This is a genomic window from Actinoplanes lobatus, assembly GCF_014205215.1.
GTDB lineage: Bacteria > Actinomycetota > Actinomycetes > Mycobacteriales > Micromonosporaceae > Actinoplanes > Actinoplanes lobatus.
Genome location: NZ_JACHNC010000001.1, coordinates 2,682,654 through 2,740,324 on the forward strand (window position 1 = coordinate 2,682,654; position 57,671 = coordinate 2,740,324).

Here is a 57,671-nt window from a genome sequence, read left to right on the forward strand (position 1 = left end):
GAGCGCCGGGTCAGCGCCAGGATCTCCCAGCTGAAGGTCGAGTACGTGGTGAGCGCCCCGCAGAACCCGGTGCCGAGCAGCGCCACCGCGCCGGCCGGGAGCGGCAGCCCGAGCACCAGGCCGAGGACGAACGAGCCGGTGACGTTCACGGTCAGGGTGCCCCACGGGAAGGCCGCCCCGAACCGGTTCCGCAACATCAGGTCGGTCAGGTAGCGCAGCGGGGCGCCGACCGCGGCACCGAGGGCCACCAGCAGGACCGTCATCGGGCCAGGGCGCTTCCGGCCGCGACCGCCACCACCGCGCCGATCAGGGTGGCCGCCAGATACCCCAGCCCGGCCTGGGACGTCTCGACGATCGCCGTGGAGAAGGTGGTGTAGCCGCCGAGGAACCCGGTGCCGAGGAACAGCCGGGGCAGGCGCGGCTCGACCCGGGAGTAGAGCACCCCGATCAGGAAGCAGCCGGTCACGTTGATCAGCCAGGTGGACCAGGGGAAACCGTGCGGCTCGGTCGGCCACGCGGTGGCGATGCCGTAGCGGGCCAGGGCGCCGAGCACGCCACCCGCGGCGACGGCGGTGAGGCTGGCGCGGTTCAGGTATTGGTCCATCTCCTGGGACGCTATCCCATCAGGAACCCGGCGGCCGGGGGGACGTGGCGGCGTCCTCCCCGGCCGTGGATCCACTGTAGATCAACATTGCCATTCGGGGGCAGGCGGCCCCGTGGCGGACGGGCGCCTGAATTCTGCGGGGCGGGCTGGTGAACTGTGGCGCGAGAATCGGTTGAACAGCCATAAAGTGGTGCGATCAGCCCCGGTATTGGCTGATAACGTGCGGCTCCGCACGCGGACGGAGCGGACAGACATGCACCACGCCAACCATCACTACGGCCACTCGCACATCCTGGCCCGCTACTGCGGGATGCCCGAGCCGTTGCATCCGCCCCGGATCCACGGCTACCTCCAGCACGGCTGGAACATCGGGGACGGCCTGGCCCCCGGTACGCCGTACGTGGCCGGCTCCCGCCTGCTCGTCTGGTCCGAGGAGACCCGGCGACGGTCCTGGTCGCAGGGGCGGCGCGATGTGGTCGTGGTGGGCGCCCCGTTCGCGTACCTGGCGGAGATGACCCCGGCCGGCGGCGAACCCGGCGAGGGGACGATCTTCTACCCCTTCCACGGCTGGGAGGGGCAGCAGGTCCACGGCGACCACCAGCGCCTCATCGACGAGGTGCGGGCGACCGAGACCGGCCCGGTCACCGCCTGCCTGTACTGGAACGAGTACCGGATGGGCGCGGTGCGCCGGCTCTACGAGCGGGCCGGGTTCCGGGTGATCTGCCACGGCTACCGGGGCTTCTGGTGGCGCGACCACGACCGGGACTTCCTGGTCAAACAGCTCGCCGAGCTGCGGCGGCACCGGCGGGTGGTCTCCAACCGCTTGTGCAGCGCCATCTGGTACGGCCTGCTCGCCGGCCGGGAGGCGGCGGTCTACGGCGACCCGATGGTCCTCGACAACGCCGACATGACGTTCGGCGGGGAGTCGCGGCTGCACCGCCAATGGCCCGGTCTGTACGGCCGGGAGACCGACTTCGCCACCTGCCACCGGCTCGCCCGGGCGCAGCTGGGCGCCGACGAACTGGCCGGTCCCGAGGAGCTGCGCAAGCTCCTGGGCTGGTCGAAGGAAGGGTACGTGTGACCAACCTGATCCGGGCCGGCGGCGAGATGTTCGCCTGGTCCGACCGGTCCGCCCGGCCGAACGCGCTGCTGACCCGGCTGATCACCGAGCTGAGTGGTCCGGGCCGGTCCGTCCTGGTCGCCGGCCCGCACCCGGACGAGCTGATCACCGCGTTGACCACCGGTGGCGCCGAGGTGACCTGGCTGCTGCGCTCGCTCACCGACGCCGAGCAGGCCGCCCGTACCCATCCCGCGGTCACGGTGCTGGCCGGGGCGTTCGGCAAGGCCGACCTGACCCCGGGGTACGACCTGGTGGTCGCCACCGACGGTATCCAACGGCTCAACTCGGCCGAGGGCGACCAGCTCCCGGCCGCCGGACTGCTCGACGGTCTGGCCCGGGCGGTACGGCCCGGCGGCTCCCTGGTCCTGATGCACGACAACCAGCTCGGCGCCCACCACACCGTCCGCCTCGATCCGGGCGCCCGGCACCGCGACGACGCCGCCTGGTACCCGGCCGAGGCGGTGGACGGACCGGCTGCCCGCACCCAGCTCACCGCCGAGCTGACCGGTTCCGGCCTGGTGATCGACGCTGCCTATGCCGCCTTCCCGGAACCGGATGCGCCGACCGTACTGATCGGGGGTGAAACGCTCGGTGACCTCGCGTCGCCGCTGCGACCCTGGCTGCACACCGTGCTGGCGCAGGCGTACACGACCGCCTTCCGTGGCCGCCCGGTGCTCAGCGACCCGCGCCGCTTGGTCGGCCGGGCGTTGCGGGCCGGGGCCGAGGACACGGTCGCCGGTGGCTGGCTGGTCGTCGCCCGCGCACCCGGCGACGCCGGGCACCTCCGGCAATGGCACGACGTGCTGATCGGCGTGGCCCACGGCGTCCACCGGCTCGACGCGGGCGGGCTGCGAACCCTGGCACCCTACGAAGGGCCGCGTGAGCAGGACGGTCTGCTCCGGGCCGAGGTGGCTCAGCCGTTCGACGGGTACCTGTTGGAGGAGCGGCTGTTCGCGCTGTGCGCCGCCGCCGACGTCCGCCGCCTGCGGCAGGAGGTCACCCAGTACGAGGCGTGGCTGTCCGGCCGGTCCCGCGACGGCGCCGTCGACGGCCCGGCCGCCCTGGCCGACCTGTCGGGTATCGGCGTCACCGCGGCCGGGCCGGACGTGCTCTTCGGGCGCTGGGCGCCGGTCGAGCCGATTCCCACCCGGATCGCCCTGGTCCGGGCGCTCTGGCAGTTCGCGGTCCGGCTGGTCACCGCGGGCCGCCCGCATCCGTGGCCGATCACCGCGAGCGCGTCCGACCTGGCCGCGATCCTGACCGGCATGGCCGGGCGCAGCGTGACCGAGGAGGATCTGCGCGCGGCGGTGGACCTTCAGGTGACGATCGACGCCGCCGAGTTCGGGCTGAGCCCGGCCGACCGGCGGGCACACCGGCTGGCCCTGCTCGCCGTGCAGCCGGGCACCGCGCCGCTGGACGTGGCCGGGTACGGCGAGCTGGCCGAGGCCCTCTGGCGGCAGCGCTACCAGGCGAGCCACCTGCTGGCCATGATGGAGTGGACCGAGCAGATCATCGCCTCCCGGGACTCCCAGCTGAGCCGGATGGAGTGGGAGCTGCGATTCCACCGGAGCCGGGTGACCGGGAGGGCGCTGATGGCCGCGAAACGCGCCTACCGGATGATCAAGAAATAGGTCTAGACGAGATCCCAGGTGAGCGGGGTCCCGGTGGCCGCGTCGACGGTGAAGGTCCGCCCCAGAACCGTCCCGATGAGGTCGGGTTCGAGCCCGCCGGTGGGCCGGATCGACCGCACGTTCTCCTCGGTGACCGGGTCGCCCGCCCGGACGTCGGTGACCACGTAGAGGGAGCGCCGGAACCGCAGGCTCTCCTTCTCCGCCGACGTGGGGCCGATGGCCGTGGTGCCCAGCGCCTGCCAGGCCCGCTCCGACTCGGTGACCAGCAGTCGCAGCTCGGCCTGGTCGAGGGAGAACGCCGAGTCCACGCCGCCGTCGGCCCGGTCCAGGGTGAAGTGCTTCTCGATCAGCACGGCGCCGTACGCCACCGCGGCGATCGGCACCCCGATGCCCATGGTGTGGTCGCTCAGCCCGATCGGCAGTTTCAGCGCCTCGGCCAGCACCGGGATGCGCCGCAGGTTGGTTTCCCCGGGCGGCGCCGGGTAGGAGGCGGTGCAGCTCAGCACGGTGATGTCGGTGGCGCCGGCGCCCTGGGCGGCCTCGACCGCGGCGGTGATCTCGCGCAGCGTCGCCATGCCGGTGGAGATGATGACCGGCTTGCCGGTCGAGGCGGCCAGCCGGATCAGCGGCAGGTCGGTGATCTCCGAGGAGGCGATCTTGTACATCGGTGCGTCCAGCTTCTCCAGCAGCTCGACGGCGGTCCGGTCGAACGGGCTGGAGAACGGTGTGATGCCCCGCTCCCGGGCCCGCTCGAAGATCGGCGCGTGCCAGTCCCATGGCGTGTGCGCCCGCTCGAACAGCTGGTAGAGGTAGTCGCCACCCCACAGGTCGTGGCCCGCGGAGATCTGGAAGCGCGGGTGCTTGACGTCCACGGTCATGGTGTCCGCGGTGTACGTCTGGATCTTGATGGCGTCGGCGCCGGCCTCGGCCGCGGCGTCCACCAGGGCCAGGGCCCGGTCCAGCGAACCGTTGTGGTTGCCCGACATCTCCGCCACGATGTACGGCTTCCTGCTGCTCATTTGCTTCTCTCCGTCCAGACGACGGTCTTCGGCACGCCGTCGACCAGCCGTTCGTATCTGCGTGTCTCGCGGAACCCGAATCGCCGGTGCAGGGCGAGGACCTGCTTGTTGTCGGCGAGCGTCTCGCCACCGAGGGTCTCCAGGCCGAGGGTGCCGAAGGCGTACTCGACAGCCTCCTTCTCCAGCCGCATCCACGCCGGTAGCAGGCGCGGGCCGAGCCCCTCGACGTCGAGGTAGAAGGACCAGGTGGAGCCGTTGAAGATCACTACGCCGGCCGGGACGCCGTCCTCCTCGTAGATCAGGACGTCGCCGCCGCGCGCGGCCCACCAGGCCGCGTGCTCGGCGGGCCGGATCTCGTGCGTGGTCAGGCTGACGGCGCGTACCGATGGGTGGTTGCGCCAGGGGAGGACCAGGTCACGGTCGGTTTCACGGGCGGGTCGAAGCACGGGAGTCAACGTAGGGAGGCGCCCTGGACCGCCCGTGGCGGCGCGGGGACGTCCCGGGAAACCGCGGGTGTCCGTTCAGTGGACCGGCGGCGCAGCCCGGCCACCCGGTAGCCGGTGCGCAGGGCGGCGTACGCGGTGTAGCTGTTCGCCGCCACGAGCCGGTGCTTGAGGCCCGGGGTGCCGGCCGGCGGCAGGTAGCCGTCCGGGCGGTGCCGCCGGTAGAGCGCCGCGATCCGCCGGAAGTAGGCGCGGCGCCGGGACGGGTGCACCCGGCTCTCGTTCCCGGCGACCACCAGCAGGTGACTGATCATCAGGGTGAACATGCGGACCTTGAGCGCGGGCGCGACACCGGCCGCGGCCAGCCACGCGTGCAGCCGGTCCCACTGCTCGAACGCCTCGAAGTGCCGGTCGCTGCGGGTCGCCGTGATCGCGCCGAACCGGCCGACCCGGTAGTGGTAGCAGACCCGGTTGAGCACGTCGAGACGCTCGGCGGCGATCAGGACCGGATTGCTGAACGGGACGTCCTCGTACCACCCGGCCGGGAAGCGCAGCTCGTGCTTGGCCAGGAACTCCCGGCGCATGACCCGGTTCCAGGCGGTGTGCTGCACGCCGAGCAACCGGGAGAGGTCCACCGATCCGGCCAGCAGCGGCGAGCTGGCGTCGGTCTGCAACCGGCCGTTCTCGTGCACCCGCAGGTGGTCGACGAGCAGCACGTCCGGCTCGGTCTCGCGGAGACGTTCCAGCACGGCCCGGACCGAGCCGGACGGCAGCCAGTCGTCGCTGTCCACGAACCACACGTACTCGCCGCGCGCCTCGGCCAGCCCGGCGTTGCGCGCCAGGCCCAGCCCGACGTTGCCGGGCAGGTGGACGACCCGCAGGTCACCGTGGCGGGCGGCGTACCCGTCCAGCATCGCGCCACAGGCGTCCGGCGAGGCGTCGTCCACGGCGATGACCTCGACCAGGGCGTTCTCCTCCGCGGACAGGCCGGCGCGGAGGGACTCCAGACACTGGTAGAGGTAGCCCTCGACCGCGTAGACCGGCACTACGACGGTCAGCAGAACATCCATACCGCCCACGGTCGACCCCGGACGTGAAGCTGAGGGGAACACCGGTTGGCTGTTCGCTACAAACCAATCAACAAACCTTTACCGGTACGGCTTTCGCGCTCACGCGGCCGGCGGCGGGAACAGCAGCTCCTGCATGGCGTCGCTGGTCAGCGGCTCGGCGAAGTAGTAGCCCTGGCCGAGTTCACAGTTGCCGTCCGCCAGTTCGCTGAGCTGGCCGGCGTCCTCGATGCCCTCGGCGACCGTGGACAGCTGCAATGCCTGGCCGAGCTGGATGATGCCGTGGGTGAGCGCCGCGGCGGCCGGCACGTCGCCGACATCGTCCACGAAAGATTTGTCGATCTTGATGATGTCGACCGGGAAGCGCCGCAGGTAGGCCAGCGACGAATAGCCGGTGCCGAAGTCGTCGATCGCCAGGCGCACGCCCAGGGCCTTGATCGTCTTGAGCCGTTCCACGATCTCCGCGCGATGATCGACGAGCAGCGACTCGGTCAGCTCGATGATCAGGTGATGCGCCGCCAGCCCACTCTCGGCGAGCGCCGACTCCACCAGTCCGGGCAGGTCGGCGCGGTCCAGCTGGACGGCCGACAGGTTCACGCTCACGGTGAGCGGCCCGTCCTTGCCGCGCTGCGCGTTCCAGCGGGCCGCCTGCCGGCACGCCTCCCGCAGCACCCACTCGCCGATCGGGACGATCATCCCGGTCTCCTCGGCCAGCGGGATGAAGTCCAGCGGCGGGACCATCCCGCGTACCGGGTGCTGCCAGCGGACCAGCGCCTCCAGGCCGGAGATCTCCCGGGTCGCCAGCCGCACGATCGGCTGGAACCGCAGCTGGAACTCGTGCCGCAGCACGGCCCGGCGCAGGTCGGCCTCCATCTCCAGGTGCCGCTTGAAGGACTCCCGGATGGCCGGGTCGAACACGGCGTACTGGTCCTTGCCCTTCTTCTTGGCCTCGAACAGGGCCAGGTCGCCGCGGACCATCAGCTCCTGGGCGTCGTGCGTGCCGGGTTCCCCGAACGCGACGCCGATGCTGCACGTCACGAACGTCTCCCGGCCGTCCAGGTCGAACGGGTCCCGCATCGCCATGACGATCCGCCGGGCCACCAGCTCGGCGGCGTCCGCGGTGCCGCCGTCCGGCAGCAGCACGGCGAATTCGTCGCCGCCCAGCCGGGCCGCCGTGTCGTCGGGGCGCAGGCAGTCACGCAGCCGGTCGGCGACCATGACCAGCAGCCGGTCGCCGGCCTGGTGCCCGAGAGAGTCATTTATGACCTTGAACCGGTCCAGGCCGATCAGCAGCGTGGCGATCCCGCCGGTACGGTCCGCGCCGAGTGCGTTCTCCATCCGGGTGACGAACAGCGAGCGGCTGGCCAGTCCGGTCAGCGCGTCGTGGAACGCGGCGTTCATCTCGTGCAGCGCCCGGGCGTCGGTGACGGCCAGACTGGCGTGTTCGGCGAACGCCGACAGCACCTCCCGCGAGGCCTCGTCCCACTCCCGCGGCTCGGTGTGCGAGCCGGCGAACATGGCGCCCACCACGACGCCGTTCTCGTGCACCGGCACCGCCATCACGCTCTGGAGCCGGGAGCGGACCAGCTCCGGCACGGCGATCGGCGAGGCCGCGTAGTCGTCCACCGCGATCAGTTCGTCGCCCATGATCGCCAGGCCCACGACACCCAGCGTGGCGACCGGGATCCGCTGCATCCGGGCCATCAGCTCGTCCGGGATGCCGGCGGCGGCGATCAGGCTCATCCGGCCCGGGTCGTCGCTCTCCAGCACGGTGAGCCCGGCGAGGTCGACGCCGAGCAGTTCGGCGGCCGCCCCGGCGATCCGGTCCAGGATCCGGCTCAGCGGCTCGCGCTGCGCGATCGTCCGCTGCACCGAGCTGAGCTCGTCGAACAGACGCTGCCGCCGCTGCAACGAGTCGATCAGGCGGGCGTTCTCCTCGGACTGCCTGCGCTCGGCCTCGACCAGGTGCACCGCCTGGAGGCTCAGCTCCAGGACCCGGGCCATGCCGCGGAGCAGGCAGACCTCCTCGTCGGTGAACGCGCCGGAGCGCCGGCCGATCACCAGCATGCCGGCGGACGAGCCGCCCAGCGGGGCGACCGCCAGGTGGTAGCGGACATCGCCGGCCCACATCGTGGACGGGCGCCCGAGCAGGTGGTCGGCGGTCAGCGCGAAGAGCGGGACCTCCTCGGCCGGCAGGCCCACGGCGGCGGTCGCGCAGGATTCGACGGTCAGCACCGCGATATCGGCGCCGAGCGCACGCTGCGCGCACTCCACGGCGGCACGCTGGGCGGCGGCCTCATCGGGCCGGTCGGCTACGACGGCCAGGAAGTCCGTCAGTTGCTGGGTGGCGAGCACCTGGTTGCAGTCGGCGGGGCATGGGCGCAGCTGAGGAAAACGCGCATGCGGTTCGGGGTTCGTGCCAATCTGGTCACGAACGGTCAGTGCGTCGATACGTACGGTTGTCAAAGCCGGGCGGGTGCGACTGAATGGACCCGTGGAGATCTCCGAGGAGGATCCGTCGCCGGGGCTGGCTGCCGGCCGGGTCGGCGCCGCTTCGATCGCCTTTCTCGGGCTGGCCGCCGCCGCCCCGATCGTCACCCTGGTCACCGTGGTCCCGGCCGTCCTGGCCGACGGCGCGGGGCCGCTCGTTCCCTGGTCGTTCGCCGCCGCCGGGCTCCTGCTCCTGCTCTTCTGCGGCGCCCAGTCCGCGATGCTCCGGCGGTACCCGAGCGCCGGAGCGGCGTACTCCCAGGTGGTCAAGGGCCTCGGCCGGCCCGCCGGGATGGCCGCCGCGTGGCTCGCGATCGCCGGTTACCACGCGATCCAGTTCGGTCTCTACGCGCTCGCCGGTGTGACCGCCGCGCCGCTGGCGCAGAGCTTTCTCGGCCGTAGCGTGCCGTGGTGGGCGGTGGCGGCGGTCTGCTGGGCGATCGTCGCGCTCTGCGGCACCATGCGGATCGAGGTGGCGGCCGGGGTGATCGGCCTGTTCGCGGTCGCCCAGGTGGCCGTGCTCGCCGGGATCGGCGCGGCCAACGTGCTCCAGCCGTTCGGCGACGGGGTCACCGCCGAGTCCATCCGGATCACGGACTGGACAGTGCTGGACCGGCCGGCGATCGGCCTGCTGCTGGCCGTCGCGGCGCTGGCCTTCGCCGGTTTCGAGACCACCGCGGTGTACGCCGAGGAGGGCTTCCAGCCCCGCCGCAGCGCCGGGCTCGGTGGGTACCTCGCGGTGCTGCTGATCGCCCTGATGCTCGGCGGCCTCTCCTGGAGCATGCTGGTCGCCGCCGGGCCGGACCGCACCGCCGTGGTGGCCGAGGTCCGCGGCGCCGACCTGCTCTTCGACCTGGCCGCCGACCGGCTCGCCCCGTGGGCCGTCACGCTGGGCCGGTTCATGCTGCTGGCCGGTGTGGTGGCGGCCGTGCTGGCGCTGCACCAGGTGATCACCCGCTACCTGTTCGCGCTGGGCCGGGAACGGGTGCTCCCCGCCGTACTGGGAAATGTCCGTCGCCGGACGGCCGCGCCGCGCGCCGCCTCGATGACCCAGTCGCTGATCGCGGGTTCGACGCTGGCCGGCGCCTACCTGGCCGGCGCCGACCCGGGCCCGCGCACCGCCCGCTGGCTGATCGTCGGCGGCGTCCTGAGCATCCTGCTGGTGCTGCTGCTCGTTGCGGTGGCCGCGTTGCTGCACCTGAACCGGATCCCCGGCCCCGAGCGCGCCTGGGGTCGTTTCGTCGCGCCCGTTCTGTCCACAGTGTCCCTGGGGGTGGTCGCCGTCCTGGCGTTCCGCGACCTGCCCGCCCTGCTCGACATGCCGGCCGGATATCCGCTGGTCCGGGCGATTCCGGGCTGCCTGCTGGGCTGTGTGCTGCTGGCCGTCGGCCACGCGCTGCTGCTGCGTGCGCTGCGCCCGGTCCGCTACGCCGGCATCGGCCTGGCCGGCGCGGCCGTGGTGATCACGCCGGCGAGCCCGCCCCCGCCCACTCCGTCCACCCCGCCCGCCGCGCACGCCGAGCCCGGGGCGCCGAGGATCCCCCGGCAGCGCGATCCCGGCGCGCACCGGCCCGAGCGGGTCACGACCCGAAGAAGTCCTGGACCTGAGTGAGTGTCAGGTAGCCCTGCGGCTCCAGCTCGCGCGGGATGGACGGCAGGCCCTTGGCCGTCACCGGCACCTCGCCGGCGTCCTCCGGCGGGGCCGACGGGGTGGGCGGCGGCGGCAGGTCGGGCAGGGCCAGCGCCTCACGGATCAGCTCGAACATGGTGCGCACCTCGGTGGCCGCCCGCCGGACCAGCTCGTCGCGGGCGGTCCCGGCCGGCGGCAGCGCGCACGTGAAGTTCGCGCGCAGCCGGTCGTCGACGCGCCGGAGGTCGGCGCTGGGGCGCAGGTGGTCGAGCCGGCCCTCGGTGACGATGCCGAGTTCACAGTCGAGGAAGCCGGACCGGTGCCACCACTGCTGCCAACGCGGGTCCGCGTCCAGGGTCTGTACGGCATGTTGCAGCGCCAGCAGGTAGAACCGAGGCGCCTGTCCGTCCCGAGTTGCCGTCCCCAGCCGTGGGTGGAGCCAGAACTCGTCCATGGTTCGCAATAGTTGCAAATCGGGCGGCGGTCGGTAGGGATTCCGCGGTGGCGCGTCCGAGTGGATCGCCGGATCGGTAGCTATAGGAGCAATCGTCTGTCTTATCAGAAAAAGTACCTTATGAGGTGGCGTCTCGGCGTGGGCGGGTGATAGGTGCCCGACTGCCCCGCAGCATGGGGGTGAATCGGACACAAGGGGCTGGTATGAAAAGAATCTGGGTGACCGCCATCGCGGTCGCGCTCGGTACGGTCGGTGCCACGGTCACCGCGGTGCGGGCCGAACCGGCGCGGGACGCGCCGCCGCCGATCGTGTGGGGCGCCTGCGCCGACGCGACGCTCAAGTCACAAGGCGCCGAATGCGGTCAGCTCTCCGTCCCGCTGGACTACGCGAAACCGGAGGGCACGAAGATCCAGATCGCCGTCTCGCGGATCAAGTCCACCGTGCCCAAGGACAAGTACCAGGGCGTCATCCTGGTGAACCCGGGCGGGCCGGGTGGCGCCGGCCTGGGCATGGCGGCGCTCGGCGAGCACGTGCCGAAACAGGCCGGCAAGGCGTACGACTGGATCGGCTTCGACCCGCGCGGGGTGGGCACCAGTACGCCGAAGCTGACGTGCGACAACGACTACACGGGCTACAACCGGCCGGCCTACGTGCCCAGCACCCCGGCGGTGGAGAAGGCCTGGCACGCCAAGACCACCGCGTACGCGGCCGCCTGCGCCAAGGCCGGTGGCGCGCTGCTGGACAACATGAAGACCGTGGACACGGTCCGCGACATCGAGAGCATCCGCACCGCGCTCGGGGTCGACAAGATCAGCTTCTATGGCTTCTCGTACGGCACCTACCTCGGGCAGGTCTACGCCACCAGGTACCCGGAGCGGGTGCACCGGATGGTCCTGGACGGCGTGGTCGACCCCACCCGGGTCTGGTACCGCTCCAACCTCGACCAGGACGTCGCCTTCGACAAGTCGATCAAGGTGTACTTCGCCTGGCTCGCCAAGTACGACTCGGTCTACCACCTGGGCAAGACCGCCGCCGAGGTGGAGAAGACCTACTACCAGCAGCTCGCCGCGCTGGCGGCCAAACCGGCCGGGGGGATCGGCCCGGCCGAGCTGACCGACGTCTTCCTCCAGGCCGGCTACTACGTCTTCGGCTGGCAGGAGGTCGCCCGCGCGTTCTCCGACCTGGTCACCAAGAAGGATTCGGCCGGCCTGAAGCGGCTCTACGACGAGGAGCACCCGCAGACCGCCGGGAACGACAACGGGTACGCCGTCTACCTGGCCGTGCAGTGCACCGACGTCGCCTGGCCGTCGGACTGGAAGAAGTGGGCCCGAGACAACTGGAAGGTGCACAAGAAGGCGCCGTTCGAGACCTGGGGCAACGCCTGGTACAACGCGCCCTGCCGGCACTGGGCCGGCGACCCCGGCCGCCCGGTCGAGGTGGACGGCGCCAAGGCCCCGCCGGTGCTGCTGATCGGCGAGACCCTGGACGCCGCCACCCCGTTCAGCGGGGCCCTGCGCGTTCGCCGGCTCTTCCCCCGGTCGGCCCTGATCGAGGGCGTGGACGGCACCACCCACGCCGGATCGCTGTTCGGCGACGCCTGCGTCGACAACTCGATCGCCGACTACCTGGCCACCGGCGCGCTGCCGGCCCGGGTCAAGGGCAACCGCTCCGACAAGCAGTGCGAGCCGATCCCCAAGCCCACCCCGCTGACCGCCACCGGCAAGAGCGCCGCTCCGGTGAACGAGCGCCTGCGGTTGCAGCGGATCATCGCGGGCCGCTGAGCGGACGGCCGGTCAGCGGCCCGGTGTGATTCCTCACCGGGCCGCTGACCAGGACGTGAGCTATGCTCGACCACGCGAAGGGGAGTAGCTCCCAATGTCGCGGTCGACATACTGAGCCTGGTTCGCCGGGCTCCGGCCGCGCGGCCTCCGACGAGGCGAGCGAGACCTTCGACCAGGCCGTATTCATCGACGGCCGGGTCGAGGTCGCCCTGCGCCCAGAGCCCGGTCGTGATCACCGGGAGTGGAAAGTTGGAAGGTTTCCTCGCCGCGCTGGGCATCAGCTTCGCGGTCATCTTCGTCGCCGAGCTCGGCGACAAGTCACAGCTCATGGCGATGACGTTCGCCACCCGTTACCGCCCCGTCCCGGTGCTGATCGGCATCACCGTGGCAACCGCCGTGGTGCACCTGGTCTCGGTCGGCATCGGCTACGGGCTGGGCACCACCCTCCCGACCGGCTGGATCTCGCTGGTCGCCGGCATCGCCTTCCTCGCCTTCGGCGCCTGGACACTGCGCGGCGACGTCCTCACCGCCGAGGAGAAGAGCAAGGCCGAGCGCTCCACCGGATCGGCCATCCTGGCCGTCGGCGGCGCGTTCTTCCTGGCCGAGCTGGGTGACAAGACCATGCTGGCGACCATCACCCTGGCCACCCAGCACGGCTGGTTCGGTACCTGGATCGGCTCCACGGTCGGCATGGTGGCCGCCGACGCGCTCGCCATCCTGGTCGGCCGCTACCTCGGGAAGCATCTGCCCGAAAAGGTCATCAAGTACGGAGCTGCCACACTCTTCGCTATCTTCGGCATCTGGTTGATCACCGAAGGCGTGATCGAGTTGCGATAGGGGGAGCCGTGCTGGATTACCGGGCCGAGTTCGACGCCGAGGTCGCTCTCGAGGGTGGGGGCGAGTTGCGGGCGCGCGGGTTCCGCCTGGACATTCCGCACGCCGACGTCACCGAGGTCGAGGTCACCGCGCTGCTGGTGGCCGCGCTCGCCCCGCAGCGGGTGGAGCGGGCCGAGGTCCGCGGCATCCGGATCCTCGCCGAACCGCACCCGGCGGCCGGCCGCACGCCGGTCGAGCGGGTGCGATACGTCGAGCTGAGCCACGTCATCGAGGCCGGCCTGGTCACTTTTCCCGGCCTGCCCGGCCCGGAGATCACCCCGCACCTGACCCGGGAGGCGTCCCGGGGTGTCTACGCGCCCGGCACCGAGTTCTCCATCGAGCGGATCAGCATGGTCGGCAACACCGGCACGTACGTGGACAGCCCGTTCCACCGCTACCCGGACGGCACCGACCTGGCCGGCCTGCCGCTGGAGCGCCTGGCCGGGCTGCCCGCCGTGGTGGTCCGCGCGGTCGGCGGCGAGCGCGGGGTCACCGCCGAGATGCTCGCCCACGTCACGGTGGCCGGGCGGGCGGTCCTGCTGCACACCGGCGGCGACCGGCACTGGGCCACCCCGGCGTACGCCACCGGCGCGCCCTTCCTGACCGCTGACGGAGCCCGGCTCCTGGTCGACCGGGGCGCCGCGCTGGTCGGCATCGACGCGGTCAACATCGACGACATGTCCCCGGCCACCTGCGGTGAGCGCCCCGCGCACTCGCTGCTGCTGGCCGCCGGCATCCCGATCGTCGAGAACCTCACCAACCTGCGTCAGCTGCCGCCGTGCGGGGCCCGGTTCACCGCCGTGCCGCCGCGGATCGCCGAGTTCGGCACCTTCCCGGTCCGGGCCTTCGCCACCGTCCCGGTCGAGGACCCACAGACGTGACCCGCGAACTGGAACTGGCCCGGATCCGGTTGGGCCGTGGTGAGCCGGCGGCCGCCGCCGAACTGCTCGGCCCGCTGCTGGCCGCCGAACCGGACGATGTGACCGCCCTGGTGCTGATGACCCACGCCCAGCTCGCCCTGAAACGGCCCGACCTCGCCGACGAGCTGGCCCGGCGTGCGGTCGAGCACGCCCCGGAGTGGCCCGACGCGCTGGCCGCGCTCAGCCGGGTGCACACCGAGCTCGGCCGGCACGACGAGGCGATCGCCGCCGCCCGGGCCGCCGCCGACCGGCAGCCGGAGAATCCGTACCGGTACAACCGGCTGGCCTGGGCGCTGCTCGAGGAGGGCCACCACCCGGTGGAGGCCGAGCACGCGGCCCGCGAGGCGATCCGGCTGGACCCGGAGGAGGCCGACTTCCGGATCACCTACGCCATGGTGATGAAGCAGCTGAACCTCACCGAGCGGGCCCGCCAGGCGCTGCGGGACGCGCTCCGCCTGGCCCCGGACAACGCGGTGGCCCGGCACGAGCTGGCCGCCCTCGACGTGGCCGGCCATCATCCGTTCGCGTTGACCCGGCTGGCCCGGGGCGCGTCCGGGCTGGTCGGCGCCCTGCGGGCGGACCCGCGCCAGGAGGCCAGCCGGTTCCTGCTGGAGGTGGCGCTGCGCCAGTTCCTGGTCTACACCGCGATCATCCTGGTCCTGCTCGCCTATCTGGGCTGGCGGACGGCCGGGTCGTCGGTGCTCGGCGCCCGGCTGGCGGCCGCCGCGGCGGTCCTGGTCCCGCTCGCCTACGCCGGGTACTTCGTGACCCGTCTCGATCCGTCGCTGCGCGTCTACCTGCGCGGCCTGCTCGCCCACGGCCGGCAGCGGATCGCCGTCGCGGCGGCTGGGCTGGCGTTCGTGCTGCTGCTGGCCGCGCTGGTCGCCCCGGCTTCCTGGCTCGGCGGCCTGCTCGGCACGGCCACCGCGGCCGGCTTCGCGGTGCGCCTGCTCACCGCCTCGGCCACCCGGTGACCACCCCCTCACGCCCGGCGGGCGCGGCACGGTCCGGGCCCGGCAGAGAGATCGCGGGGTACGGGCGGTGCTGTGCACTCCCGTACCTCTAAAGATCTTTGGGCTTTTGCCGATTAGGGCGTCGTGATCACTGACCGCGAATCCGGAGCGGCGCTGACCTCCCCCAGCGACGCCCCCGCGCTGGCCTTCGCCGATCCGGGCGACCTCGGGGTGGCGCGTGCCGCGGCCCTGTTCGAACAGATGCAGCCGCAGAAGGCGGTCGAGCTGCTGACGCCCGTGCTGGCGCAGCGGCCGGACTCGGCGCCCGGCTGGATCCTGATGGCCCGGATCCGGCTGGCGCTCGATCAGGTGGATCCGGCGCTGGAGGCGGCGACCCGGGCCGTGGATCTGGCGCCGGACGACCCGCGCCCGCTGGCCATCGCGAGCCGCGCGCTGACCCTGCTGGGGCGGCACGAGGAGGCGATGAGCATGGCCTACCGTGCGGTGATCGTGGAGCCGAAGAACCCGCTGTGGCACGACCGGGTGGCGTGGGCGCTGGTCGCCGCCGACCGGCAGCTCGGTGACGCGGAGCAGGCGGCCCGTACCGCGGTCGGCCTGGATCCGAACGAGGCGCACTACTACTTCACGCACGGCGTGACGCTTGCCGCGCTCGGGCACGTGGATCAGGCCCGGCAGGCGTTGCAGACGTCGTTGCGGCTGGAGCCGGAGAACCCGGTGGCCAAGCATCGTCTGGACGTGCTGAACGGCGAGGCCGTGCCGGTGGTGGAGAAGAAGAAGCGGGGCTGGCGGCTGTTCGGCCGCAAGGAGGAGAGCAAACCGGCGCGTCCGGAGGAGTTCCGTCCCTGACTTAGACCCCTATAACGGGGCATAAGTATTATTTCGGGCATGAGATCTTGTTTGTCCGCGGTGACTCTGGTGCTCGCGACCCTCGTCGTGACCGCCGTGCCGGCGCACGCGAACGAGCCGGCGCTCATCGCCCACTACAGCTTCAACGCCCGGGCCGGAGCCCTCGCCGACGAATCGGGCAACGGGCACACCCTGCGGATGCTCTCCTTCCAGGGCGGCCGGGTCCGTACCGTGGCGCACGGCCTCGGCGCGGCGGTCGCCTTCCCCGGCAAGTGCATCCGGCTCGTCTGCCCGCACGTCGTCCTCCAGAGCGGCACCTCGGCCGACCTCAACCCGGGAACCCGGGACATCGCCTTCGGCGCCGACGTGATGCTGCCACCCGGCCAGACCAGCCCCGGACAGAACATCGTCCAGAAGGGCTACTCCACCCTGAACAGCCAGTACAAGCTCCAGATCGACGGCGCCGCGGGCCATCCCAGCTGCGTGCTGGTCGACATCCGGCAACCCGGCATCCGGATCGCCCGCAGCGTGGTCAGCACCGCGGACGGCCGCTGGCACCGGGTGCGCTGCCAGCGGAGCGGCACATCGCTCACGATCTACGTCGACAACGTGATCCGGGGCCGGACCATCGTCCCGGCCGGGCTCACCGTCTTCAACGACCAGCCGCTGAGCATCGGGTCGAAGGGCGCCTACCGGGACAACGACCAGTTCAACGGGGTGCTGGACAACGTCTGGGTACGGATCACCCGCTGAGCGCCCGCAGAAGCGCGCCGTCGTGGGTGTCGCCGGACAGCTCCCAGGCGAACAGCCCGCCGAGCTCGCGTTTCCGGGCGTACGCCACCTTGACGCCGACCGTCTCCGGGGTGTCGTACGACCACCACTGGTCGCCGCAATCGGCGTACGCCGTACCGCCCAGCGTCCCGGTCGGCGGGCACCGGCCCACCAGCACCCGGTAGTCCTCCAGCCCCCGGGCCGTGCCGGTCCACCCCCGCCCGTAGAAGCCGACCCCGATCAGCAGTTTCCCGGCCGGCACCCCGGCCCGCAGCAACTCGTCCACGGTCGCCGAGGTGGTGGCGGTCTCCCGCGGGATGCCGGGATAGGGCTCGAGCGGGGAGTGCGGCGCGGCCGTGCCGGGCCCGCTCCCGGCCGCGCCGAAGTAGTCGTAGGTCATGGCGCCCAGCCAGTCCACGTGCCGGGCCGCCGCCGCGTAGTCGGTGGCCCGCAACCGTCCCAGGTCGCCCGGCGCCGCGGCACTGATCAGCGCACCCGGCCCGAGTTCGGCACGCAGCGCCGACAGCATCCCGGCGAGCGCCGCCGGGCCGCTGCCGTCGCAGGTCGTGCCGCAGGCGTTCGGGTACTCCCAGTCGACGTCGATCCCGTCGAACAGCCCGGCCCAGCGCGGATCGGCGAGCAGCTGCCGGCAGGACGCGGCGAACCCGGCCGGATCCTTGGCCGCCTCGGTGAACCCGGCCGAGCCGGTCCAGCCGCCGAACGACCACAGCAGCCGGATACCGGGGTGTTGCTTCTTGAGCTTGCGCAGCTGACCGAAGGTGCCCCGCAGCGGGTCGGCCGCCGTGTCACCGACGCCGTCCACACTGTCCGCCGCGGAGACCATGCGCCGATGGGCGGCCCACGCGTCACCCATCGCGCAGCGGCCGCCGGTCACCCGGCCGAACGCGTACGTCAGATGGGTGAGCCGCTCGGCCGCCAGGTCCTTCACCCGGAAGTCGTGTCCGTAGACGCTCCACTCGGTGAGATAGCCCGCCACGACCAGCGGCTGCGGCTGGGGCACGGGCGCCGGCGGTTCGCCGCACCCGGCGAGCAGAAGGATCAGGATCAAGAACGCCGACCGGAAGCGCATCGGCCCGAAGGTATCCGCCCCTCGGTGTGAGCGGCACGTCGTTCCCTCGTTCGGGTTCGGATGCATCGGTGTGTAATCGTCGGTTCGTGGCCATTCGCACCCAAGCACGCTGGGCCGCCCGCCGGGGCCGGGCCGTGCTGCGCAGCGCCATCCTCACGTTCGTGGTCCTCACCCTCACCCTGTGGCTGATGCCCGGGGTGGCCGGCACCGACGTGGTCGACACCCTCGGGCTCGTGGTGCTGGTCGCGGCCGTCGGCGCGGTGCTGCGGCCCCTGCTGCTGCTCGGCATCACGGCGCTCGGCGGCTGGGCGGCCATGCTGCTCGGCGTGGTGGCCCAGGTCGTCGTGATGGTGGTGGCGCTGCGGTTCGACCCGGGCAGCCGGGTCAGCGGGCTGCCCAGCCTGGTGTTCGCCGCGATCCTGGCCGTCATCGTGGCCGCCCTGCTCGACTGGATGGTCGACAGCGGCAGCGACGACACCTTCGTCCGCGAGGCCCGCCGCCTGATGCGCGGGGTCCGCCGCCGCGCCGCCGGCCGCCTCATCGCCCTCCGCCGCCCGCCCGCCGGCACCGAGCCCGGCCTGCTCATGGTGCAGCTGGACGGGGTCGCCGAACCGGTCCTGCGTTGGGCGATCCGGGCCGGCAACCTGCCCGTCCTGGGCACCTGGCTGCGCACCGGCAGCCACACGGCACGCAGCTGGCACACCGGCCTCCCGTCGACCACCCCCGCCTCACAGGCCGGCATCCTGCACGGCGCCACCCGGCAGATCCCCGGCTTCCGCTGGTACGAGAAGGACACCGGCCGGCTGATGGTCTCCAACCGGCCCCGGGACGCCGCGATCATCGAGGCCCGGCTCAGCGACGGCCGCGGCCTGCTGCGCGACGGCGGGGTCAGCATCGGCAACGCGTTCAGCGGCGACGCCGTCACCAACCTGCTGACGGTCAGCCACGCGGCGCTGCCCGGCCGCTCGGCCCGGGGCTGGGCGGCGTTCATGGCCTCCCCGTACGGCTTCACCCGCGCCCTCGTCCTCGGGGTGGCCGAGGTCTTCACCGAGCTGCACCAGGCCCGCCTCCAGCGCCGCCGCAACCTGCAGCCCCGGGTCAGCCGGTCCGGCGCCTTCCTGGCCCTGCGCCCGGCCTCGATGCTGCTGCGCGACGTGAACGTTTCGCTGGTCGCCGAGCAGATGGCCCGCGGCGTCCCGGCGATCTACTGCGACCTGGTCGACTACGACGAGGTGGCGCACCACGCCGGCCCGGCCCGCCCGGAGTCGATGCGCCAGCTGGAGAACCTGGACCGGATGCTCGGCGTGCTGGAACGCCTCGCCCCGGAGGCGGCCCGCCGCTACCACCTCGTGGTGCTCTCCGACCACGGCCAGAGCCAGGGCCCCACCTTCCGGCAGCGGTTCGGCGAGAGCCTCGACGAGGTGGTCCAGCAGTTGGCCGCGGACGCGCTGGTGGTGTCCTCCGGCAACCTGTCGATGATCTACCTGACCCGGTTCCCGCGCCGGGTCGGGCGGGCCGCGATCGAGCACGACCACCCGCAACTGATCACCGGGCTGACCGCCCACCCGGGGATCGGGCTCGTGGTGGTGCAGGACGAGGACGGGCCGGTGGCGTACGGGCCGGGCGGCATCCACCGGCTGCTCGACGGGGCGGTCACCGGGACCGACCCGCTCCTGCCGTACGGGCCGCACACCCGCGCCGACCTGCTACGCCACCAGAGCGCCGCGCACGTCGGCGACCTCGTGGTGATCAGCTCGGTGGATCCGGGGACGCTGGAGGTGTCCGCCTTCGAGGAACTGGTCGGCTCGCACGGCGGGCTCGGCGGCTGGCAGACCGACGCCATGCTGGTCCACCCCGCCGACTGGCCGGTCACCCACGAGCTGAACGGCCCCGACGCGGTGCACCGGCAACTGCTCGACTGGCTGGTCATGCTGGGCTTGCGCCAACCGGACCAGGCCACCCTGGAGCGGTCCGCGCCGATACCCGCGACCGGCCCGCAGTCGGAGGCGATCGCGCGACTTTCCCCCATCCGGGAGGGTTAGGCCCATGTGCGACTGCTCGTTCTGACCCTCCTGCTCGTCCTTTCCGTCGCGGCCCCGGCCCGGGCCGTCGAATCCGCCGCCCGCTCCGCGCCCACCTTCAACGGGACCGTGTACGCCATCGCCTACCTGGGCGGCACGGTGTACGTCGGCGGAGGGTTCACCAAGGCCCGGTGGGGCGGGCGCAGCTATCCACGGCAGCGGCTGGCGGCGTTCGACGGGCGTACCGGGGCGCTGCTGGACTGGGCGCCCCCGGCGGACGGCACGGTTCGCGCGCTGGCCGCCACCCGCGGCGCCGTCTACGCGGCCGGCGGCTTCCACCGGGTCGGCGGCGCGAGACGAGACTCGATCGCCCGGATCGACCCGGCCACCGGAACCGTCACCTCGTTCCGGCACGACATCGCCGGCACCCCGTACGCCCTCGCGATCGGCGCCGGCCGCCTCTACCTGGGCGGCAGCTTCACCGCCATCAGCGGGCACGCACTGCGCAACCTGGCCGCGTTCTCGCTGGCCACCGGACGGGTCGACACCGGCTGGCGGTCCGGCGCCGACGACCGCGTGCGCACCCTCGCCGTTTCCGGCGGCCAGGTCTTCCTGGGCGGCGCCTTCCGCGAGGTCAACGACGACCACCGATCGGTACGCCTGGCGGCCGTCGACAGGGTCACCGGCGTCCTCGACCGCTACTTCCGGCCCAGCGTCGCCGCCGAGGTCAACGCGATCACGGTGAACCGCACCGGCGTGTACGCGGCCACCGGCGGACAGGGCGGCCGTGCCGTCGCGTACACCCTCGACGGCACGACCCGCTGGCAGCGTGTCTTCGACGGCGACGCCACCGCGATCACCACGGTCGGCGAGATGGCGTACGTCGGCGGCCATTTCGACCGGGTCTGCCTCACCACCCGCAACGGACCGCAGGGCGCCTGCCTGGACGGCTCGGCGCCACGCGTCAAACTGGCCGCGGTCACCGGCGACGGCCGCCTCACCGAGTGGAACCCGCGGGCCAACGGCGTCGCCGGGGTCCGTGTCCTGGCCACCGACCCGATCGGCGTCCTCGACGCGGGCGGCGATTTCACCACGATCGGCGGCCTGGACCGGCCCCGCTTCGCCCGCTTCTAGTCCACCCGGGTCCGGCTGCGGCCCAGCCGCTGGGCGATCGCCCAGTAGCGGGCCGGGGCGATCCGGGTCAGCAGGTCGCCGGCCTTCGCCTCCCGGGTGATCACCAACCGCGGGTTCCGGTTCTGCACGGCCGCCACGATCAGCCGGGCCGCCTCCTCCGGCGGCAGGGTCAGCGCCGCCGCGGCGAACCGGCGGCCCTCCGCGGTCTCCTCGCTGTCCGGGTCGACTCCGCTGAGCCGGGCGCTCGTCGCGATGTTGGTGCGGACCCCGCCCGGGTGCACCACCGTCACCCCGATACCGCGGGGCGCCAGCTCGTGCCGCAGCGCCTCGGTGAAACCGCGGACGGCGTACTTGCTCGTCGCGTACGCCACCTGGCCCGGCGGCGCGAACAGCCCGAACAGACTCGACATGTTGACCAGGTGCGCGCCCGGCCGGGACAGCAGCTGCGGCAGGAACGCCTTGGTCATCCGGATCACCGCGTGCAGGTTGATCTCCAGCAGCCAGTCGATGTCGGCGGTGTGGTTCTCCTCGAACGTCCCGATCAGCGTCACCCCGGCGTTGTTGATCAACAGATCGGCCGGGCCCTGGCGCGACGAGATCTCCGCGGCCAGGTCCAGGCGGTCGCCACCATCACTCAGATCGACGGGGTACGCCGTGACGCCCGCCGCCCCCAGCTCCCGGGCCAGCCCGGCCACCCGCTCCAGTCCCTCGACGTCCCGGTCCACCAGGGCCAGTTCGGCGCGCCGCTTCGCCAGGTCGAGCGCGAGCGCCGCCCCGATCCCGCCGGCCGCCCCGGTGATCACGCAGGTACGCCCCGCGAACGCGAACCGCTGCACTGTCCAGACTCCCTTCGTTGACTGACAACCGGTGCCTAACGACCGCACAGGATCCGCATAGCCCGGCTCGGCAATCTTCACCCCGTCAGTAGAGAAACCGGACCGAGGAGCGCCGATGACTCAGCACGATCCGTCCGCCCGAGGGCCGGTACCGCGGTATTCCGCCCAGGCCCGGACCTCGCACGGCGAGTGGGCGAACCGGCCCTCCGAGGTGCCCGATCCGCAGTCGGTCCCGGCCGACTGGTCGCCGTCCGGGATGACCCACGCCGGTACGCCCGGCGCCGGATACGCCGACTACCCGGTGCACCCCGCCGCCTCCGGCAGTGCGCACGCCGCTTCCGGTGGCGCGCACGCCTCCTGGGAGCACGCCGCCGACCAGGCCGCGGCACCCGGCTGGACCGGCTACGGCCCGGAGGCCGACCCGGCCGCCGGGTGGAACGGCAACACCGGCGCCTGGACCGGTGACGGCCGGACGGCCGCCTGGAACGGCGGCCCGATACCGGACCGGGTCCCTGCCGAGTGGAGTACGCCGGAGCCGCCCACCGCCGCCTGGAACGCCGTCCCCGAGCCGCATCCTCCGGCCTGGAACAACGCGGAGCCGCCGGCGCCCACCTGGAACGCCGCTGCCGAAGCCGCTCCCGCATGGGGTGCCGTGGTACCCCGGCCGCATGCCGACCCGCCCGCGCACCGGCACCCGACCGCCACCCCGGCTGTCTGGGAAACCACTGCCGCGCCGACCGTGCACGACGCGCCCGCGCCGAGATCGGCTTCTGGTGCCCGTACCCCGAAGAAGTCGAAGTTGATCTTTGCTGGTGCCCTGATCGCCGCCGCGCTGGCCGGTGGTGGCGCCGGCGCGGGCATCATGGCCGCGGTCGGCGGCGACAGCGCCGCCACCGCCCCGGCCGGCCAGCCGCCGAACGGGCAGGCCCCCGGCCAGGCGCCGCCGGACGGCCAGGCGCCGACCGCACAGCCGACGAAGGCGAGCTGACGACCCTCTGGGGGATGGAAGCGAGGGCGGTTCCCGCTGTGGGCGGCGGGAACCGCCCTCGTGTCACGCCTGGCTCTGGCTCTCCTCGAGCGCGAGCTGAGCGGTTCGGGCCCGGCGCCTGCGGACGTGCCGCACGTGCAGCGTCACGTAGATCGCCAGAGCCGCCCCGAGCACGCCGATGATCGACCACCGGTACTCGTGGGCCCGCCCCATGATGTGCACCAGATTGGCGCCGAGCAGGTACGCGACCGTGCACCACCACCCGACCCAGAGCGCCGCCCCGATCGCGTTGTAGAGCAGGAACGTCTTCCACGGCATCCGGGTGATCCCGGCGATCACACCGTTGAGCTGCCGCAGCCCGTCGATGAACCGGGCCACCACGATGATCCGGTTACCGCGCTTGGCGAAGAACTGCTCCGCCTTCTCCAGCCGCGCCGGTGTCACGAAGATGTACTTCCCCCACCGGTGCACGATCTTGCGGCCGCCGCGCAGCCCGATCCAGTACCCGATGTTGTCGCCGGCCACCGCCGTCACGAACGAGATCAGCGCGACGAGGAAGATGTTCATCCGCCCCGCACCGGCGTAGATCGACCCGGCGACCATGATGGTCTGACCCGGCGCGGGCACGCCGAAGCTCTCCACCACGATGACGCCGCCGATCGCCAGATAACCCCAGCTGTCCAGGATCGGGGCCACGTTGTGCAGGAACCCGGGGAGGTCGGCAGTAGGTGGCATCCGCTAAACGGTAGCGGCAGCCGGGAGTAGTAACCGCACAGGACTGGTGCAGGACGGGGGCACCGGCCTCAGCCGGCACCCCCGATCGTGGCGAACCGGGTCAGATCGCATCCGGCGCGAGCTGGCCGCGCAGCTTGGTCAGCGCCTTGGTCAGCAGTCGGGAGACGTGCATCTGGGAGATGCCGATCTGGTCGGCGATCTGGGATTGGGTGAGGTTGCCGTAGAAGCGCAGGGTGAGGATTTTCTGTTCGCGTTCGTCGAGGGTGGCGAGGGCGGGTCCGAGGGCGACGCGGGTTTCGGCGATTTCGTATTCGTGGTCTTCGCCGCCGAGGGTGTCGCCGAGTTCGGTGGTGCCGTCGGCGCCGATGGGGGTGGAGAGGCTGGTGGCGTTGTAGGCGCGGGCGCCTTCGAGGCCTTCGAGGACGTCGTCTTCGCTGATGCCGAGGTGGGTGGCGATGTCGGGGACGGTGGGGGATCGGCCGAGGGTGTGGGTGAGGGTGGCGTTGGCTTCGGTGATGGCGAGGCGGAGTTCCTGGAGGCGGCGGGGGACGCGGACGGACCAGGTGCGGTCGCGGAAGTGGCGTTTGATTTCGCCGATGATGGTGGGGATGGCGTAGCCGGCGAAGTCGACGCCGCGGTCGGGGTCGAATTTGTCGACGGCTTTGATGAGGCCGACGGTGGCGGTCTGGATGAGGTCGTCGGTGGGTTCGCCGCGGCCGGAGTAGCGGTGGGCGAGGTGCCGGGCGAGCGGCAGCCAGGCCTCGATCGCCCGGTCCCGCAGTGAAGCCCGGGACGGGTGTCCCACCGGCATCGCGGCCATCGCGGCGAGCAACTCGGCAGCGCTGTCGACCGGAGCCGTGGCGCCGGCCGTGGTCGACGGTGACACCGCCGTCGAGGTGTCGGTGACGGTCATGTCGTGGTCCTCCCTGGCGCCTCTCCACCAGTGCCGTCCCTGTTCGGGACCTGCGTCGGCAGGGCATCCATATCTATGGGCAGCGTTCGCCGCCCAGGCACACTTGGCCGTTCGGTTACGAGGACTCTATACGACAGGTTGATGGAACACTAGCCGAAAGTATGAGGCTGTTAACGTGACAAAACGGTCTTAAACCCCACGCACATCAAGATTTTCGTTCCATGCCCCTCCGAACAGCGATCACACTGATCCGCACGGGCCTCCGTAAAACCCCCTCGAGTGGGCAAGATAGGCACATGACGTCGCTGCCCGCCCCGGTCCCGCACCCGGCGGCGACCGAGCAACGCCGCTGGACCCTCTCCAGCGTCCAGGACCTACGGCGACTGCGAGCCGAGTTGCGCGAGGCGGTCACCGGCACCCTGATCGACGACGACGGCCTCGACCGCATCGCGGTGGTCGCCACCGAACTGGCCACCAACGCCCTCCGCCACGGCCGCCCACCCACGGTTATCCGCCTCCTGGAGGAGCCCGGCCACCTCATCCTCGACGTGGCCGACCACGACCTCACCGGCGAACCCCTCTTCGACCAGTCCCGCCCCATCGGCTCCGGCGGCCTGGGCCTGCACCTGGCCCGCACCTTCGCCACCGACCTCGGCTGGTACCGAACCCCCACCACCAAACACGTCTGGGCCGTCTTCACCACCTGACGCGGCCCGGTCCCACTCACCTCACCGTGCGGCTGCGGCCCGGTCCCACTCACCCACCGTGCGGCTGAAGCCGCCTCCCCACCCGGGCGCCGACCCTCCGACCTCGATCCAGGCGACTCTCTCGCCCTCCCTTTTCTTGTACGCCCTGAGCACCCCAACCGCACAAACCCACCCGCCCCACCCCCGCGCGCAGGCCGTGCCCGCTTCCACACGTCCGCGCGTCACGCCTGCTTCCACGCGGTCGCGCGTCACGCCTGCTTCCACGCGGTCGCGCGTCACGCCTGCTTCCACGCGGTCGCGCGTCACGCCTGCTTCCACGCGGTCGCGCGCCGTGACCGCTTCTGTGCCCGCGCCGTCTCCCTCCGGCCGCGCGTCGTGGCCCATCTCGTCCGGCTGGTCGTGGGGTGCGACGGGCGCCGGGCGGTGGGAGGTGGCTTGGAAAGGGGGCTGAACTGCGCGAATGCTGCTGGGCGCCATTTCTGTTGGTGGTGGGATCGGTGAGAGGGATGTTCATTGCGTACCGGGGGGCTTCGCAAGGTCGTAGAAACTCTTTCGGCTCGCCGGCACCAGGGGCCACGGGAGTGCGATCACGTGTGGGGGCCGATTTGGCGTTGCTGGAGGGAGCGGGTAATGTTCTCCGAGCCGGCAGGGAAACGGGCGAGGCAAGCGGAGAGATCCGCTAGACCGGCCGTCCTGCCAAACCCCAAGGATCTAGCGCACGAGCGATCGTGTAAGCTTCCGCGGGACTTGAGCGAATTCCTAGCTCACCGAAATCGGGAATACCCCGGATTTGGCGAGACGGAATAGCTCGGGTAAAGTAGAGCGAGTGCCCCGGAGAACGGGCCGCGGAATGCGGAACGGTTTGATGGTGTGCGGTTGTTCTTTGAGAACTCAACAGGGTGCTTGATAAGCCAGTGCCAATTATGGCAATACCCCGGCTCATCGTTTAGGCGATGGGTGGGAGATTCCTTTGGCAACTTTTATGTTGCCGGGACGATTGTTCAACAGATTTTGTTGGAGAGTTTGATCCTGGCTCAGGACGAACGCTGGCGGCGTGCTTAACACATGCAAGTCGAGCGGAAAGGCCCTTCGGGGTACTCGAGCGGCGAACGGGTGAGTAACACGTGAGTAACCTGCCCTGGACTTTGGGATAACCCTCGGAAACGGGGGCTAATACCGAATACGACACAGCTTCGCATGAAGTCTGTGTGGAAAGTTTTTCGGTCTGGGATGGACTCGCGGCCTATCAGCTTGTTGGTGGGGTAATGGCCTACCAAGGCGACGACGGGTAGCCGGCCTGAGAGGGCGACCGGCCACACTGGGACTGAGACACGGCCCAGACTCCTACGGGAGGCAGCAGTGGGGAATATTGCACAATGGGCGGAAGCCTGATGCAGCGACGCCGCGTGAGGGATGACGGCCTTCGGGTTGTAAACCTCTTTCAGCAGGGACGAAGCGCAAGTGACGGTACCTGCAGAAGAAGCGCCGGCCAACTACGTGCCAGCAGCCGCGGTAAGACGTAGGGCGCGAGCGTTGTCCGGATTTATTGGGCGTAAAGAGCTCGTAGGCGGCTTGTCGCGTCGAATGTGAAATCTCAGGGCTCAACTCTGACATTGCATTCGATACGGGCAGGCTAGAGTTCGGTAGGGGAGACTGGAATTCCTGGTGTAGCGGTGAAATGCGCAGATATCAGGAGGAACACCGGTGGCGAAGGCGGGTCTCTGGGCCGATACTGACGCTGAGGAGCGAAAGCGTGGGGAGCGAACAGGATTAGATACCCTGGTAGTCCACGCTGTAAACGTTGGGCGCTAGGTGTGGGGACCCTCTCCGGGTTTCTGCGCCGCAGCTAACGCATTAAGCGCCCCGCCTGGGGAGTACGGCCGCAAGGCTAAAACTCAAAGGAATTGACGGGGGCCCGCACAAGCGGCGGAGCATGCGGATTAATTCGATGCAACGCGAAGAACCTTACCTGGGTTTGACATGCACGGAAATCCTCCAGAGATGGGGGGTCCTTCGGGGTCGTGCACAGGTGGTGCATGGCTGTCGTCAGCTCGTGTCGTGAGATGTTGGGTTAAGTCCCGCAACGAGCGCAACCCTCGTTCGATGTTGCCAGCGCGTAATGGCGGGGACTCATCGAAGACTGCCGGGGTCAACTCGGAGGAAGGTGGGGATGACGTCAAGTCATCATGCCCCTTATGTCCAGGGCTTCACGCATGCTACAATGGCCGGTACAAAGGGCTGCGAGACCGTGAGGTTGAGCGAATCCCAAAAAGCCGGTCTCAGTTCGGATCGGGGTCTGCAACTCGACCCCGTGAAGTCGGAGTCGCTAGTAATCGCAGATCAGCAACGCTGCGGTGAATACGTTCCCGGGCCTTGTACACACCGCCCGTCACGTCACGAAAGTCGGCAACACCCGAAGCCGGTGGCCTAACCCGTAAGGGAGGGAGCCGTCGAAGGTGGGGCTGGCGATTGGGACGAAGTCGTAACAAGGTAGCCGTACCGGAAGGTGCGGCTGGATCACCTCCTTTCTAAGGAGCATTCTTCCGCTGAAAGGCGGACAGAAATCCTGCATCAGCCGAATGTGCTGGTGAGGAGCTCACAGGCGGAGACACTGGCTAGTCAGAACCGGCAACGGTCGGCCTTTGTTAGTACAGCTGCTTCGGTGGCGTGGAACGCGGGTCGGTGCGGCTGGATTCTGGCGACAAAGAAAGCACCCTGTTGGGTATCTGAAAGAACAACCCGCGTAGGCCGGCTGAGTGCCGGTGCCCGTGAGGGTGGTTGTTTTTCAATGCCAGGCATGACCTGGCCTCCCATACCGCTCAGTTTCTGAGGTTTGGTGGGACGGCCTTGAAGGTTGTGGGTTGGTCGTTGGTTGAGAATTGCACAGTGGACGCGAGCATCTTGTTTTCTGTGGTTAAGTTGTCAAGGGCGAACGGTGGATGCCTTGGCACCAGGAGCCGATGAAGGACGTAGGAGGCCGCGATAGGCCTGGGGGAGCTGCCAACCTAGCTGTGATCCCAGGATGTCCGAATGGGGAAACCTGGCACGAGTCATGTCGTGTCATCCATGCCTGAATTCATAGGGCGTGTGAGGGGAACGCGGGGAAGTGAAACATCTCAGTACCCGTAGGAAGAGAAAACAACCGTGATTCCGTGAGTAGTGGCGAGCGAAAGCGGATGTAGCCTAAACCTTGCGTGTGTGATAGCTGTCAGGCGTTGCACGTGAGGGGTTGTGGGACCCACTTGATTGTTCTGACAGACAGTCGAAGAGTTACAAAGTCTTATGCTAGTCGAACGACGTGGGAAAGTCGGCCGTAGACGGTGAGAGCCCGGTAGACGAAAGTGTATGACCTCTTTGTGGTGTTCCCGAGTAGCAGCGGACTCCTAGAATCTGCTGTGAATCTGCCAGGACCACCTGGTAAGGCTGAATACTTCCTGGTGACCGATAGCGGACAAGTACCGTGAGGGAATGGTGAAAAGTACCCCGGGAGGGGAGTGAAATAGTACCTGAAACCGTTCGCCTACAATCCGTCAGAGCCTTTCGGGGTGATGGCGTGCCTTTTGAAGAATGAGCCTGCGAGTTAGTGGCATGTGGCGAGGTTAACCCGTGTGGGGAAGCCGTAGCGAAAGCGAGTCTTAATAGGGCGTTTTTAGTCGCATGCTCTAGACCCGAAGCGGAGTGATCTAGCCATGGGCAGGTTGAAGCGTGGGTAAGACCGCGTGGAGGACCGAACCCACCAACGTTGAAAAGTTGGGGGATGACCTGTGGTTAGGGGTGAAAGGCCAATCAAACTCCGTGATAGCTGGTTCTCCCCGAAATGCATTTAGGTGCAGCGTCGCGTGTTTCTTGCCGGAGGTAGAGCACTGGATGGTCTAGGGGGCCCACAAGCTTACTGAAATCAGCCAAACTCCGAATGCCGGTAAGTGAGAGCGCGGCAGTGAGACTGCGGGGGATAAGCTTCGTAGTCGAGAGGGAAACAGCCCAGATCGCCAGCTAAGGCCCCTAAGCGTGTGCTAAGTGGAAAAGGATGTGGGATCGCATGGACAACCAGGAGGTTGGCTTAGAAGCAGCCACCCTTTAAAGAGTGCGTAATAGCTCACTGGTCAAGTGGTTCCGCGCCGACAATGTAGCGGGGCTCAAGCACACCGCCGAAGCTGTGGCATTGACACTTTGCTCGGTCATGGTTTTCGGATCATGATCCAGGCGTGTTGATGGGTAGGGGAGCGTCGTGTTGCGGGTGAAGCGGCGGAGTGATCCAGCCGTGGACGCTACACGAGTGAGAATGCAGGCATGAGTAGCGAATGAAGGGTGAGAACCCCTTCCGCCGGATGACCAAGGGTTCCAGGGCCAGGCTAATCCGCCCTGGGTGAGTCGGGGCCTAAGGCGAGGCCGAGAGGCGTAGTCGATGGATAACGGGTTGATATTCCCGTACCCGCAAAAGAGCGCCCAAGACGAACCTCACTGTACTAACTACTTGAAGTGCCGGCGGTCTTCGGACCAAAAAGCATGGAGACTAGGAACTTGGTGGGTAGTAGTTTAGCGATGGGGTGACGCAGGAAGGTAGATGATCCCGGCCGGTGGTTGTGCCGGGGTAAGCGTGTAGGACGTACCGTAGGCAAATCCGCGGTGCATATAGTCTGAGACGTGATGCCGAGCCGTTCTGGTGAAGTCATTGATCCTATGCTGCCGAGAAAAGCCTCTAGCGATGTTCTGAGCGGCCCGTACCCCAAACCGACACAGGTGGTCAGGTAGAGAATACCGAGGCGACGGGTGAACTGTGGTTAAGGAACTCGGCAAATTGCCCCCGTAACTTAGGGAGAAGGGGGGCCGGACGCGTGAAGCCCCTTGCGGGTGGAGCGTGGTATGGCCGCAGAGAGCAGGGGGAAGCGACTGTTTACTAAAAACACAGGTCCATGCCAAGTCGTAAGACGATGTATATGGACTGACGCCTGCCCGGTGCTGGAACGTTAAGGGGACCTGTTAGCTCTTCGGGGCGAAGCGGAGAACTTAAGCGCCAGTAAACGGCGGTGGTAACTATAACCATCCTAAGGTAGCGAAATTCCTTGTCGGGTAAGTTCCGACCTGCACGAATGGCGTAACGACTTCCCCACTGTCTCAACCACAGGCCCGGCGAAATTGCAGTACGAGTAAAGATGCTCGTTACGCGCGGCAGGACGGAAAGACCCCGGGACCTTTACTATAGCTTGACATTGGTATCTGAATTTAATTGTGTAGGATAGGTGGGAGACTGTGAAGCTCGGACGCCAGTTCGGGTGGAGTCATTGTTGAAATACCACTCTGTTGGGTTTGGGTATCTAACTTGCGGCCCTGATCGGGTCGAGGGACAGTGTCTGGTGGGTAGTTTAACTGGGGCGGTTGCCTCCTAAAGGGTAACGGAGGCGCCCAAAGGTTCCCTCAGCCTGGTTGGCAATCAGGTGTTGAGTGTAAGTGCACAAGGGAGCTTGACTGTGAGACTGACGGGTCGAGCAGGGACGAAAGTCGGGACTAGTGATCCGGCACTTGCGTGTGGAAGCGGTGTCGCTCAACGGATAAAAGGTACCCCGGGGATAACAGGCTGATCTTCCCCAAGAGTCCATATCGACGGGATGGTTTGGCACCTCGATGTCGGCTCGTCGCATCCTGGGGCTGTAGCAGGTCCCAAGGGTTGGGCTGTTCGCCCATTAAAGCGGTACGCGAGCTGGGTTTAGAACGTCGTGAGACAGTTCGGTCCCTATCCGCCGTGCGCGTTGGATACTTGAGAAGGGCTGTCCCTAGTACGAGAGGACCGGGACGGACGAACCTCTGGTGTGCCAGTTGTTCCGCCAGGAGCATGGCTGGTTGGCTACGTTCGGAAGGGATAACCGCTGAAAGCATCTAAGCGGGAAGCCTGCTTCGAGATGAGGTATCCCACCACCTTTGAGTGGGTAAGGCTCCCAGCTAGACTACTGGGTTGATAGGCCGGAGATGTAAGCACGGTAACGTGTTGAGTTGACCGGTACTAATAGGCCGAGGGCTTAACCACCCTAAATTTTATGCTTAGCGTCCACTGTGTGATTCACAGCAAACGAACAACCACCCCGGGAGAAGTCTTGGGTTGCTGGTTTGTTCCACGCTGATGGCTGTTTCGGTGGTCATAGCGGAGGGGAAACGCCCGGTTACATTCCGAACCCGGTAGCTAAGCCCTCCAGCGCCGATGGTACTGCACTCGGGAGGGTGTGGGAGAGTAGGACGCCGCCGGACTCAACGTGATAGAAAGGCCCACCCCATGCGGGGTGGGCCTTTCTTTTTGCCCTGATCCGGAACCCGTTATCGTTCCGTTACCGAACTTCGCGAACCAAGACCGCCGGCCCGGCATCGCACCTTATGAATACGGGAGCTACGGGATTCGGGGAGAGCGCGATGCGACGGACGCTGGCGGTACTGACGGGGATCGTGGGACTGGCCCTGCTGGCCGGGTGCGGTCCTGCTGTCCAGGCCTCGGAGGGCGTTCGGCCGCCGGCCGCGGTGGTCTCCTCGTCGGAGAAGCCGGAGACGAAGCCGCAGGAGAAGGCCGCCGTGACGGTGCCGGCGGCGAAGACCGAGAAGTTCACCGGCGACGGGCTCGCTGAGGAGGCCGCGGCCGCTGAGACGGGTGTCACGACGCCGCTCCGGAGTGGGCCGGAGGCTGCCGGGTCTACCGGGAACGGCGGCCGTGCCGCAGTGCCGGCGGACCGGGATCCCGATGTCTCGATCATTGGGGACGGCGGGCACATCTACTGGTAAGGCCGTCGAGCAGGCGGAACAGCCACCTTCGGAACGGTCGCTGCCGCCGGGGATCTTGTCGTCACGGGGGCGATCAGGAGATCCGGCGGCAGCGGCGTAGCCGGGGGCGGTCCATCTGCTTCTGTCAGTGCTCCGGGCGTACCGGAAAAGGGGGGTTGGAAAGCCGGTATGCTGGCGGGCAGGCCGTGACTGGCGCGTTCGGATGGTTGACCATCGGGGAGCGGCCTCGTCGAGATGACGACTTGCCGTGCGCCTGGGCCTCTTCGCTTCGTGATAGGGAGGTCCCATGCCTGAGTTGAACGCCGAATCCACCGCCTTCCGCGCCGCCCTCGAGGTGGTCCGGTCCGTGGAGCCGCGGATCGCCGACGCGATCGCGCAGGAGCTGACCGACCAGCGTGAGTCGCTGAAGCTGATCGCGAGTGAGAACTACGCTTCCCCGGCTGTCCTGCTCGCCATGGGTAACTGGCTTTCCGACAAGTATGCGGAGGGCACGATCGGCCGTCGTTTCTACGCCGGCTGCCAGAACGTCGACGCCGTCGAGTCGATCGCCGTCGAGCACGCCAAGGCTCTGTTCGGTGCGCCGTACGCCTACGTTCAGCCGCACTCCGGCATCGACGCGAACCTGGTCGCCTACTGGGCGATCCTGGCCGACCGGGTCGAGGTGCCGTACCTGAAGAAGTTCGAGAAGCGGCAGATCAACGACCTGACCGACGCCGAGTGGGCCGAGCTGCGGCAGGCGTTCGGCAACCAGCGGCTGCTCGGCATGTCGCTGGACGCCGGTGGCCACCTCACCCACGGGTTCCGGCCGAACATCTCCGGCAAGATGTTCGACCAGCGCAGCTACGGCGTCGACATGGCGACCGGCCAGATCGACTACGCGGCGCTGCGGGAGACGGCCCGGGAGTTCAAGCCCGCGGTGATCGTCGGCGGCTACTCGGCGTACCCCCGGAAGGTCAACTTCGCGACGCTGCGCGAGATCGCCGACGAGGTGGGCGCCACCTTCATGGTGGACATGGCACACTTCGCCGGTCTGGTCGCGGGTGGCGTGTTCACCGGTGACTTCAACCCGATCCCGCACGCGCACATCGTCACCACCACCACGCACAAGAGCCTGCGCGGCCCGCGTGGTGGCGCGGTGTTCTGCCAGCCGGAGCTGTCCGCCCAGGTGGACCGCGGCTGCCCGATGGTGCTGGGTGGCCCGCTGCCGCACGTGATGGCGGCGAAGGCGATCGCGTTCGCGGAGGCCCGCCGGCCGGAGTTCTCGACGTACGCGCAGCAGATCGTCACCAACAGCCAGGCGCTCGCCGAGGGTCTGCTGAAGCGGGGCGTGCGGCTGGTCTCCGGCGGCACCGACAACCACCTGGTGCTGATCGACGTGCACCCGTTCGGCATCACCGGCCGCCAGGCCGAGCAGGCGCTGCTGGACAGCGGCATCGTCACCAACCGCAACGCGATCCCGCAGGACCCGAACGGCGCCTGGTACACGTCGGGCATCCGGATCGGCACGCCGGCGCTGACGAGCCGCGGCCTGGGCGTCGCGGAGATGGACCAGATCGCCGAGCTGATCCACAACGTGCTGTCGGCGACCACGCCGGCCGAGGGGTCGAAGGCGAAGTTCAACCTGGACCCGGCCCTGGCCGACCGGATCAGCAAGCAGGCCACCGAGCTGCTGGCGCCGTTCCCGCTCTACCCGTCGGTCGACCTCGGCTGATCTTCTTCTCTTCGGAGCCCTTCACCCCGCCGGGTGGAGGGCTCCGTCGTCTTTGTGTCCTTCTTCCTCAATGTGAGTTGTTACGAACGTTAGCGGAACCGGTTCCGGAATCTCTGTTATTGACGGTCCCGAATCGCCCCAGCCAGCGAGAACATGTTTTGAGCTGGGAAAACCCGCGCCGGTTCCGGAACCGCGCCGAAGTCTGGATTGTGAACCGGGGAACTCTTAGCGTCAGGAGTCGGGTGAGCGCTCTCCCATGATCATTCTTCTTCCGTCCTAGGAGATGCCATGTCCGTTCCCAGACGCTCGCCCTGGCGGCGCGGCGCCGCCGGTGGCCTGGTGGCCGTGCTGGTCGCCGGGCTGACCGCGATCACCGGCAGCAGCGCGGCCGCCGCCGAGGTCCTGCTCTCGCAAGGAAAGCCGGCCACCGCCTCGTCCACCGAAGCGCCCGGCGCCTACCTCGCCACCGAGGCGGTCGACGGCAACACCGGCACCCGCTGGTCGTCGGCCTTCGCCGATCCCCAGTGGCTCCAGGTCGACCTGGGCACCTCCCAGGCGATCACCCGGGTCGAACTGAACTGGGAGACCGCGGCCGCCAAGGCGTACCAGATCCAGGTCTCCGACAACGCGTCCAGCTGGACCACGGTCTACTCGACGACCACCTCGACCGGCGGCAACCAGTCGCTGGCCGTCACCGGCACCGGCCGGTACGTCCGGATGTACGGCACGCAGCGGACCACCACCTACGGCTACTCGCTGTGGGAGTTCAAGGTCTTCGGCGAGACCGGCGGCGGAGGCGTTCCGGGTGGCGGCAGCCTCGGCGCCAACGTGGTCGTCTTCGACCCGTCGATGTCGTCGGCCACCATCCAGGCCCGCGCCGACGAGATCTTCCGCCAGCAGGAGTCGGCCCAGTTCGGCACCGGCCGGTACGTGCTGGCGTTCAAACCGGGCACCTACAACAACCTCAACATCCAGGTCGGCTTCTACACGTCGGTGGTCGGCCTCGGACAGAACCCGCAGGACGTCCGGATCAACGGGGACATCACCGTGGACGCCGGCTGGTTCCAGGGCAACGCCACCCAGAACTTCTGGCGCTCCACCGAGAACCTGTCGGTCTACCCGGTGAACGGGGCGAACCGCTGGGCCGTGTCGCAGGCGGCGCCGTTCCGTCGGATGGACGTGCACGGTGACCTGAACCTGGCGCCCAACGGCTACGGCTGGGCCTCCGGCGGCTACATCGCCGACTCCCGGATCAGCGGCTCCGAGGGCCAGTACTCGCAGCAGCAGTGGTTCACCCGGAACAGCCAGATCGCGTCGAACACCAACGCGGTCTGGAACCAGATGTTCGTGGGTGTGCAGGGTGCCCCGTCGGGCGCCGCCTACCCGAACCCGCCCTACACCACGATCGCGGCGACCCCGGTCATCCGGGAGAAGCCGTACCTCTACCAGAGCGGCGGCGACTACGCGGTCTTCGTGCCCAGTTTGACGAGCAACTCGTCCGGGGTGAGCTGGGCGAACGGCAACACGCCGGGCGCCGGCATCCCGCTGAGCCAGTTCTACGTGGCCAAGCCGGGTGACACCGCGGCGCGGATCAACCAGGCGCTCGCCCAGGGCCTGAACCTGATCTTCCAGCCGGGCATCTACCAGATCGACCAGACCATCAACGTGACCCGGGCGAACACCGTCGTCCTCGGCCTCGGCTACGCCACCATCATCCCGGTGAACGGCGTGACCCCGATGCAGGTCGCCGATGTCGACGGTGTGAAGATCGCCGGCATCCTGTTCGACGCGGGTACCACCAACTCGGCGAACCTGCTGGTGATGGGCCCGAACGGATCGTCGGCCAACCACGCCGCCAACCCGTCGACCGTGCAGGACGTGTTCTTCCGGATCGGCGGCTACATCGCCGGCAAGGCCACCAACAGCCTGCTGGTGAACAGCAACAACGTGATCGTCGACCACATCTGGGCGTGGCGGGCCGACCACGGCAACGCCGGGACGTACGGGTGGAACGTCGCGACCGGTGACAGCGGCCTGATCGTCAACGGCCAGGACGTCATCGGGTACGGGCTCTTCGTCGAGCACTACCAGAAGTACGAGGTGGTCTGGAACGGCAACGGTGGCCGGACCTACTTCCTCCAGAACGAGATGCCGTACGACCCGCCGACCCAGGCCGCCTGGCGGACCGGGGCCAACGGGTACGCCGCGTACAAGGTGGCCGACTCGGTGACCACGCACGAGGCGTGGGGCATGGGCAGCTACTGCTACTTCAACGTGAACCCGTCGATCCACGCGGACCGTGGGTTCGAGGTGCCGGTCAAGTCCGGTGTGAAACTGCACAACCTGCTGACCGTGTCGCTGGGCGGCAACGGGGTCATCGACCACGTCGTCAACACCACCGGAGGAGCGGCTCAGGGGACGGCGACGGTCCCGTCGTACGTCGTCAACTTCCCCTGACATCCACCACGCCGGTGATCTTCGCGGGGGTGGCTCCGGCCACCCCCGCACCCGCCGATTCCCTCAAGGCACACCACCGGATGTCGATCAGCCTCGCATGAGGTTGCGTCGGGATGGTCGGCAAGTAGGCGCAAGGACCAGTTCCCGTCTGTTCGCGACGTACGCCGCGGCTAGCCTGGTGCCGGTCGTCGCGCTCGCCGCGGTGATGATGCAGGGCTACCAGCAGGACGCGGCCGAGCAGGGCGAAGCGCAGGGACTGGCGCAGGCCGCCGTGATCGCGGAGATGGCGATCGGGCCCGCGCTCGGCGGTGAGGAGGCGTCCGGCGCACGCGGCGGAGGGCTCACCGACGGGTTGAGCGCATCACAGACCGAAGGCATGCACCGTGCCACTGAGCACGCCATCTTTCACGGGCTGGTGCTGCGCCTGCGGGTGCGCAGCTTCACCGGGCAGGTGGTCTTCTCCGATGACGGGTCGACCAGCGGTGGGGTACCGGTCGCCGACCCGGACTTCCAGGCCGCCGCGAACGGGGGCTCGCGCGCCCAGGTGATCAACGGGGACGTCGACGTGATCCGGGTGCTGCAGCCGCTCATCACGAGCGCCTCGGGGCAGTCGATCGGTGTGCTGGAGCTGTATCTGCCGTACGAGCCGATCGCCAAGCAGTTGCGGGAGCAGGTCAACAGCACCTGGTGGCGCATGGGTGGCGGGCTCGCCGCCCTCTACCTGGTGCTGGCGCTGCTCGCCTGGTGGACCACCCGGTCGCTGAGCCGGTATGCAGCGCGGCAGGAACACTCCGCTCAGCACGATGCGCTGACCGGCCTGCCGAACCGGGCGGCGTTCCGGACCCGGGCCGAGGCGGTGCTCGCCGCGGCGGCCCGTGACGGCAGCCAGGGCGCGGTCGTCCTGGTCGACCTCAACCGGTTCAAAGAGGTCAACGACACGCTGGGCCACCTTGCCGGCGACGAGTTGTTGCAGGTGGTCTCCACGCGGATGCGTGCCGCGCTGGGTCCGGAGAACATCCTGGCGCGCCTGGGTGGCGACGAGTTCGCCGCGGTGCTGCCGGGCCGTGACGCGGTGGAGGCGATGGCGCTGTTGGAGACGGTGCACGAACGGGCCTCCGAGGAACTGGTCCTGAACGGGGTGCCGCTGAGGATCGAGGCCAGCTTCGGTGTCGCCCTGTACCCGGAACACGGCATTGCGTTCCAGCAACTGATGAACAGTGCCGACGCTGCCATGTATCAGGGGAAGCGTGGCACCGCGGACATCGTGATCTTCAGTGGTGCCGGGGCCGGTCATCCGCACCAGTGGCTGATGGTTCAGGCCGAACTACGGCACGCGCTGGAGCGGGATGAACTGGTGCTGCACTATCAGCCGAAGGTGGGCCTGCCCGGGGGTGAGGTGCGGGGCCTGGAGGCGCTCGTACGCTGGCAGCACCCGCAACATGGGCTACTCCCGCCCGGCGAGTTCCTGCCGGCCGCGGAGCATTCCGGGCTGATCGTGCCGCTCACCGAGTGGGTGCTGCGCCGGGCGCTCGCCGACCAGTCGTGCTGGACGGCGACGGGGCAGGACTGGGCACTGTCGGTGAACGTCTCGGCCCGCAATCTCGAGGTCCCGGGTTTTCCGCAGTTCGTCCTGAACCTGCTCGCCGAGGTCGGCACCCCCGTGCACCGGCTGATCCTGGAGGTCACCGAGACCGCGCTGGTCAGCGACATGGACGCGGCGGTACGCGCGATCGCCCAGCTGGGCGCGTCCGGCATCGGGATCTCGGTCGACGACTTCGGCGCCGGATACACCGGCCTGTCACAGCTGCGCGGGCTGCCCATCACCGAGATCAAGATAGACCGGGTGTTCGTCGCCGATGTGGCGCACGATCCGCAGAGTCAGGCCATCGTGCGTTCGGTGATCGAACTGGCGCACGGTCTCGGCAGCCGGGTCACCGCCGAGGGTGTCGAGACGCCGGAGGTGTGCCAATGGCTGGCCGAGGTGGGCTGCGACGAGGCGCAGGGCTATCTGTTCGGGCGTCCGGTGCCCTGGCCACAGGTCAGTCCGGTTCCCGTCGTGCCGTCCACCGAGGTAGAAGGGGTGAGTAGATGAGGCGCTTGATGGCCGCGGCCGGTGTCCTTCTGATGCTGGTGACGGGCGCCTGCTCGCGGGGCGGCTCGGATGAGCAGAGCGATCCCTTCGACGCGACCGCCGGTGTGGCGGTCGACCCGGAGTTGCACGACAGGCTGCCGGAGTCGGTCCGGAACACCGGGTTCATCCGGCTGGTGACGGATGCCAGTTACGCGCCGATGGAGTACTTCGCCGCGGACGGGCGCACCATCATCGGGTTCGAGCCGGACCTGGCCGCCGCACTCGGTGGGGTGCTCGGCATCCGTGCCGAGATGGTGGTGGGCCCCTTCAACACGGCGCTGGACGATGTGGTGGCCGGCACCTACGACGGGGTGCTGTCGATGATGACGGACACGGCCGAACGGCGGGAGCAGGCCGATTTCGTCAACTACTTCCATACCGGTACGTCGATTGTGGTCCAGCGCGGGAACCCGCAGGGGATCTCCGATCTGAACAGTCTCTGCGGCAAGGTCGTCGCCACCGAGAAGGGAACGTTCCAGGAGACGATGCTGCGCGGTGTCCAGAAGACGTGCGGGAACCGGTCGATGACCATCGCAGACTTCCCGACGAACGCGGATGCGCTGGTGCAGTTGCGTACCGGGCGGGCGGCTGCCGTGCTGAACGACTTCCCGGCGGCCATGTACCTGGCGACCGCCGCCCGGACCAGTGCGTTCTTCGAGATGGCGTCGGACGAACAGTACGAGGTGAGCCTGCTCGGTATCGCTGTGTCGAAGGAGAACAGCGAGCTGCGGAACTGCCTGCAGGCGGCGCTGGATCGGCTGATCACCTCCGGTGTGTACACGGAATTGCTGACCCGCTGGGGTTTGAACTCGGGAGCGATCCCGGCCGCGATGATCAACGGACAGCCGTCAAAGCCGGCAGGGTGAAACTACACGAGCGTGTAGTAGGCTATACGTGTGAGTAGTGGTAGCGACCTGACCGCCCGTGCCCGGATCCGGGAAGCGGCCATCGCGCTCTTCGCCGAGCGTGGTGTCGCCAGCGCCTCGATCCGGGACATCGCGCAGGCCGCCGGTGTCTCCTCAGGCCTGCTGCGGCACCATTTCGGGTCCAAGGAGGGCCTGCGCGACGCCTGCGACGAGTGGGCGATGAGCCGCGTCGTCCAGATCCAGATGCGGTTCACCGAGCTGGGCACGTTCGGCCCGATCGACCCCGAGTTCCTGGTGCTCCAGCGCTATCTGGTGCGGTCCCTGATGGACGGCTCGCCGCGTGGCATGGCGATGTTCACCCAGGCCGTCGAGCACGGCGAGCGGTGGCTGGCCGGCACCTCGCTCCAGACGGCGGACCCGCGTGCCTTCGCCGCGCTCCTGGGCGCCATGAAGCTGGGCATGTTCGTGATGCGCGACCAGCTCACCGCGGTCCTCGGTGAGGACGCCGGTGAGATGCCCGGCTATCTGCGCATGATCCGGGCCTCGCTGGAGATCTTCACCCAGCCACTCCTCACACAAGAGCAGGCCGACCAGGCACTGAAGGCACTGGATCGGCTGGGTGATTCGTGATGGAGGCGATCCATGTCCGAGGCCATCGACGCTGAGGGACTGATCAAACGGTTCGGCGCGGTCACCGCGCTGGACGGACTGGACCTGCGGGTCCGCACCGGGGAGGTGCACGGGTTCCTCGGGCCGAACGGGGCGGGCAAGACCACCGCGATCCGGATCCTGCTGGGGCTGATGCGGGCCGACGGCGGATCGGCGCGGCTGCTCGGGGGCGATCCCTGGGCCGACGCCACCGAGCTGCACCGCCGGCTGGCGTACGTGCCGGGTGACGTCACCTTCTGGCCCAACCTCACCGGCGGCGAGGTGATCGACCTGCTCGGGCGGCTGCGTGGCGGCGCCGACCGGAAGCGGCGGGACAGCCTGATCGAGCGGTTCGAGCTGGACCCGCGCAAGAAGGGCCGGGCCTACTCGAAGGGCAACCGGCAGAAGGTGGCCCTGGTCGCGGCCCTCGCCTCCGATGTGGAGCTGCTGATCCTGGACGAGCCGACCTCCGGCCTCGACCCCCTCATGGAGGAGGTCTTCCGGGAGGTGATCCTGGAGGAGAAGCGGCGCGGCGACCGCACCGTGCTGCTGTCCAGCCACATCCTGTCCGAGGTCGAGGCGCTCTGCGACCGGCTCACCATCATCCGGGCCGGCCGCGTCGTGGAGACCGGCACCCTCGGCGACCTGCGCCACCTCACCCGCACCACGATCCGCGCCGAGCTGACCGGCCCGGTGAACGGGCTGGGCGACCTGGCCGGTGTCCACGACCTGATCACCGAGGACGGCCGGGTGGCCTTCGACGTGGAGGCCGATTCCCTGGAGCCGGCCCTGAAGGCGCTGGTCGCCGCCGGGGTGCGCAGCCTGGTCAGTCAGCCGCCCTCGCTGGAGGAGCTGTTCCTGCGCCACTACACGCGGGACGAGGAGACCGCGCGATGACCGGCACCCTCGATCTGCTGCGGCTGGTGCTGCGCCGGGACCGGGTCGCCATGCCCCTCTGGGTGCTCGGGCTCGGCCTCCTGCCCTATGTCTACGTCACCGGGTTCGACACCCTCTTCGCCACCGCGCAGGAACGGATCGACTACGCCCGGATCAGTTCGGGGAACGCCGGATTCGTCGCCCTCTACGGTCCGCTGCACGGCACCAGCATCGGCGAGCTGACGGTCTGGCGGGGCGGTTTCGTGCCGGTGATGATCGGCCTGGCCGCCCTGCTCACGGTGATCCGGCACACCCGGGCCGACGAGGAGGCGGGCCGGACCGAGCTGATCCGGGCCACCGTGGTCGGCCGGTTCGCGCAGCTCGCCGCCGCGGTGCTCGGCACCGCCGCGGCCTGCCTCGTGATGGGTGTGCTGGTGGCGGTGACCCTGATCGGCAAGGGACTGCCGGCCGGCGGGTCGGTGGCGCTGGGCGCGGTCTTCACGCTGAGCGGCTGGGTCTTCGCCGGGGTCGGTGCGGTCGCCGCACAGGTGAGCGAGACCGCCCGCGGCGCCCGGACGATCGCCGTGCTGGTTCTCGGCGCGGCCTACGTGCTGCGGATGGGCGGGGACATCTCGGCGCTCGGCGACGAGCGGATGGAGTGGCTGTCCTGGCTGTCCCCGGTCGGCTGGGTGCACCGGGTGTTCCCGTTCGGGACGGACGCCTGGGGGCCGGCGCTGCTGACCCTGGTCGTCTCCGTCGCCACGGTCGGCGCCGCGGCGTACCTCTCGACCCGGCGTGATGTGGGCGGCGCCCTGGTCGCCGGACGGCTCGGGCCGGCCACCGCGGCCGCGGGCCTGAGCTCGCCGGTCGCGCTGGCCTGGCGCCTGCACCGCGGCCTGCTGCTCGGCTGGACCGGCGGGTTCGCCGCCCTCGGGCTGGTCTTCGGCGGGGTCGCCGGCAGCGTGGCGGAGCTCACCGAGGACTCGACGAACATGACCGACGTGTTCAGCCGGCTCGGCGGGGCGGATGCCGTGCTCGACAACTACTTCGCCACCACCGCCGCGATCTGCGGGGTGATCGTGTCCTGCTACGCCGTGCAGGCGGCGCTGCGGATGCGCGACGAGGAGCAGACCGGGCACGCCGAGGCGGTGCTCAGCACCGCCGTCAACCGGTACGCCTGGGCCACCGGCCACCTGCTCTTCGCGCTGCTCGGTCCGGCCGCCGCACTGCTCGCCGAGGGGCTCACGGCCGGGCTGGTGCACGGCGATCCCGGACCGGTGCTGGGCGCCTCGATCGCCCAGCTGCCCGCCGTCTGGGTGCTGGCCGGGCTGACCGCGCTGCTGGTCGGAGCGGTTCCCCGGCTGGCCCAGGCGGCCTGGGCGGCGGTCGCGGGATGCCTGCTGGTGATGCTGGTCGGGCCACTGCTCGAGGTGGACCAGTGGGTGCTCGACATCTCGCCGTTCACCCACGTCCCGCATCTTCCCGGCGGGGAGCTCGCGACCGTACCCCTGATGATGTTGATGGTGATCGCGGCCGGTCTGGGCGGCGCCGGACTGATCGCCCTGCGCCGCCGCGACCTGCCGGTCTAGGAGCTCGAAGGACGCTTTGGCAGGACCAGCTCCTCGTGGTCCAGCTCGCGGTTGAGGACGCGCAGGCTGTCGTCGTTGAGGCGGCCCGCGTCGCGCCAGCGCAGCAGTTCCTCGCGCTCGGCGTCGATCACCGCCTGCCGGACCATGAGCGCGGCCTCGTACTGCGGCGACTCCGGCACCTCGTGCGACTCGACCTGCTCCAGCAGGTCGAGTCGCCGCTGGTAGCGGTCCAGGCGGAACTGGAGCTGCTTGCGCATCGTCTCGATGGCCTCGTCCTCGACGTTGTCGTGCTGCTGCTCCTGGATGTCGTCGAGCCGGTCCAGGGCGGCGATCACGGCGGCCGAGCGGGCCTCGTTGCGCAGCTTCGCCTTGTCCGTCTGGTTGGCGCGCAGGCCCAGCCAGCGCACCAGCGGCGCGAAGGTGAGCCCCTGCCCGATCAGGGTGACCAGCACCACCGCGATCGCGCAGAAATGCAGCAGCTCGCGGTCCGGGAAGCCGATCGGCAGGGTGAAGACGGCCGCCAGCGTGATGACGCCGCGGGTGCCGGCCCAGCTCAGCGCGACCACCTCCTTGCCGGTGAGCGGCGCCTCGCGCTTCTCGACGTCGGCCTCCGGCTCGTCCTGGCCGCCCAGCCGGGTGTGCAGCGAGCGCGGCAGCCACTGGGTGGTCACCAGCCAGAGCGGGCGCAGCAGCAGCACCACGCCGAGCGTGATGGCCAGCGCGATCAGGATGGTGCTGGGCTCGTACCTGCGCAGGCCCTCCACCACCTCGGGCACCTGCTGGCCGATGAGCAGGAAGACCATGCCCTCCAGCAGGAAGTCGATGAGCCGCCAGACGGCGCTGACCTGGAGGCGGCTGGCGCCGGTCGCGTACCGGGGGGTGTCGTGGCCGACGATCAGGCCGGCCACCACGACGGCCAGCACGCCGGAGATCGTGACGTAGTGGTGGACGAACGAGTTCTCGCAGATCAGGTACGCCGCGAGCGGGGTGATCAGGGAGAGGGCGTTGGCGTTGAGCGGGTCGTAGCGCAGGGCCTTGAGCATCCGCACGGCGTAGGCCACGGCCACGCCGACCAGCACCCCGCCGGCCGCCGAGATGACGAACTGGCCGACCGCGTTGTCGAAGTTGAAGTTCCCGTCCCTCCAGGCGGCCACCGCCACGGTCAGGATGGTCAGCGCGGTCGCGTCGTTGAGCAGGCCCTCACCCTGGATCAGGGTGACCAGCTTGCTGGGCAGCCCGGCCTTGCGGCCGACGGCGAGCGCCGCGACCGGGTCCGGCGGTGCGACGGTCGCGCCCAGCGCCACGCCGGCCGCGAGGGTGGCCCCGGCCACCCAGAGCGAGAAGCCGAGGCCGATCAGGAGCGCGGTGACCAGCACCAGCACCACCGAGAGGCTGATCACCGTACGCATGTTGCGCCGGATGTCCAGCAGGGACGAATCGAGTGCCGCGTTGTAGAGCAGCGGCGGCAGGACGAAGGTCAGAACGAGTTTGGGATCGAGGTCGAGGTTCGGCCCCGGCAGGTAGGCGTACAGGATGCCGATCAGGGTCAGCAGGGCCGCCGCCGGGAGGCCGGTCTTCTCGGTGACCCATCGGACGGCGACGATCACACAGACCGCGCCCAGAACGAAAAGCAGGATCCCCTCGTAACTCATTCGATCATTGTCGCGGCTGCTCCAGGGCGATCTGGTTTCGGGCCGCGGTCAAAGCGTCACGATTCTTCTCGATGGCCGGCGCGGCGGTCACGACGATCTTGCGCACCGTCGGGTCGGTGGTCGTCCGGAGCACGATCCTGGCGAGTTTGGCGGCCCGCTCGTACGCCGAGAGCTGGGAGCTCACGAAGAGCGTGTCGAACGCCCGCCCGGACGTGGCCTGGTACTGCTCGTTGAGGGTGAGCTGTTCCGAGTTGGGCACGGCGGGCAGCCGGACCTCCAGCGCCTCGGCGGCCGCGCGGACCTGCGCGTCCAGCCTGCGGTGGTATGCCGCGAACCGTTTCCCCAGTTTGCGGACGGAGCTCACCTCGCCCTTGCGGGCGGCCAGGCGCCCGGCCGTGATCTGGGCCAGGTTGCCCTGGTGGACGGCGATCAGGAACTCCGCCTCGGGGCTGACGGGACGGGCCGGGGCCGCGGTCGCGGCGGTGACGGGCAGGGCGGCCAGAACGGCGGCCGCCATTACTGTGATCATGCGACGAATCATCATGATCACAGGATATTTGGACAAAAAGGGGTGATCGCCGCTTCCGGCGACGATCACCCCTGGTGTATCAGTAGCGGTAGTGCTCCGGCTTGAACGGGCCCTCGATGTCCACGCCCAGGTACTCCGCCTGCTTCTTGGTGAGGGTGGTCAGCCGGACGCCGAGCGCGTCCAGGTGCAGCCGGGCCACCTTCTCGTCCAGGTGCTTCGGCAGCACGTAGACCTGCTTCTCGTACGCCCCCGGCTTGGTCCAGAGCTCGATCTGGGCCATCACCTGGTTGGTGAACGAGTTCGACATCACGAAGCTCGGGTGACCGGTCGCGTTGCCCAGGTTCATCAGGCGGCCCTCGGAGAGGACGATCACCGAGTGGCCGTCCGGGAAGCGCCACTCGTGCACCTGCGGCTTGATCTCGATCTTCTCGATGCCCGGGACCTTGGCCAGCCCGGCCATGTCGATCTCGTCGTCGAAGTGACCGACGTTGCCGACGATCGCGTTGTGCTTCATGGCCGACAGGTGCCCGACCGTGATGATGTCGGTGCCGCCGGTCGTGGTGATGAAGAGGTCGGCCTCACCCACCACGTCCTCGAGCCGGACCACCTGCATGCCGTCCATGGAGGCCTGGAGCGCGCAGATCGGGTCGATCTCGGTGACCACCACGCGGGCGCCCTGGCCGCGCAGCGTCTCCGCCGAGCCCTTGCCGACGTCACCGTAACCGCAGACCACGGCCAGCTTGCCGCCGAGCATCACGTCGGTCGCCCGGTTCAGGCCGTCGACCAGGGAGTGGCGGATGCCGTACTTGTTGTCGAACTTGCTCTTGGTGACCGCGTCGTTGACGTTGATCGCCGGGAAGAGCAGGGTGCCCTCCTTGGCCAGCTTGTAGAGCCGGGCCACACCGGTGGTGGTCTCCTCGGTGACGCCCTTGATCTCGGCCGCGATCTTGGTGAAGCGGTCCTTCGAGGAGGCCAGGCTCTCGCGCAGCGTCTCCAGGATGATCCGGTACTCGTGGACGTCGTCCTCGGTCGGCTGCGGAACGGCGCCCGCGCCCTCGAACTCGACACCCTTGTGCACCAGCAGGGTGGCGTCACCGCCGTCGTCGAGGATCATGTTCGGGCCCTGGCCGTCGCCGAAGTCGAACAGGCGCATGGTGGCCCACCAGTACTCCTCCAGCGTCTCGCCCTTCCAGGCGAAGACCGGGACACCGGCCGGGGCGTCGACCGTGCCGGTCGGGCCGACCACGGTCGCGGCGGCCGCCTCGTCCTGCGTGGAGAAGATGTTGCAGGACACCCAGCGGACCTGCGCGCCCAGCTCGACCAGGGTCTCGATCAGCACGGCGGTCTGCACGGTCATGTGCAGCGAGCCGGCGATCCGGGCGCCGCGCAGCGGCTTCGAGTCGCCGAACTCCTTGCGCAGCGACATCAGGCCGGGCATCTCGTGCTCGGCGAGACGGAGCTGGTGGCGGCCGGCCTCGGCGAGCGAGAGATCGGCGACCGCGAAGTCCAGGCCGTTGATGGATCGAAGTTTGTCGCTCATGAAAAGAGGGCTCCTCCCTCTCAGGAGGCGCCCTTTCGTCATCTTCACCCGCGCCGAGCGTGGCGGAGCCCGAGTCGGACATCCGTTGCAGCGCCTCTCGGCGGGGCCGGGAACCACCTTAACGCCCACCCCGCAAGATCACACCAGATGGTCAGAGTTCGGACGGCGCCGTACCGCCTTGATTTTGCGATTCATTGCAAGAAACGAGCAGAAACTCGAAATTCAGAGACTGACTCTTGTGAGTTAGATCACCGGACATCTATCGTCGGCTCACCGTCTCTCCCATGGAGCCATCGATGTCCCAATGGTCCGCCCTTCTTCTCGGCATAGTGACCGGCGCGGCCGGTCTCGTCGCGCCGGCCGCGGCCGCTCCCGCGCCCACCGCGGTCACCCGGGCCGCCCTCGATCCCGCGCTGGTCGCCGGCCGTGGCGCAAACGTGCCCTTCCAGGAGCAGGAGGCCGAGAAGGCCACCACCAACGGCACCGTCATCGGCCCGGACCGCACCGCCTACTCGTTGCCCGCCGAAGCGTCCGGACGGTCCGCCGTCACCCTCGACCCGGGCGAGTGGGTGGAGTTCACCCTGCCCCGGGCCGCCAGCGCGATCACCGTCCGCTACAGCATCCCGGACGCGCCGGAGGGCGGCGGGATCACCGCGCCGCTGTCGGTGACCACCCGGCACGGCACCCGCACCATGACGCTGACCTCGCAGTACTCCTGGCTCTACAACCAGTACCCGTTCACGAACGACCCCCGGGCCGACCTGCTGCACCCGGACTGGTGGATCACCGAGTGCGCCTGTGTGCCGGCCGCCACCGAGCCGAAACCGGTGATCACCAAGCCGTTCCGGCCGGCCCACTTCTACGACGAGCAGCGGCTCCTGCTCGGGCACACGGTCCGGGCCGGCGACCGGGTCCGGCTCACCGCGCGCGACGTGCCGACCACCATCGACCTGCTCGACTCCGAGCTGGTGGGCACCCCGAAGATCGACCTCACCGGGGTCGACGTCCTGCTCTTCGGCGCCGACCCGACCGGCCGCCGGGACTCCGCGCCCGCCATCGAGAAGGCGATCGCGCACGCCAAGCGGACACACCGCGGGGTCTACCTGCCGCCCGGCGTCTTCCAGGTGAACCGGCACATCCTGGTCGACGACGTCACGATCACCGGGGCCGGCAACTGGTACACGATCATCAAGGGCCGTGAGGTCGCCCTCGGCGAGCCCGCTCCGGACGGCTCGGTGCACACCGGCGCCGGCTTCTACGGCCGGGACGCGGCCGACGGCGGCAGCCGCAACGTGCACCTGTCCGGGTTCGCGATCCAGGGCGACGTCCGCGAGCGGATCGACACCGACCAGGTCAACGCCATCGGCGGCGCGATGAGCGACTCCAGTGTGGACGGGCTGTACCTCCAGCACACCAAGGTCGGCCTGTGGTTCGACGGTCCCATGTCGAACACCCGCATCACGAACAACATCATCGTCGACCAGATCGCGGACGGCCTGAACTTCCACACCGGGGTGGTGAACTCGGTGGTGCGCGGCAACTTCGTCCGCAACACCGGCGACGACGCGCTGGCCATGTGGTCGGAGAAGACCGCCGACTCGGGCAACGTCTTCGACCGCAACACCGTCCAGTCACCGACCCTGGCCAACGGCATCGCGATCTACGGCGGCCACGACACCACCGTGTCGAACAACCTGATCGCCGACCCGGTACGCGAGGGCAGCGCCCTGCACGCCGGCACCCGGTTCGGCGCCGAACCGTTCACCGGGCACCTGCGGTTCACCGGCAACACCACGGTGCGGGCCGGGACGTACGAGCTGAACTGGCGGATCGGTCTGGGCGCGATCTGGATGTACGCGCTGGAGGGCGGCATCGGCGCGGACGTCCAGGTGACCGGTGACCACTACCTGGACAGCACGTACAACGCGATCATGCTGGTCGCCGAGTGGGGCGTGAAGGACCTCTACTCGATCGACGGCGTGAGGTTCAGGGACATCCGGGTCGACGGCACCGGCACCAGCGTGCTCAGCGCCCGCGCCGGCGGTTCGGCCTCGTTCGAGAACGTGGACGCCCGCAACGTCGGGGCGGTCGGGGTGAACAACTGCGGCCGGTTCCGGTTCACCCCGGAGGGCTCCGAGTTCGCCCTCACCGACCTCGGCGGCAACGACGGCGGCTGGCTCGGCCCGTACGTCCCGAATGTCATCACCTGCGACGACCGTCCGCCGGTGGTCGCTCCACCGGCACCCTCGCGGTGGTGATCACAACCCCTGTCGCCCGGCCGTGACGACCACAGAGTGGCGTCACGGCCGCGCCGCGTAATACCGGTTGAGCAGTTGGTTTCCCGGGGTAGGGCTTGGGTAGCCTGGTCGGCGCTGCGCGGACCGGAAGATGGGAAACACGTTGAGCCGAACCCTGTTGGTCACCGGTGGCGCCGGATTCGTCGGCAGCTCCTTGATCAGGTCGCTGCTGAACGACTTCCCCGACGCCGTGGTGATCTCGCTGGACAACTACTTCACCGGAACCCCGGAGAACCACGTCCACGACCCCCGGGTCACCTACATCGACGGGTCGACCGCGGACATCGCCAAGATCTGGGCCGACCGTGGTCTCCCGGCGCCCGAGCTGGTCTTCCACCTCGGCGAGTACTCGCGCATCCCGCAGTCCTTCGACGACCACGACCTGACCTGGGACTTCAACCTCCTCGGCACCAAGGAGGTGGTCAAGTTCACGGCCGGGCACGGCGCGAAGCTGATCTACGCCGGGTCCAGCTCCAAGTTCGGCAACGACGGGGAGGACGAGAACCTCAACCCGTACGCGTGGACCAAGGCCAAGAACATCGAGTACATCAAGAACTACTCGAACTGGTTCGGCCTGGACTACGCGATCGCCTACTTCTACAACGTCTACGGCCCCGGCCAGATCACCCACGGCAAGTACGCCACGGTGATCGGCATCTTCGAGCGGCAGTACCTGGCCGGCGAGCCGCTGACCGTCGTCTCCCCGGGCACCCAGACCCGCGACTTCACCCACATCGACGACATCGTCCGCGGCCTGGTGCTGGTGGCCCGCAGCGGCTCCGGCGACGGCTACCTGCTCGGCACCGGCTGCGAGTGGCCGCTGGCCAAGGTCGCCGAGATGTTCGGCACCGAGTTCACCCTGGTCGCAGAAAGGCGCGGCGAGCGGGTCCGGGGCCAGGCCGACATCACCAAGGCGACCGGCCTGGGCTGGCGCCCGGAGCGGCGGCTGGACGAGTACATCGCGGCGTTCACGGCGGCACACCCGCGCTGAGACGGCCCGAGCCGGATCGGATGTATAGCTTGGCCCAGGAGGGGCATCCCGTGCGTCATGCAGAACGGGATCCGGGTAGCAGTCGTGGACGATCATGCCGCCTTCGTGCGCGGCCTGGAGCTGTTGCTTCCTGAGGTGAGCGGCGGCCGGGCCACAGTCGTGGCCACCGCCGGGGACGGGGCACAGGCGGCCGGCGTGGTCCGCGACGCCGCCCCCGATCTGGTGCTCGTCGACCTGCACATGCCGGCACCCGGTGGCGTCCAGGCGATCACGGCCGTCCGCGCGGCCGCTCCCCGGGCCCGGGTGTTCGCCATGTCCCGCGGCGACGATCCGGAACAGGCTCTCGAGGCGCTGCGGGCCGGCGCGGCGGGCTTCCTGCCGAAGACCGGCGAGCCCGCCGAACTGACCCAGCCACTGATGGCCGCGCTGGCGGGCTGGGCCCTGTTGCCCGCACCGCTGCTGAACATGCTCGTCGAGCGGAGCCGCCCGGCCGGCACACTGCCGGCCGCCGTCCAGCTCGACGACGAAGACCGGCGGCTGCTCCGGCTGATCGCCACCGGCTCGTCGACCAACGAGATAGCGGGGCTGCTGCACGTCTCCGAGCGCACGGTGAAACGCCTGACCGCGGCGCTGCTGCGGAAACTGCGGGTGTCCAGCCGTACCGAGGCGGCCGCGCTGGCGGGCAGCGCCGGCCTGGTGTGAATCAGCCGGTCGCCCGGGGACGCGCGGTGATCGCCAACAGCGCGCCGGACAGCAGATAGGTGCCGGCGATCATCTTCCGCCGGCCCACCGTGTCGAAGAGCCGCCCGAAGAAGAGCGCCCCCGCCCTTGGTCGAGCTCAGGGCGGATTTACCCAGCCGACTCCCAGCTACCCGCACCCATTCAAGGTCATCTGTTCCCCTCGTCGCGTCGGTACGGCATCGTCCGTTCGGGTGATCAGCCAAAGATGATCTTCTGTCTATGATCCCTGGGCCAGCAGTCCCGCCTCGATGGATCACGAGGTCCTCATGCGTATCTCCCGGGTCGCGATCGCGACCACGGTTCTCGCCGGCGCCACCGCGGTGGGCTTCGGTCTGGCGACCGGCACCGCCCTCGCCGACTCCGACGAGAAACTCCCCATCAACACGTTCGGCGACATCGCGGTCGACGCCGTGCACCAGCGCGTCTTCGTCAGCGACCCCACCTCGGGGAACATCGTCGCGACGAACTACCAGGGTCACGAGGCCACCCAGATGACCGGGTTCGCCGGCGTCAACGGGCTCGCGCTCTCCGCCGACTCGAGCGTTCTCTACGCCGCCGTCAGCGGCGGCCACCGGATCGCCGCGATCGCGACCGACACGCTGACCGAGACGGCCAGCTACCCGGTCGGCGACACCGTGACGATCCGGGACGTGGTCGGCCCGATCAGCGGCAAGCTCTGGTTCTCCACCATCGGCGCCAACGTCGGCACCGGCACCATCGGGTCGGTGGACCTGGCGACCTCGGCGGTCGCGGTGCACGATGCGCGCGCCGACGGGGTCGGGCTCTATTCCACTCCGGAGATCTCCACCGGAGCCGGCGCGCCCGGCCTCATCGTGCTCACCGACACCGACACGACCAGCGGCGACAGCGTGGTCTACGACGTCTCGTCGGGCGCCGCGGACCTCAAGCTGGCGGCCGAGGTGTTCGGCGAGTTCACCTCGGACGTGGCGATCTCCGGCGACGGCGCCGAACTGATCCAGGCCGGCTACAACGGCTCCCACCGGATCGCGATCTCGGACGGGACCAAGACGGCCGCGTACACCAGCCTGAACCACTTCGGCGGGGTCGAGGTCGCGGCGGACGGCCGGGTGGCGCTCTCGCTCCGCGGCGCCTCCGTCTTCGGTACCCAGGACGTCTACGTCTTCCAGCCCGGCGCCACCACGCCCGAGCGCACCTTCAAGCTGCCGTCGGTCGCCGGCAGCTACAACCGGCCCGAGGTGGTGGGCCGCGGTCTCGCCTGGGAGCCGGGCGGATCACGGATCTTCGCGGTCGCCGAGGGCGACGGCACGCAGAACAACTACTGGCTCTACACGCTGAACGACTCCGACCCGGTCGAGCCCGACCCGACGACGGTGTCCCCCTCGCCGTCCACCTCCACCCCCTCGCCCGGCCCCACCGAGACCAACTCGCCGGAACGGCTCCAGCCGACCATCTGGCTGACCGCGCCGGCCACCGCCACCCGGGGCCAGGCGCTGACCATCACCGGCACGATCAACGCGAACTGGCCGCTGCCCGCCGGCAAGGAACTGGCTCTGTGGCGCCACGACGTGGAGACCACGAGCGGCCCCTCGTTCGGCGGGGTCGCGACGACCGACGCCAACGGCGAGTTCCGCTTCACGAACACGCCGCCCGCCGGTGGCGAGGTCACCTACGAGGTCGTGTTCGAGGGCGACGCGGACTATTACCCGGCGACGGCCTCGGCGGTGGTCCAGGTCTCCCGGACGACTCCCGGTCTGACCCTCGACAAGAACAAGACCGTCAACGCGTACGGGGCGACGGTCACCTTCACCGCGACGCTGGGCACCACCTACAAGAACCGGGTGGTCGAGATCTGGGCCGACCCGTACGGCTCCGACCAGGCCAACCGCCTGCTCAAGCGGGCCACGGTGAACAGCGCCGGCAAGGTGGCCGCCAGCTTCAAGCTGACCCGCAACACCACGCTGACCGCCCGGTTCACCGGTGACGCCCGGTACGCCCCGCGGACCGTCACCTCGGTGGCGTACACGAAGGTCGCGGTCAACACGAAGGTCACCAAGCACTTCAAGACCAAGAAGATCGGGTCGGTGTCCTACTACGTCGTCCGTACGACGAAGGACCCGCACTTCGTCACCACGATGACGGCCTACCCGAACCGCTTCCACCGGATCGTCATCCAGCGCTACAAGAACGGCAAGTGGACGGCGTTCGAGAGCGCCACCATCGGGCTGGACGCGTACGGCGTGTCGGAGGCCTGGATCACCGGCTACTACCCGGCCGGTCAGCGGTTCCGGGTGCGCGCCGAGTACGGCAACAGCCCCTACAGCGACAAGATCAACGCCACCACGTACGGGGCTTGGCGGTACTACACGTACGAGAAGTGATCCACTGACGAGTAAAGGGGCCGGTCGTCCTCGACCGGCCCCTTTTCTTGCGCCGTCGGCCACGTCGCGGCGACCCGGTTCCGCCCACATCCGGTGCTTCAAGCGCCCGGTCGGGCGAACCACCAAATGGGGGCGCCGTCCGCCGCGCTAGGCGGAAATGGGGCTTTCGCCGGAAACAGTCGCCCGTTTCGCCCGCTTTGCGCGCTGCTGTTGTGCGATCTTGAACGATTTACCACCCGAGGCGGCGGTAAATCGTTCAAGATCGCTCCGAGTGACGCGTCCTGCTGTCGAGGGATTGCGGATTCGGCCGTGGGCGACCAGGAAGAAGACTCCCGGCGCCTCCATGCATGCGCCGCCATGGTCCCGGTGGGTGACTCCCGACGGGCTCCCCAGGCTGACCGGCGTCAAACCGCCACCACTCACCCGGCGCGACCGGCGTGACGGCCGGGAGCAGCACCCCGGTTGCCTGGCGATCACTACCGCAACCACCCGCCCGGCGCGACCGGCGTGACGGCCGGGAGGAACACCCCGGGTGTCTGGCAAGCACCACCGCAACCACTCACCCCGGCGCGACAGGGCGGCACCTGCGGGGGTATCCGACCGATCTACGCCCGGCGGGCGCGGCACAGGCCGGAGCGGGCAGTAGGCACGCGCCGACCGGACGGAACGGCCCTGATGAGACGGGGACGACGTCGCGCGTACCGGAAAGGGGCCGGAAGCGGAACGAAAGGTGGTACTTCACCTACGCCAACTGATTGATCCAGGTTGACGGCCGTCGGGTGGGCACTCAAGATCATCTTTGTGTCGATCACGACAGCCGATGTCTGCCCGCTGTGTGCGGGCGCGCTCACCACGCTGCCTGAGCAGGAGCCGTGGTGTGGCGCCTGTGAGTGGAACCTGGACGCCTTCCCGCCGGTCGAGGACGCCGGCTGGTACTCGCGGCGGATCATCGAACGGGACCGGCGGGCCGGGTTCCGGGCACACCGGGAGCTCGCCACGTCCGAACCGGATGAGAACGGCGGGCGTACGGCGTACCGAATCCTGTTGTTGATCTCGGGTTTGCTGGTGCTCGGCAACCTGGGCCTCGCCGGATACGGCCTCTACCTGGTGATCTGGGGCGACCCGTTGTTCCCCAAGATGTTCGGGCTGATGCTGGCCGGTCTCGCCTGGGTGTTCCGCCCGAGGATCGGCAGTTTCAAGCGCTTCCTGAGCGAGGACACCTACCTCGTGGAACGCACCGACGCCCCGGTCCTGCACCGGCTGATCGAGCTGGTCGCGGCGGAGATCGGCGCTCCGGTGCCGGACCGTCTGATGATCGACTACGCGGGGAACGCGAGCGTGGCGGTCGTCGGGTTCCGGCGCACCAGCGTGCTGACGCTGGGCCTGCCCCTGCTGGTGGCGCTGCGCCCGCAGGAACTGGTGGCACTGATCGGGCACGAGCTCGGGCACCTCAAGCACGAGGACAGCGCCCGGGCGCTGCTCATTCAGCCCGCCACGACCACGTTCGGCCGGCTCGCCGAGATGGTCCGCCCGCCCGCCGAGGAGGACGTCGTGGGAGCGGGCGATCCCGCCATCGTCGTGTACCGGCTCTGGCAGGCGGTCGGCGGCACGCTCGCGCTGCTCCTCTCGGCGGCGCACATCCGGATCGGGGTGGTCGCCGCCGACGGGAACCGCCGGGTGGAGCTGCGCGCCGACGCGATGGCCGCCCGAGCCGCCGGATCCGAGGCCGCACTGTCGATTCTGGACGCGCTCACGCAGATGGGGATGTTCTTCGAGCACATCCAGCCGTGGGTTCCGAAGGGTGAGGCCGGGCCGGCGTGGCGGCGGCTGATCCACGCGGTCCGGGAACGGGAACAGCCGGACGGTCCGGCCCGGCTGCAACTCACCGCCCGGACCGGGGCCACCCTGCTCGCCAGTCACCCGCCGGCCGGGCGCCGGCACCAGTGGCTGGCGGCGCGGCCGCCACAGCCCGCCCACCTAGTGGTGGACCCGGCCACGGCGGCCCGCCTGGATCGGGAGATCGACCGGTACGCGGAGGCGCTGCACCGCGCGATGATCGACCACCCGATGTTCTGGAACGGGTGAGCCGCTCCACCGTCACTCGCAGTTCAGGAACTCACCGGTGCCGAGGCTGTACTCGTGCCGGCACGAGTCGGCGCCGTCGCCGCCGTCGAGGGTGTAGCGGTTGTACGTCTCGAAGCCGCCGCCGTACAGGGCGTCGTCGCCGGCCTCGCCGTAGACCTTGTCGACGCCGGTCTTGGAGCCGTCGTCGGCGTGCAGTTCGTCGTTGCCGCCGCCGCCGCGGATCACGTCCGCGCCGCTCGAGCCGTTGATGACGTTGGCGCCGCCGTTGCCGGTCAGCACGTCGTCGGCCCATCCGCCGGACAGGTTCTCGACGTCGGATCCGATGCTGTCCTTCTCGCCGCTGGAGCCGTCGTCGCCGCTCTGCCCGTCGAGGTCGGCGACGACCCGGACCAGCCGGTCGCCGTACGAGACGGTGTCCCTACCGGCGCCGCCGGACAGGTGGTCGTTGCCGAAGTCGGCGGTGAGGTTGTCGTTGCCGTCGCCGCCGAACAGCCGGTCGTTGCCGTCGCCGCCGACCAGGTAGTCGTCGTCGCCCAGACCGTGCAGGGTGTCGTTGCCCTCGCCGCCGTCCAGCCAGTTGGCGCTCGCGTTGCCGGCCAGCCAGTCGTTGCCGTTGCCGCCGCGGAGACCTTCGACGTCCGTACCGATGGAGTCGCCCTCGCCGGCCTGGCCGTCGTCGCCGGACTGCCCGTCGGCGTCGGCCGCGACCGCCCGGCTGCGGGCCATGTATTCGACCGCGTCGCTGCCGGGGCCGCCGTGGATGACCTCCCGGGCCGTGCCGTTCCAGCCGCCCTGGTTGAAGCTGTCGGAGCCCTCGTCGCCGTAGAGGACGTCCCGGCCGGTGGCCTCGTCGAACATGTCGTCGCCGGTGCCGCCGCGGACGACGTCGTTGCCGGCGCCCGGGTCGATCCGGTCGTTGCCGGAGTCGCCGTAGATGTAGTCGGTGCTGGGCCCGCCGCGCAGGTCGTCGTCGCCGATGCCGCCGCGGATGACGTTGACGCCGCCGTCCGGGTAGATGTAGTCGTTGCCGCCGTTGCCGTAGATCGTGTCGTTGCCGCTGCCGCCGAACAGGTTCTCGCCGCGCGGCCCGCCGATGATCTTGTTGGAGCCGCTGCCGGCCCGGATCCACAGGCTCAGGTCGCTCTGGTTCACGACGGTGTCGTTCTCGTCGTACGTGTGGATCGCCCCGCCGGTGGGCGCCCCCGACGTGGTGCACCGGACCCGCGTCTTGTCGCCGCTCACCTGCTTGCAGCCGGCGCCGGGTTTGATCGTGACCCGGTCGTCGATGGTGACCGTGTTGCCGGACCGCGTGATCGTCACGTAGTTGACCCGGTTGGCGGCCGCGCTGAACTTGATCTGCGTCCGGTTCAGCACCTGCGCGGTGCCGACGGCGGCGGCCGAGGCCGGACCGGCGATCGTCAGCCCGGCGAGAACGACGGCGGTGATGGTGCCGGCCCGTAGCGTCTTCATGGAGCTCCTGTTCATCGGGCGATGTACCCGCCGTAGCCGACGCCGTTGGGGTCGAGGAACCGGCCGCTGGTCAGCGTGGCGTTGCCGAGGCCCTGGTAGCCGCCGAGGAAGCGGGTGACGGTTCCCGATCCGTAGCCGGGGTGGTCGCCGGCGACCTGCTCGGAGGGGGCGCTCACCAGCGCGTCGACACCGCCGGAGCCGTTGAGGTTGAGCAGCGCGACGCTCGCCCCGAACCGGTCGCCGCGCTCGGCGCCGTCCGGCACTCCCGCCGACGACTGGGTGAGGGTCTGCGACTTGGCGCCGGTCAGGCCCTTGGCGGAACCGCGCAGCAGCACGACGGCGCCCGCGTCGTTGTTCTCCCCGGGCACGCCGACCAGCACGTCGGCACGGCCGTCGAGGGTGACGTCGCCGACCGCGATGCTGTCGCCGAAACGGTCCCCGCCTTCGGCGGCGCCGGCCACGCCGGGGCTGCTCTGGGAGATCGCGATGACGCCCTTGGCGGAGAGCCCGGTGGTACGCCCCGGAACGGTCACGACCATGCCCCCGTAGACGCCGGAGCCCGCCTGCGCCCCGGACACCCCGCAGACGACCTCGCCGTACCCGTCGCCGGTGGTGTCGCCGATCGCCAGGGCGGCGCCGACCTCCCACACCCCGAGTTTGCGAACGGTCGTGGCGATCTTGCCGCCACTGAGCGCGGTGACCTTCTTCAGCGACACACCGGCGGAGGTTCCCCAGAACTGGGTGATGGTCCCGCTGCCGTTGTAGTTGATGTCCGGGCGCTCGCCGGGGGCGCCGACGACCAGTTCCTGGTAGCGGTTCTTGTCGATCCGCCCGATCGCGACGGCGAAGCCGAACTTGTCGTAGGTGCCGGGCGACCCGGGAACCCCGGCGGTGTCCCGGCTGATCCAGCGGGCGCCACCGGCAGTGAGGCCGCTCGAACCGCCCTTGAGCACGACGGCCGCCCCAGCCTCCGCCTTGTTCCCGATCCGCTTGCGCGGGATGCCGATGGCCAGCTCGTCCCGGCCGTCGCCGGTGATGTCACCGGCCGCGAGCGAGAAGCCGAACCAGTCACCCTGCACGGAGGCGCCGGGCACGCCGGCGGTGCTCTGGTTGAAGTGCTGGGCCCGGTTCGGCTGGAGTCCGCCCGGTCCGCCCGGGATGATCCAGACCGCGCCGGCGACGTACCCCATGGTGCGCAGATCGGCCTCGTTGTAGTCGCCGATCGCGAGGTCGTCGTACCGGTCGCCGTTGAAGTTGCCGGCCGCCATCGAGTAGCCGAAGCCGCCGCTGGAGCTGCCCGGGATCGCGGTCTTGAGCACGTCGCGATGGGCTGCCGACGAGTAGGCGACGGCCACGCCGACGTTGCTGAAGACGGCGACGTCGTCACGGTTGTCGCCGTCGAAGTCGGCGCGGCTCGTGCCCTTGCCGGTGTAGGGCTTGACGCTGACCGGCGTGCGTTCCAGCAGCAGGGTGACGCCGTCCCGGACGGTCTCCGTCACGGTGGGGGAGGCGGCTTGGGCGGCGACCGGAGACGTCAGCACGGTGGCGCCGGCGATCGCCGCGACCAGCACGCTGCGCGTGTACCTCATGGGGTGCTCCTCAGGCTAGGAGCAGCAGATTACCTATCCGTGAATTGGCGGGAATCCCCGTTTCCGGTCACTGTTGATCACGAAACAGCGACGATTCGCAGGCGTCGCGACGAACCGGGACCGGATCGGCCCAAAACGGGAAATCCTCAGAGGCTGACCCACCGGCCGGAGGCGGCGGACTCGGCCACCGCGTCGAGGATCCCGGCGGCCGCGATCGCGTCGGCCAGGGTCGCCCCGTGCGGCACCCCCTCGGCGATCGACCGCAGGAACAGCCCCGCCTCGATCACCTTGAGGTCGTCGTACCCCAGCGGGATCCCGGCCCCCGGC

43 protein-coding genes, 3 rRNA genes and 1 riboswitch (2 of these 47 cut by a window edge) are annotated in these 57,671 nt (G+C 69.5%); of the genes, 29 read left to right on the forward strand and 17 right to left on the reverse strand.

Annotated features, from left to right (window positions below; genetic code table 11):
- Positions 1 to 263, reverse strand: partial view of a fluoride efflux transporter CrcB gene (gene crcB, locus BJ964_RS12395; protein WP_188120811.1) — the 5' portion only. 97 nt of this gene lie to the left of the window's left edge; 263 of the gene's 360 nt are visible here — the first part of the coding sequence; the start codon lies at positions 261 to 263; the stop codon falls past the left edge of the window.
- Positions 260 to 604: a fluoride efflux transporter FluC gene (locus tag BJ964_RS12400; RefSeq protein ID WP_188120812.1), complete on the reverse strand. Its 345-nt coding sequence runs from the start codon at positions 602 to 604 to the stop codon at positions 260 to 262. The genes crcB and BJ964_RS12400 overlap by 4 nt, the downstream gene beginning before the upstream one ends.
- Before the next feature lie 253 nt (positions 605 to 857).
- Between BJ964_RS12400 and BJ964_RS12405 the strand changes: the two genes are divergently transcribed.
- Together BJ964_RS12405 and BJ964_RS12410 are read left to right on the forward strand one after the other, a co-directional pair.
- Entirely contained in the window at positions 858 to 1,685 is an 828-nt protein-coding gene (locus tag BJ964_RS12405) for a hypothetical protein (protein WP_188120813.1), read from the forward strand.
- Entirely contained in the window at positions 1,682 to 3,355 is a 1,674-nt protein-coding gene (locus BJ964_RS12410) for a hypothetical protein (RefSeq protein ID WP_188120814.1), read from the forward strand. Before BJ964_RS12405 ends, BJ964_RS12410 begins: the two co-directional genes overlap by 4 nt.
- Positions 3,356 to 3,357: 2 nt before the next feature.
- On the opposite strand, the gene pseI is transcribed toward BJ964_RS12410, so the two are convergent.
- The 4 genes from pseI to BJ964_RS12430 all read right to left on the reverse strand — a co-directional run bounded on the left by pseI (position 3,358) and on the right by BJ964_RS12430 (position 8,239).
- Positions 3,358 to 4,374: a pseudaminic acid synthase gene (gene pseI, locus BJ964_RS12415; RefSeq protein WP_188120815.1), complete on the reverse strand. Its 1,017-nt coding sequence runs from the start codon at positions 4,372 to 4,374 to the stop codon at positions 3,358 to 3,360.
- Positions 4,371 to 4,829 carry a GNAT family N-acetyltransferase gene (locus BJ964_RS12420; protein ID WP_188120816.1) on the reverse strand — a complete coding sequence of 153 codons (459 nt, stop codon included), beginning with the start codon at positions 4,827 to 4,829 and terminating at the stop codon, positions 4,371 to 4,373. The genes pseI and BJ964_RS12420 overlap by 4 nt, the downstream gene beginning before the upstream one ends.
- Entirely contained in the window at positions 4,826 to 5,887 is a 1,062-nt protein-coding gene (locus BJ964_RS12425) for a glycosyltransferase family 2 protein (RefSeq protein ID WP_188120817.1), read from the reverse strand. The genes BJ964_RS12420 and BJ964_RS12425 overlap by 4 nt, the downstream gene beginning before the upstream one ends.
- A gap of 99 nt (positions 5,888 to 5,986) precedes the next feature.
- Entirely contained in the window at positions 5,987 to 8,239 is a 2,253-nt protein-coding gene (locus tag BJ964_RS12430; RefSeq protein ID WP_229806908.1) for a putative bifunctional diguanylate cyclase/phosphodiesterase, read from the reverse strand.
- A gap of 139 nt (positions 8,240 to 8,378) precedes the next feature.
- Here BJ964_RS12430 and BJ964_RS12435 point away from each other — a divergent pair, with 139 nt between their 5' ends.
- The gene (locus tag BJ964_RS12435; protein WP_229806909.1) at positions 8,379 to 9,986 is read left to right on the forward strand and encodes an APC family permease; all 1,608 of its coding nucleotides are present in this window, start codon (positions 8,379 to 8,381) and stop codon (positions 9,984 to 9,986) included.
- On the opposite strand, the gene BJ964_RS12440 is transcribed toward BJ964_RS12435, so the two are convergent.
- Complete coding sequence (locus BJ964_RS12440) at positions 9,955 to 10,458, reverse strand: hypothetical protein (RefSeq protein WP_183225273.1); 504 nt, start codon at positions 10,456 to 10,458, stop codon at positions 9,955 to 9,957. The two genes, BJ964_RS12435 and BJ964_RS12440, sit on opposite strands and share 32 nt — an antisense overlap.
- Before the next feature lie 203 nt (positions 10,459 to 10,661).
- On the opposite strand from BJ964_RS12440, the gene BJ964_RS12445 reads away from it, so the two are divergent.
- The 6 genes from BJ964_RS12445 to BJ964_RS12470 all read left to right on the forward strand — a co-directional run bounded on the left by BJ964_RS12445 (position 10,662) and on the right by BJ964_RS12470 (position 16,608).
- Positions 10,662 to 12,239 (forward strand): alpha/beta hydrolase, encoded by a 1,578-nt coding sequence (locus BJ964_RS12445; protein WP_188120818.1) that lies wholly within the window; start codon positions 10,662 to 10,664, stop codon positions 12,237 to 12,239.
- A 249-nt stretch (positions 12,240 to 12,488) separates the two neighbouring features.
- The gene (locus tag BJ964_RS12450; RefSeq protein ID WP_188120819.1) at positions 12,489 to 13,076 is read left to right on the forward strand and encodes a TMEM165/GDT1 family protein; all 588 of its coding nucleotides are present in this window, start codon (positions 12,489 to 12,491) and stop codon (positions 13,074 to 13,076) included.
- A gap of 8 nt (positions 13,077 to 13,084) precedes the next feature.
- A complete protein-coding gene (locus tag BJ964_RS12455; protein ID WP_188120820.1) occupies positions 13,085 to 13,996 on the forward strand; it encodes a cyclase family protein in 912 nt (303 codons plus the stop codon).
- Positions 13,993 to 15,009: a tetratricopeptide repeat protein gene (locus BJ964_RS12460; protein WP_188120821.1), complete on the forward strand. Its 1,017-nt coding sequence runs from the start codon at positions 13,993 to 13,995 to the stop codon at positions 15,007 to 15,009. Before BJ964_RS12455 ends, BJ964_RS12460 begins: the two co-directional genes overlap by 4 nt.
- A gap of 123 nt (positions 15,010 to 15,132) precedes the next feature.
- A complete protein-coding gene (locus BJ964_RS12465; RefSeq protein ID WP_229806910.1) occupies positions 15,133 to 15,855 on the forward strand; it encodes a tetratricopeptide repeat protein in 723 nt (240 codons plus the stop codon).
- Between the two features lie 39 nt (positions 15,856 to 15,894).
- On the forward strand, positions 15,895 to 16,608 hold the full coding sequence (locus tag BJ964_RS12470) for a LamG-like jellyroll fold domain-containing protein (RefSeq protein WP_188120822.1): 714 nt from the start codon (positions 15,895 to 15,897) through the stop codon (positions 16,606 to 16,608).
- Here BJ964_RS12470 and BJ964_RS12475 read toward each other — a convergent pair.
- The gene (locus tag BJ964_RS12475) at positions 16,598 to 17,716 is read right to left on the reverse strand and encodes a glycoside hydrolase family 18 protein (RefSeq protein WP_188120823.1); all 1,119 of its coding nucleotides are present in this window, start codon (positions 17,714 to 17,716) and stop codon (positions 16,598 to 16,600) included. The genes BJ964_RS12470 and BJ964_RS12475 overlap by 11 nt on opposite strands.
- Positions 17,717 to 17,802: 86 nt before the next feature.
- Here BJ964_RS12475 and BJ964_RS12480 point away from each other — a divergent pair, with 86 nt between their 5' ends.
- Positions 17,803 to 19,758, forward strand: coding sequence for an alkaline phosphatase family protein (locus tag BJ964_RS12480; RefSeq protein WP_229806911.1), 1,956 nt, complete (start codon positions 17,803 to 17,805; stop codon positions 19,756 to 19,758).
- Between the two features lie 6 nt (positions 19,759 to 19,764).
- The gene (locus BJ964_RS12485) at positions 19,765 to 20,871 is read left to right on the forward strand and encodes an NHL repeat-containing protein (RefSeq protein ID WP_188120824.1); all 1,107 of its coding nucleotides are present in this window, start codon (positions 19,765 to 19,767) and stop codon (positions 20,869 to 20,871) included.
- On the opposite strand, the gene BJ964_RS12490 is transcribed toward BJ964_RS12485, so the two are convergent.
- Positions 20,868 to 21,707: an SDR family NAD(P)-dependent oxidoreductase gene (locus tag BJ964_RS12490; protein WP_188120825.1), complete on the reverse strand. Its 840-nt coding sequence runs from the start codon at positions 21,705 to 21,707 to the stop codon at positions 20,868 to 20,870. The genes BJ964_RS12485 and BJ964_RS12490 overlap by 4 nt on opposite strands.
- Before the next feature lie 115 nt (positions 21,708 to 21,822).
- Here BJ964_RS12490 and BJ964_RS12495 point away from each other — a divergent pair, with 115 nt between their 5' ends.
- Positions 21,823 to 22,695, forward strand: coding sequence for a hypothetical protein (locus BJ964_RS12495; RefSeq protein WP_188120826.1), 873 nt, complete (start codon positions 21,823 to 21,825; stop codon positions 22,693 to 22,695).
- Positions 22,696 to 22,758: 63 nt separating this feature from the next.
- On the opposite strand, the gene BJ964_RS12500 is transcribed toward BJ964_RS12495, so the two are convergent.
- On the reverse strand, positions 22,759 to 23,430 hold the full coding sequence (locus BJ964_RS12500) for a DedA family protein (RefSeq protein ID WP_188120827.1): 672 nt from the start codon (positions 23,428 to 23,430) through the stop codon (positions 22,759 to 22,761).
- 100 nt (positions 23,431 to 23,530) lie between these two features.
- Positions 23,531 to 24,343, reverse strand: coding sequence for an RNA polymerase sigma factor SigF (locus BJ964_RS12505; RefSeq protein WP_188120828.1), 813 nt, complete (start codon positions 24,341 to 24,343; stop codon positions 23,531 to 23,533).
- Positions 24,344 to 24,639: 296 nt separating this feature from the next.
- On the opposite strand from BJ964_RS12505, the gene BJ964_RS12510 reads away from it, so the two are divergent.
- From BJ964_RS12510 to BJ964_RS12565, 12 genes are all read left to right on the forward strand, one after another.
- The gene (locus BJ964_RS12510) at positions 24,640 to 25,050 is read left to right on the forward strand and encodes an ATP-binding protein (RefSeq protein WP_188120829.1); all 411 of its coding nucleotides are present in this window, start codon (positions 24,640 to 24,642) and stop codon (positions 25,048 to 25,050) included.
- A 1,011-nt stretch (positions 25,051 to 26,061) separates the two neighbouring features.
- A 16S ribosomal RNA gene (locus BJ964_RS12515) occupies positions 26,062 to 27,578 on the forward strand.
- A gap of 384 nt (positions 27,579 to 27,962) precedes the next feature.
- Positions 27,963 to 31,072: ribosomal RNA gene (locus tag BJ964_RS12520) — 23S ribosomal RNA — on the forward strand.
- Positions 31,073 to 31,173: 101 nt separating this feature from the next.
- A 5S ribosomal RNA gene (gene rrf / locus BJ964_RS12525) occupies positions 31,174 to 31,290 on the forward strand.
- Together the 16S, 23S and 5S rRNA genes form the textbook arrangement of a ribosomal RNA operon.
- A 159-nt stretch (positions 31,291 to 31,449) precedes the next feature.
- Positions 31,450 to 31,812, forward strand: coding sequence for a hypothetical protein (locus tag BJ964_RS12530; RefSeq protein ID WP_188120830.1), 363 nt, complete (start codon positions 31,450 to 31,452; stop codon positions 31,810 to 31,812).
- Positions 31,813 to 31,987: 175 nt separating this feature from the next.
- Positions 31,988 to 32,078: riboswitch (ZMP/ZTP riboswitch) on the forward strand.
- A gap of 20 nt (positions 32,079 to 32,098) precedes the next feature.
- Positions 32,099 to 33,523: a glycine hydroxymethyltransferase gene (locus tag BJ964_RS12535; RefSeq protein ID WP_188120831.1), complete on the forward strand. Its 1,425-nt coding sequence runs from the start codon at positions 32,099 to 32,101 to the stop codon at positions 33,521 to 33,523.
- Between the two features lie 288 nt (positions 33,524 to 33,811).
- The gene (locus BJ964_RS12540) at positions 33,812 to 35,980 is read left to right on the forward strand and encodes a discoidin domain-containing protein (RefSeq protein WP_188120832.1); all 2,169 of its coding nucleotides are present in this window, start codon (positions 33,812 to 33,814) and stop codon (positions 35,978 to 35,980) included.
- Positions 35,981 to 36,158: 178 nt separating this feature from the next.
- On the forward strand, positions 36,159 to 38,072 hold the full coding sequence (locus BJ964_RS12545) for a putative bifunctional diguanylate cyclase/phosphodiesterase (RefSeq protein ID WP_229806616.1): 1,914 nt from the start codon (positions 36,159 to 36,161) through the stop codon (positions 38,070 to 38,072).
- Positions 38,069 to 38,977 carry an ABC transporter substrate-binding protein gene (locus BJ964_RS12550; RefSeq protein WP_188120834.1) on the forward strand — a complete coding sequence of 303 codons (909 nt, stop codon included), beginning with the start codon at positions 38,069 to 38,071 and terminating at the stop codon, positions 38,975 to 38,977. The genes BJ964_RS12545 and BJ964_RS12550 overlap by 4 nt, the downstream gene beginning before the upstream one ends.
- Before the next feature lie 30 nt (positions 38,978 to 39,007).
- Entirely contained in the window at positions 39,008 to 39,607 is a 600-nt protein-coding gene (locus BJ964_RS12555) for a TetR/AcrR family transcriptional regulator (protein WP_188120835.1), read from the forward strand.
- A gap of 12 nt (positions 39,608 to 39,619) precedes the next feature.
- Positions 39,620 to 40,522: an ABC transporter ATP-binding protein gene (locus BJ964_RS12560; RefSeq protein WP_188120836.1), complete on the forward strand. Its 903-nt coding sequence runs from the start codon at positions 39,620 to 39,622 to the stop codon at positions 40,520 to 40,522.
- The gene (locus BJ964_RS12565; RefSeq protein WP_188120837.1) at positions 40,519 to 42,090 is read left to right on the forward strand and encodes an ABC transporter permease; all 1,572 of its coding nucleotides are present in this window, start codon (positions 40,519 to 40,521) and stop codon (positions 42,088 to 42,090) included. The genes BJ964_RS12560 and BJ964_RS12565 overlap by 4 nt, the downstream gene beginning before the upstream one ends.
- On the opposite strand, the gene BJ964_RS12570 is transcribed toward BJ964_RS12565, so the two are convergent.
- From BJ964_RS12570 to ahcY, 3 genes are all read right to left on the reverse strand, one after another.
- Positions 42,087 to 43,742: a Na+/H+ antiporter gene (locus tag BJ964_RS12570; protein ID WP_188120838.1), complete on the reverse strand. Its 1,656-nt coding sequence runs from the start codon at positions 43,740 to 43,742 to the stop codon at positions 42,087 to 42,089. The two genes, BJ964_RS12565 and BJ964_RS12570, sit on opposite strands and share 4 nt — an antisense overlap.
- 4 nt (positions 43,743 to 43,746) lie before the next feature.
- Positions 43,747 to 44,271, reverse strand: a complete 525-nt coding sequence (locus BJ964_RS12575; RefSeq protein ID WP_188120839.1) for a DUF4142 domain-containing protein — start codon at positions 44,269 to 44,271, stop codon at positions 43,747 to 43,749.
- Positions 44,272 to 44,350: 79 nt separating this feature from the next.
- A complete protein-coding gene (ahcY, locus tag BJ964_RS12580) occupies positions 44,351 to 45,811 on the reverse strand; it encodes an adenosylhomocysteinase (protein WP_188120840.1) in 1,461 nt (486 codons plus the stop codon).
- A 296-nt stretch (positions 45,812 to 46,107) separates the two neighbouring features.
- Between ahcY and BJ964_RS12585 the strand changes: the two genes are divergently transcribed.
- From BJ964_RS12585 to BJ964_RS12605, 5 genes are all read left to right on the forward strand, one after another.
- On the forward strand, positions 46,108 to 48,069 hold the full coding sequence (locus tag BJ964_RS12585) for a glycosyl hydrolase family 28-related protein (protein ID WP_229806617.1): 1,962 nt from the start codon (positions 46,108 to 46,110) through the stop codon (positions 48,067 to 48,069).
- A gap of 130 nt (positions 48,070 to 48,199) precedes the next feature.
- Entirely contained in the window at positions 48,200 to 49,099 is a 900-nt protein-coding gene (locus tag BJ964_RS12590) for an NAD-dependent epimerase/dehydratase family protein (RefSeq protein WP_188120842.1), read from the forward strand.
- Positions 49,100 to 49,156: 57 nt separating this feature from the next.
- Positions 49,157 to 49,801 (forward strand): response regulator, encoded by a 645-nt coding sequence (locus tag BJ964_RS12595; protein WP_188120843.1) that lies wholly within the window; start codon positions 49,157 to 49,159, stop codon positions 49,799 to 49,801.
- Between the two features lie 305 nt (positions 49,802 to 50,106).
- A complete protein-coding gene (locus BJ964_RS12600) occupies positions 50,107 to 52,200 on the forward strand; it encodes an Ig-like domain repeat protein (RefSeq protein WP_188120844.1) in 2,094 nt (697 codons plus the stop codon).
- Positions 52,201 to 53,001: 801 nt separating this feature from the next.
- Positions 53,002 to 54,285 (forward strand): M48 family metallopeptidase, encoded by a 1,284-nt coding sequence (locus BJ964_RS12605; protein ID WP_188120845.1) that lies wholly within the window; start codon positions 53,002 to 53,004, stop codon positions 54,283 to 54,285.
- Positions 54,286 to 54,297: 12 nt separating this feature from the next.
- Here BJ964_RS12605 and BJ964_RS12610 read toward each other — a convergent pair whose 3' ends face one another.
- The 3 genes from BJ964_RS12610 to BJ964_RS12620 all read right to left on the reverse strand — a co-directional run.
- The gene (locus BJ964_RS12610; RefSeq protein ID WP_188120846.1) at positions 54,298 to 55,755 is read right to left on the reverse strand and encodes a calcium-binding protein; all 1,458 of its coding nucleotides are present in this window, start codon (positions 55,753 to 55,755) and stop codon (positions 54,298 to 54,300) included.
- Between the two features lie 11 nt (positions 55,756 to 55,766).
- Entirely contained in the window at positions 55,767 to 57,344 is a 1,578-nt protein-coding gene (locus BJ964_RS12615; RefSeq protein WP_188120847.1) for an integrin alpha, read from the reverse strand.
- Between the two features lie 146 nt (positions 57,345 to 57,490).
- A protein-coding gene (locus tag BJ964_RS12620) for a Gfo/Idh/MocA family protein (protein WP_188120848.1) crosses the window boundary here: on the reverse strand, positions 57,491 to 57,671 show its end. The gene runs 920 nt beyond the window's last position; the window shows 181 of its 1,101 coding nt (coding positions 921-1,101); its start codon lies off the right edge, out of view — the gene reads right to left on this strand; the stop codon is at positions 57,491 to 57,493.

Coding starts and splice junctions, on each gene's coding strand:
- BJ964_RS12570 (WP_188120838.1), bottom strand. CDS start 43,742: ATGAGTTACGAGGGGATCCTGCTTTTCGTTCTGGGCGCGGTCTGTGTG.
- BJ964_RS12505 (WP_188120828.1), bottom strand. CDS start 24,343: ATGACCGTCACCGACACCTCGACGGCGGTGTCACCGTCGACCACGGCC.
- BJ964_RS12510 (WP_188120829.1), top strand. CDS start 24,640: ATGACGTCGCTGCCCGCCCCGGTCCCGCACCCGGCGGCGACCGAGCAA.
- BJ964_RS12550 (WP_188120834.1), top strand. CDS start 38,069: ATGAGGCGCTTGATGGCCGCGGCCGGTGTCCTTCTGATGCTGGTGACG.
- BJ964_RS12440 (WP_183225273.1), bottom strand. CDS start 10,458: ATGGACGAGTTCTGGCTCCACCCACGGCTGGGGACGGCAACTCGGGAC.
- ahcY (WP_188120840.1), bottom strand. CDS start 45,811: ATGAGCGACAAACTTCGATCCATCAACGGCCTGGACTTCGCGGTCGCC.
- BJ964_RS12475 (WP_188120823.1), bottom strand. CDS start 17,716: ATGCGCTTCCGGTCGGCGTTCTTGATCCTGATCCTTCTGCTCGCCGGG.
- BJ964_RS12535 (WP_188120831.1), top strand. CDS start 32,099: ATGCCTGAGTTGAACGCCGAATCCACCGCCTTCCGCGCCGCCCTCGAG.
- BJ964_RS12610 (WP_188120846.1), bottom strand. CDS start 55,755: ATGAAGACGCTACGGGCCGGCACCATCACCGCCGTCGTTCTCGCCGGG.
- BJ964_RS12615 (WP_188120847.1), bottom strand. CDS start 57,344: ATGAGGTACACGCGCAGCGTGCTGGTCGCGGCGATCGCCGGCGCCACC.
- BJ964_RS12495 (WP_188120826.1), top strand. CDS start 21,823: ATGACTCAGCACGATCCGTCCGCCCGAGGGCCGGTACCGCGGTATTCC.
- BJ964_RS12400 (WP_188120812.1), bottom strand. CDS start 604: ATGGACCAATACCTGAACCGCGCCAGCCTCACCGCCGTCGCCGCGGGT.
- BJ964_RS12445 (WP_188120818.1), top strand. CDS start 10,662: ATGAAAAGAATCTGGGTGACCGCCATCGCGGTCGCGCTCGGTACGGTC.
- BJ964_RS12590 (WP_188120842.1), top strand. CDS start 48,200: ATGGGAAACACGTTGAGCCGAACCCTGTTGGTCACCGGTGGCGCCGGA.
- BJ964_RS12565 (WP_188120837.1), top strand. CDS start 40,519: ATGACCGGCACCCTCGATCTGCTGCGGCTGGTGCTGCGCCGGGACCGG.
- BJ964_RS12425 (WP_188120817.1), bottom strand. CDS start 5,887: ATGGATGTTCTGCTGACCGTCGTAGTGCCGGTCTACGCGGTCGAGGGC.
- BJ964_RS12600 (WP_188120844.1), top strand. CDS start 50,107: ATGCGTATCTCCCGGGTCGCGATCGCGACCACGGTTCTCGCCGGCGCC.
- BJ964_RS12500 (WP_188120827.1), bottom strand. CDS start 23,430: ATGCCACCTACTGCCGACCTCCCCGGGTTCCTGCACAACGTGGCCCCG.
- BJ964_RS12595 (WP_188120843.1), top strand. CDS start 49,157: ATGCAGAACGGGATCCGGGTAGCAGTCGTGGACGATCATGCCGCCTTC.
- BJ964_RS12405 (WP_188120813.1), top strand. CDS start 858: ATGCACCACGCCAACCATCACTACGGCCACTCGCACATCCTGGCCCGC.
- BJ964_RS12530 (WP_188120830.1), top strand. CDS start 31,450: ATGCGACGGACGCTGGCGGTACTGACGGGGATCGTGGGACTGGCCCTG.
- BJ964_RS12540 (WP_188120832.1), top strand. CDS start 33,812: ATGTCCGTTCCCAGACGCTCGCCCTGGCGGCGCGGCGCCGCCGGTGGC.
- pseI (WP_188120815.1), bottom strand. CDS start 4,374: ATGAGCAGCAGGAAGCCGTACATCGTGGCGGAGATGTCGGGCAACCAC.
- BJ964_RS12575 (WP_188120839.1), bottom strand. CDS start 44,271: ATGATCACAGTAATGGCGGCCGCCGTTCTGGCCGCCCTGCCCGTCACC.
- BJ964_RS12560 (WP_188120836.1), top strand. CDS start 39,620: ATGTCCGAGGCCATCGACGCTGAGGGACTGATCAAACGGTTCGGCGCG.
- BJ964_RS12470 (WP_188120822.1), top strand. CDS start 15,895: ATGAGATCTTGTTTGTCCGCGGTGACTCTGGTGCTCGCGACCCTCGTC.
- BJ964_RS12585 (WP_229806617.1), top strand. CDS start 46,108: ATGTCCCAATGGTCCGCCCTTCTTCTCGGCATAGTGACCGGCGCGGCC.